The sequence below is a fragment of the Thauera terpenica 58Eu genome (genome assembly GCF_000443165.1).
GTDB lineage: Bacteria > Pseudomonadota > Gammaproteobacteria > Burkholderiales > Rhodocyclaceae > Thauera > Thauera terpenica.
Map to the genome: position 1 here is coordinate 1 of NZ_ATJV01000049.1, position 57,671 is coordinate 57,671.

Here is a 57,671-nt window from a genome sequence, read left to right on the forward strand (position 1 = left end):
TTCGCTCGCGCTGCCATGCTCGACCTCAAACCGTCAGGAAGTCCGGCGCCGCCGGGATGGATGACATTTTATTGCACCAACGCCCGAAAAAACTACTGGACATGACATGCCATCGCGCCCTACTGAAACAATACGACGACAGCAGGCCATGCTAGCAAGAATGCATCCATCTGCAGCAGAAACAATCATGGAAGACCAGCCCTCCGCCACATTCGATCCTGCAGGCAGGCGATGGCTCATACTCCTTTTCATTCTTTTCGCTTTCACCCTGATTCCGTTTCGTCCGCTGGAGATGATTCGCGATAGCGTGTATTGGGCGGGGCTGGTGGAAACGCTCGACCCCAGGATATGGCACCCCCATCATCTGATCTATATGCCCATCAATGCGCTCCTACTTGAATTTTTGCGCATTTTTTACGCGGACAGCACCGCAATAGATGCTGGTCAGGTGCATAGTGCCTTCTGGATGCTGATCGCCGTCCTGTGCACACGAGCAATCGCCCTCAAAGCAACCGGCAGCCACCCAATAGCCTTTCTCTTGGCTGGGTTACTGCTGACCAGCCAGATGGCATGGGTTTTTGCGATGCAACCGCAGGCCTACGCTCCTCTTATGGGAGCATTAAGCCTGCTACTCTGGACTCTTTTTTCAACGAGGCCGGATGAATACAGCACTGCGTGGATGATAAAAATCGCAGCGCTTTACGCAATCACAGTTCTATACCATCAGGCCATGGTGTTGATCTGCTTTCCATTAGGTTACTACCTTTATTCAACAAAAGGAAAAAACGGGCTGCGTGCTGCATTGATGGTTCTTTTCACATCGGGCGCAGTCGTTCTCTCTCTATATATATGGGCTGCATCCCATGTGCAGGAAAACCTTTCACTCCAATCCTTCATAAACTACCTGACCTTTTTCGGACAGGTCATGGCGGACCCCAAGTACTTCAACTTTCAAAATTACAGTTGGGCTAACTCGTGGGTCCTGCTGCAGAGCCAGTTCAACGCCTTCCAGCTGCCTGTCTGGAGCATGAGAGAGGGCGTTCTCGGCGTATTTTTTACTGGACTTGTAGTCATGCTCGCCTGGAACATCAGGCAGATCCTATCGAAAGCACGTCATAGACAGGAGCGTTCGCTCCTTCTCTTTGTGCTTGCAATTTTCTGGACGCTTACGCTCTGGGGAAATCCAACGGATGACGGCTGGCCCACCTTCATTCTCATTCCACTTTTCTTTCTGCTCTCCATTTCACTTGGAGATGGCCGCGACGCAATTACAAAAAACACCAAGAATCAATCACTCGTTTTTATTGCCCTTCTCCTCGCGCTCACTGTCGGCGCCGCAAGAAATCTACACGGCCGCATTCTGCCGATGCACCAGGATGAGGGGGTGGATTATCACTGGGCCGAGGCGATTTCTTCAGTCACGCCGGTCGAATGCATTGTCCTCGAAACCCGGATGCTGGCTTACTACAACTTGGGCTATTACTTCGAAAGAAAGATACGCGACTATTGGGACATCATAACCGCTGCATACTACGGCAGTGAGCAACAACGAAAAGCGTATTTCGGCGAAGGTGTGGAAGCCTCATGCTTGGTAATTGATTCGCGCTATCTTCATCCCTCCTACTCCGTTTCCGGAAAGACGGCTTCGGATTTTCCCGGTGAGTGGATCGGCCTTCTCTCCTGGATCTTCGACATCCAGAAGGCTGCGGAAGGCACCTACCAATGGCGTGACTTCGATTTCATCCGGGCAAATAACGGGGCGAGCTACCTGCTTATTTCGAGGGAAAGAACGACTGACTCCCAACCGATTGGGCGGTTCTGGAAGCGCCTGAGTGAAATCGACGCCATCAGTCCTGCAGTCACGGGCTCCGTAGCGCAATGGCTTGAGGATGCATGCCGGCTACCAGATAGCGCAAGACAGCCGCTCCATTCCGCCACTTGCGAAGCCCGATTCGATCTGCAGTAATGTGACGCCGGTGCGAGCTCATCGAGGACAGTGAACCCGTGGCTTCAATGCCGACGTCAACTGACTCGCGCTCATCAAGGGGTTGATTCAAGAGCATTCCTCGCGCGGGCTGCGCGGAACAAGACCTCAGAGCGCCGCGAGCACTTGCTGGATGATCTCGGTCTGAGAGTCCTCCATACCCAGCCACAATGGCAGCCTCACCAGCCGATCGGCGATGTCCTCGGTGACCGTCAAGGCTTCGTGCGCACGACCGAAGCGCCGCCCGGCAGGCGCAGCGTGCAGCGGAATGTAGTGGAACACGCTGTGGATCCCGTGTGCACGCAAGCGCTCGATGAAGGCGGTGCGCTCCTCCAGGCCGGGCAACAGCAGGTAATACATGTGCGCGTTGTGGGTACAGTGCGCGGGGATGACCGGCCGTCGCAAGCGGCCTTGACGCTCCGCCTCGGCGAACCATTGGTGATAGGTGTTCCAGATGCCGAGTCGGCGGCGGGTGATGCTGTCTGCCTCCTCCATCTGCGCCCACAGGAAGGCGGCGATCAGTTCACCTGGCAGGTAGGACGAGCCGATATCCACCCAGGTGTACTTGTCCACCTGGCCACGGAAGAACTGGGAACGATTGGTCCCTTTCTCGCGGATGATCTCGGCGCGCTCCGCACCTCCCGGTGCGCTGACCAACAGCGCGCCGCCTTCGCCGGAGATGATGTTCTTGGTCTCGTGGAAGGACAGTGCGCCCATGTGACCGATCGCACCGAGCGGCCTGCCCTTGTAGCTCGCCATCACGGCCTGAGCCGCGTCCTCGATCACCAGCAGGTCGTGGCGGCGTGCGATGTCCATGATCGCGTCCATCTCGCAGCCCACGCCGGCGTAGTGCACCGGCACGATCGCACGCGTGCGCTCGGTGATCGCCGCCTCGATCAGGCGCTCGTCGAGGTTCAGCGTGTCCGGTCGGACATCGACGAACACCGGAACAGCGCCGCGCAGCACGAAGGCGTTGGCCGTCGACACGAAAGTGTACGAAGGCATGATGACCTCGTCGCCCGCTTTCAGATCCGCCAGGATCGCCGCCATCTCCAGCGCTGCGGTGCACGAATGGGTCAGCAGCGCCTTCGAGGCGCCGGTGCGCGCTTCAAGCCAACGCGAACATTTCCCGGTGAACAGGCCGTCGCCGGCCAGGTGACCATTGGCATGGGCCTGAGCGATGTACCAGAGCTCCTTGCCCGTCATGTGGGGCTTGTTGAAGGGAATGTTCATGGATGCAAGCCGGTGGTGTGTGAGGAAGCGACGCTTGGTCGAAAGACCCAGAATTTCTGCAACAGGAAGAGCAGGACCGCGAGGGTGAGAATCATCACGCCCTGAACGGCCTGATGAGGGTAGCCGAGTCGATCGACCAGGATCAGCAGGGCTCCGAGGTTGATCAGGTAGCCCAGTGCGTAGGATACGCAGTAGCGCACGAAAGTCGGCCCACGCAAGCCCCCGTGGCGAAACGACCAGCGCTTGTTGAAGGCGAAGGTCTGCACCACGCCCAGCACGTAGAGCAGGGACATGGCGAGCTTGGACTCGATGCCGGCCGCGGTGAGGGCCAGATAGGCGAGATAGAGGACGATGTTCGATCCCAGCCCGACCGTCGCATAGCGGATGAACTGGCCGACGGTGGCGTCCGCACTCATCGCGGGCGCACCCAGTGGAAGGTCATGGACGGCGCCGGAAAGCTGAAACCCAGGCGTGCATAGAGATTGAGCACCCGATGGTTGCGCGCCACGATGCTGGTGCGCACCCGGCTCGCCCCGTCGATGCGGGCTCGGCACATCATCGCCTTCCAGGCGCGCATGCCGTAGCCCTGCCCCTGTCGTGCTGGTGCGACCGCATTGAGATGCCAGTAGCAAGTGCCGTCGGCTAGCAACTCGGTGACGAAAAAGGCCACCAACTGGCCGTCCTCACGCAGCACGTAAAGACGCTGGGTGGGGTGCTCGAGGCTGCTGCGCACCCAGTTCTGGTAGCGCAGATCACCCAGCTGCGACGACAGCCGCGGATCGACATGAAAGCGCTCGTTTCTGAAGGCCGCGCCCGCCACCTCAACGATCTCCGCGAGGTCCGCAGCGCCTGCGCGCACGACCTCCAGCCCCTGGACATCCCCGGGCCCCGCCGAGGCCAGGTCGCCAAACTCGGGCTGGTACACCATCTCGATGAAGCGAAAACCGATCTCCTCGAGCAGCATCGATTCGCGCAGGCGCTCGCAAGCAAGCCGGCAACTCGCCAAGCCCACGCCGCCCGCCGCGCAGGCAGCGACGAAGGGTGCCAGGTCGGCAGCCGTCGCACCGTCGCGGGCTTCGATGCGCGAGATCTGCACCACCGGATAGCCGAACACCGCGCTATCCCAAGGCGCTTCCGACCAGCCAAGATCAATCGCCCCGGTGTCGATGCTGCCACGCAGCGGGTCGGTGGCAAAACGCTCAAGCACGCTAGTCATGATCATTCTCCGACTCAGCGCGCTCACGGGTCGACGACATCAGCGCGTAAGGAGGCCGCTCCATCGAGCGGAAGTGCATCCGCGCCAGATACTCGCCAAAGATCCCGAGGGCAAAAAGCTGGACCCCGGAGAAGATCGCAATGATCGAAGCCAGGAACGAGAAGCCGGGGACCGCGCTGCCCTGAATCAGATAGCGCAACAAGACGTACAGGAGCACCAGGAAGCCTACCGACCCGAAGGCGATGCCGAGCACGCTCGCGATCTGCAGCGGCAGCACCGAAAAGCCAGTCATCATGTTGATCGCGTGGTTGATCAGCTTCCTCAGCGTATAACCGGAGTCACCAATGGCACGCTCATCCTGGCGGACCTGCACCGAGCCAAAACGCGTCGTGCCCCAGGTCAGCAGCACGTCGATGTTCACCGACGGACTGCAGTAAGCGGCGAAGGCCTCGCGCAGGCGGGTACGGAAGACCCGAAACGCGCTCACCTTGCTCGCCGACTCCACACCCATTGCGCTTTTCAGCGCGAGCTTGGTGATGCGCGAGGCCTGGTCGCGCAGGAAGCCATGCGTCTCCGCCTGCGGATAGCCGTAGACCACGTCGCAGCCTTCGTCCAGTTTGACGAGCAGGCGGTGAATCTCTTCGGGGGGATTCTGCAGGTCATCGTCGATGGTTACGATCAGCTCGCCACGGGCTGCACGGATGCCGCACAGCAGGGCGTTATGCTGACCGTAGTTGCGCGCCAGGCGCAGACCGCGGACCCTGGGGTCGGCAGCGGACAGTGACTCGATCACGCTCCACGAGTCGTCGCCGCCGCAGTCCTCGACAAGGATGATTTCGAACGGGTCGCCAATCGTTTCCAGCGCCGCGACGAGGCGGCGGTGGAGTTCGGGCAGCATGGCCTGCGAGCGGTAGACAGGAATCACTACTGATAGGCGAATCGACAAGGTAATCCCTCCCCTTTACTGCTCGACCGGCTCACCAAAAGAGTCACGCCATCTTTGCTGAATTTCATCTGGCGGACAAAAACGGCAGCCTCGGTTAACTTCATCGGCAACGGACTCAGCCTGAGCATCAGGCGCGGACTTCCCTGCTGACTCCAACTCCGCGGAGGCTTCACTCCCCTGGCGACCCTCCTCCGTGGTCACAGGCGAGGCTTGTGGCCTTGCATTTCGAGGGACCGCTGCCTCCTTCATGATCGGCTCAGGAAAAGGCTCCTTGCCACCGAGATCCAGATACGCCTTCTTCAACCCCTTGGATGACGGAAAGCGCCGCAGTCCTTCGGCAGCAGTCGCTAGCGCCGACTTTGGATCACCCAAATCACGCTGAACTGCAATTAAAGGCAAATAGGCAGCCTGAAAATCAGGATTGAAACTGACGGCTTGCGCATACTGCCCCATCGCAGCCCCTTTATCCCGCATCTGCTCGTAGACTCTGCCCATCTCAAGATGAATCTGAGGCCGCATCCAGAACGTCTTTTCGCTTTTATCCAGGACGTATACATAGTTTCCGATAATCTCACCAAACATCCATTTCCGATCTGATTGCGATCGAACAGAACTCAGGCGATTCCGCAGGTAGTTGACAGCAAAACAGTAGTGATGGAAATGAAGCCAATTATTCGCGCCAAGACTACGCTCAGCAGCACTCATCTCAGCCTGAGATGAACCTCCAAGTTTCACTCTGCAAAGAGGAGGCAGCGCTGCTATCTCAGCCTTGGTCGCTGGCCCAGAGGGAAGCTCAGCTCCCGCCTGCGGGATAATCATCGCAACAAGACATGCAAAGATCATTCTTTTCATTTTTCAGCTCACAGCTTTTAAATGGTGAATCGCTTGGTGCGCTCGGCAACCGCATCCCAACTCAGCGACGTACGTACCCGTTCGAGTCCGGCACGGCCAAATTCAGCAGAACGTTCCGGATCGCCCAGGAGAGCAGACAACGCCTGAAACAACTCCGGACCGGACTCTCCGTCAACACGCAATCCAGTAAAGCCGTCCAGCACCGCGGAGCCAGTCCCCCCTGCCCGCCCTGCAATCACCGGTTTGCCGCAAGCACCGGCCTCGAGAAAGACAATCCCAAAACCCTCTGTATCGCCCGAAATCTCGCGGTTTGCGAGCACAAACAGATCGCAAGCGTTGTACCAACGTGGCAGGTCCTCCATAGCGACATGCCCCAGCTGATGCACGCGGGCACTCATGCCGGCATTTTCGGCTTGCTGACGCAGATACGCTTCATCCTCACCGATACCTATGATCGCGTAATGCGCATCCAGCCCTCCCTGCACAAGAGCCGGCAAACTACAGATCACCTTGTCAAAGCCTTTCCGCCGACTCAGACGACCCACGGACAGGATCAGCTTTGTACCGGGCCCCAGACCGAGACCATCGCGCAAGTCCTGAAAATGCAGATCCGGCCGAAAAAGATCTGTATCCACTCCCGGATGAATCAACACGATACGGTCCTGATGGACACCCATGCCAATCAAGGTGTCGCGTGTGAAATCACTATTGGCGATGACTTGATCCGCATGCTGCAAGGCAAAACACATCGCCTTGTACTTATTGCCCTTTCCCCATCCGGTCAGTTCCTCGCCATGTGCATAGATCACCACCGGCCGGAAAGTGAGCCGTGCAACCATCCAGGCAATCAAGCCCTCAGGTAGCGCACGCCCCGCATGAATCGCATCAAAGCGCTTGGTAAGCGCCAGCCACAGTGCAACGAACAGGAGTTTCAGGTACATCACCAAGGATTCCGGCTTGAGCCACGGGACGCGCTTGAGTGACAGACGATGAATCGAATTGGGGTGATCACGGTCATGATCAGCTGCACCCGGCACATCCGCCGTGATGACATGAACACCTTTCCCCCCCAGGCGACGATACACCTGATCGAACCAAACGGCCGTACCACCCTTGGTAGGCAAAAAGAGCTCGGTGAGAACCAAATAGCGTTTGGACATGGCAGATTCCGTAAATATCTTCGAAGGCTAACAGCCCACGCGTCGAGTGTCCTGTGCAGACTCAACAGTCGTCAGCACACGGATGAGGAGCGGAATCAGAAAACGCAAGCCACTAAGCTTCAACGCGCGCGACAACACAGCGCTTGCGAGCAGGCGGCGCAGAAAAAAGGTGAGCCGCAGCGCAGCGCCATGGTGCAACAGTGGAGAATACTGAACTCCAAATGTGTCGACCAAGGCGGCAGGACTCAGGAAACAAACGCTAGGGTGGCGCCTCACTACGCCGCGCAGCGCGCTGACGAGTTCGTTCAGTGCCTGCTCGGCAGGTTCTTGCGCAGCAATGAAACTCTCGCGATGCGTCTCAATCAGAGCCGGACGCCCCAAGGCCGTACGCTCAGCGACGCCCTGCCACACCTGCTCGGCGCGGTGACCGCGAACAGGCTCGAAATAAACATCCCGCACCAGGTAGCGGATATCACCGAACCCGTGCTGAGCATTGAAGAGCTCTCGTGTGGGCGGCATGAGGCCACCGTCTGCGCTTCGCCCCTCGTACTGCCGGCCACAGCTGACGACACAACGCACCCCATCTGCTGCCCAGGCTCGCTCAACGGCAGCACTCCAGACGAAGGTGTTGGGCACTGCAACTTTGGGCCGCTCACCAAAAATGCGCTCAAAAACCTCCCCCTCTTCCCTGACCGCAGCTTCGATCTCAGCGTCAGGCAAGGCGCTGCTGGGCAAGACGGTGGAATCGACCCATCGGCTCTGCAGGGCCGATGGCAGACGCTCACTGCGCGCATCCGGGTCAGCCAGCCAGCGCCGCAGTTCGAGATCGTCGCGCGCGCGCCCTAGCAGGGATGCCGGCCAGAAGTGCTCAAGCCCATGTCGCTGCACACTAAAGACGCCCTTGTTGCAGCCCGCGCGCATAGCCTCGACGATGGGCGCGTACGCATCTTCGTCGAGCAGGCGACGATGGTAGCGCTGGCAGTCATCTGCAAGGATCGCCGCGCCGTCAGGCTTGCCGAGCACCACGCCAAGCGTCATTAGCGCCGGACGACCTTCCCGATCGCAAATATCGGCCAGTTGCTCTGCGATACGCCGCAGCATCAGCGCATCGGAAGCCGGACCCGGGCCCCAGTCGTCACTCTCGATGATGACGACGGGACGAGCGAACACGGGCTCTCGCCACAAAGCCCGCAGCACGCGCGCCTGAGGCGCCAGAAGCGCAGCGGTGAGCGCCAACCATATCAGCACAAAAAAGGCGAATGTGCTCACGGGGTCGCCGGTCCGACTCTACGAGGGACGGGCGTTTCAACACTGCACGTGATGTGCTGGGCACTTGCTGTAGGTGACATGGGCTAACATGACGGCCGATTCAATGACTTGCGGCATTCTAGAGCGATGACGACACGACGAGTACTTTGCGGCTGGGTGAATTTCAACGAGCGTGTTGCATCACACGATGCGCTGCAGGCCATGCTCGGCGCCGAAGGCCTGAGCCTGGGCGATGTGCAGGTACAGGCCAGCGAGACGGGGATGCTCGCCTGCACCCAGCCCGCCTGCTCCTCTGCGACAGACTTGGGGGCAGGATGCGCCGCAATCGTGCTCGGACGGCCGCGCTGGCCTGAGGCTGCGCTGGCAGCACGAGCACAGTCAGACGGCCAGGCTGCAGCCGTGCTCGCCGCCTGGCGCGATGGCGGCGAGCATGTCCTGCAGGCCATGCAGGGCAATTTCGCCGTGGTGCTGGTCGATAGCCGCCAGCGCCGGGTGGTGCTGGCCATCGATCGCAGCGGCATCGAGCGCCTGTGCTTCACGCTTGTCGGCGAGACCCTCGTGTTCTCGACCAGCGCGCGCGCAGTTGCCCGCCACCCACTCGTGGCGGCGTCCATCAGTCAGCAGGCGCTTTACGAATACCTCTATTGCCACATGGTGCCCAGCCCGGACACCGCGTTTGTCGGGGTGGAAAAGTTGCTGCCGGCACAGGCGATCAGCTTTACCGGCGACGCGCTGACGCGGCGTTTTTACTGGCAGCTTGGCTACGATATCGACCACAGCAGCGACGACGCCACACTGCGTCAGCGCTTCATGGAGCTCACCGAGCAAGGTGTGGCACGCCAGAACGACGAGCAGCGCCCCACCGGCGCCTTCCTCTCCGGCGGCACCGACAGCTCCACCGTCAGCGGCATGCTGGGCAAGGTCAGCGGCAAGGCGGCTGAAACCTTCTCGATCGGTTTCGACGAGGAGGGTTTTGACGAGCTGGAATTTGCCCGTATCACCTCGCGCCATTTCGGCACCAAGCCTCATGAATACTATGTGACTGCCGACGACGTGGTCGAGGCCATGCCGCTGATCGCCCGCGCCTACGATGAGCCCTTCGGCAATGCCTCGGCAGCACCCACTTATTTCTGCGCCAAGATGGCGCGCGAGCACGGCATCGAGGTCGTGCTGGCTGGCGATGGTGGCGACGAATTCTTCGGTGGCAACGAGCGCTATGCCAAGCAGGGCGTATTCGAGCATTACCACCGCGTGCCCGCACTGCTGCGCAACATCATGGAACCGTTGGTGATGAAATTCCCGCTGGGCGGGTCCATCATGCCGCTGCGCAAGGCGCAAAGTTATCTGCAGCAGGCCCGCGTTCCCCTGCCCGATCGCATGGAGACCTACAACTTCCTGCACCGCAGCCCCTTGCTGGAGATCCTCGAGCCCGACTTCCTCCAGGCGGTCGACACCGAGCGCCCGCTGGAGTTGGCACGCGAAGCCTATTTCCGCTGCGGCTCGTCCGAGATGATCGAGCGCATGATGCACCTCGACCACAAGACCACCCTGGCCGACAACGACTTGCGCAAGGTGACGCGCATGTGTGAGGCGGCGGGCGTGGAGGTGCGCTTCCCCTTCCTCGACGACGACCTGATCGCCTTCTCCGGGCAGCTGAAGCCGGAACATAAGGTGCACAAAGGCCGCCTGCGCGTGCTGTTCAAGGACGCACTGCGCGGCTTTCTGCCCGACGAGACGATCACCAAGAGCAAGCACGGCTTCGGCCTGCCCTTCGGCATCTGGCTCAACGAACACGGCGCGCTGAAACAGCTCGCCGAGGATGCCCTGATCAGTCTAGGCAAGCGCGGCATCGTGCGACCCGGCTATCTGGACTACCTGCGCCGCGAGCATGCCTCGGGCCACGCCAGCTATTACGGGGTGATGATCTGGGTGCTGGTGGAACTGGAGTTGTGGCTACAGGCCAACGCTACCCCCTGATCGACGGGCCGCAAGATCACCGCCCTGCCCGTAAGCACGGTCAGGGCGGTGATCTCGTGGTAGCAAGCATTTCCTCGGAGGGATTCTTGCGCAGATCATCCATTGGCAGCAATCGTCGCGGCGGCATTTTGACCAATTTCGGCAATTCATGTTTTACCAGCGCGCCGGTAATAACGACAATCACGATCAGGTGATAGAAAAGATCGAAGTATTGCAGCCCGAGAAAGGACCCGGCAGACATATAGCCGATGAGGCTGACCTGCACCATGGCCGAAAGGTCTCTCGCCCAGGCGAGCTCTTCGTGCGGTTTCGAAAGACGAATGATCTGCGCCGCCGAGCGCCAGGTGAAGATATGCAGCAGCACGAACATGCATAGACCGATCCAGCCCAATTCACCCAAGGCGCCAAACCAGTTGCTGTGAGAGTCGGTTCCACCATAGCCCGTCACCGCGCGGAAACCACCACCAAAGAAGTTCATATTGGCCAGCTCGATGGCATTTCCCCACGCATAGATCCGTCCCATTGCGGACGCATCCTCCTCATAGCTCTCTATGGTGTGCATGCGATCGAACCATTCCGGCGGCATCACATACAACACCACTAAAGCAACCGGAATCAGAGCCAGGATGATGCCGAAACGGTTACGTGCCTTCATCAAGAAGAAGAGACCGGTTGCCAGCAGTCCTAGCAGCGCCCCACGCGAGTTCGTGCCGATGATCGCGATCAAGGTCAGGGCACCCGCCGCGAGCAGTGCCGGTTTTTGCCAGGCCTGTGTGGCCTGAATGCGTACGTACCAAAGCAGCGGCACCGTCATCAGCAATGCCAGGGCGACAGAGTTGCGATCCTCAATGAAAGACCCACCCGGCCCCATGACGTTATTGCCGCTCCCCCCCGTCAGCACGAAAAGGCCGCCTTTCACGCCATAGAACGCCAGTGACAGCGAGATGACGACAATCAGCCAGTACAGCCGCTCACGACTGTTTATGACCAGCATGGTCACGAAGGTCATCAGCATGATTCGCCAGACCTTGTCCCATTGTGGCCAGGCCAGTTCGGGATACATGGCAAGCAGGGTGGAGATGAACATCCAGGCAGTGAAGATCAGTAGCAGCTTTGTTTCACGCGTCCAGATGAATTCCTTTTTTTCACGAGAGATTGCAATTGCAGTGAAGGTCACCAAGGCCACAATGAGCGCAAACGGCATGGAGGTCGAAAACCCCCACGCCAGCCGGTGCGGGTTCATATAGCCCAGCCAGCACCACACCAGGATTCCGATCCATGGTCGCCAGAAAATGAAGGGCAGCGTCCCGAACACCGCCAGCGTGACGATTATGTCGCGCATGAAGCCCCCGACGCGTCCACCTTGCTGAGCACGTAGCGATACTTGCCGGATTTCTCCGGCGCAATCTCATTCACTTCCTCGACCTCGATGTGCACCCCTTCACCCAGGCGCGCCGCCAGGCCGCGCTGGATGTGGCGCGTGATGTCGGCATCGAAACCCGGCCCCGGCACCACCTGCACGCGCGTAAGGTCCAGGCTCTCCTGCATGATCTTGAACCCCGCCACCTGCGGCAGGTCGCGCAGGATGTAGATCAGTGCCAGGCCATGCATCACCGTGCCGTCGCGGGCGACGACGAAGTCCGTTGCCCGGCCCTGGATCTCCTTGAGCATGGGCAGGCCGCGGCCACAGGCGCAGCTTGCGGTGTCCATGACGGCGACGTCACCGGTGCGATAGCGGATGAAAGGAAAGTCGCCGGTGGCGAGGTGGGTGACCACGATCTCGCCAGCCTCGCCCGCAGGCAGCACGCGACCGTCAGCGTCGACGATCTCGACGATGATGTCCTCGGCGGTCAGGTGCATGCCCCCCGACGGGCATTGATGGGCGATGAAGCCGGCGTCGCGCGAACCATAGCCGTTGGCCACCGCGCAGCCGAAGATGCGTTCGATAGCCTCACGCTGGTGATCGTAGAGTTTTTCCGAGGTGCAGAAGGCGACCTTGATGCCGAGTTCGTCCATGCGCATACCGCGCTTTTCGGCGTGGCGGGCGATATGCGACAGCGCCGAAGGGTAGCCGAACAGCATCTTCGGGCGGCGCTCGCGAATGCGGGCGACAAAACCATCCAGCTTGGCTGCAGACATCTCGAAGGCGGGCAGCAGCTCGGTGCGCAGCAAGGTGTCGCGCAGCGCACGCACGCGGTCCTGCGCAGTGAGTTCGATCGGCGAGCCCCAGACCACGATCTCCGGGTCGCCGATATCCACACCCCACCAGCGCGTGGCGCGCCATTTGGCGGCGACGTCATGGCTGACACGCTGATTGCCGATGAAGAAGATCAGCGGCTCGCCGCTGGAGCCGCCGGTATTGAAGCGCGCCAGACCGACCGCATTGTCGGCTTTCAAGGCATCAGGATTGGCACGGATTTCAGCCTTGCCCAGGAAAGGCAGGCGCTGCAGGTCGGCCAGGCTCGTCACCGCTGCAGGCTCGAAGCCCGTACGCGCGAACAGCTCGCGGTAGTAAGGCACGTGCTGCTGGGCATGTTGCAGCAGACTGCGCAGACGCTGGAGCTGCAATTGCGCCAGGCGATCAGGGCTCCACCACTGCGTTTGTTCGAGTTGCTTGCGCACGACGACGGTGTCGTGGTGCTTGAGGCGCTCGTGCAGCGGGAACACCAGCCCCGAGACCGCGCGCGTATAGAGGCTGTTCATTTCGCCACTTCCCGTCAGCGCGCGGAGGTCAGCGCGAGCATGGCGACCAGGGAGTCGCCCATGTCGGCAACAAAGCGCTCGAGGGTAGTGGCGGCGGCGTCGTGCTCACCTTCGACGTAGGGCGCATAGACCATCACCGCGGCCGAATCGTCGCCTTCGCCTCTGAGCTTTGCCAGCGCCAGATAGACCTTGGCCAGGTAGTCGCTGGTGGTCCAGCGCCCGCCCACCCAGTAAGCACTCCACACGATCATGCGGCCGTGTGCGCTGACCATCTCCAGGCTGGCCCATGTCTGCTCATCCCCATCCAGCTTGACGAGCGGACTGCCCGAAGCCGTGCGTGTCCACACCGGGTCCTTGCTGATGAGCACGCGGTTCTCGGAGTTGATCAACTCTTCGCCGGGCTTCTGGTCGCGGTAATAGGCAATGTAGAGACCGACCGGACGGTCCGCCCCGCTCCACGCCGCGCGGTATTCGCTGCGCATGCCCGAATAGCTCGGCGACCACACGGGCAAGAGCGCGACATCAGCCGGCGCGAAATTGGCGTGGGAGGCGAGCTGGGCAAACTGCACTGGCCCGTGCTCGCCCTGGCGATCGAGATAGGCCAGCAGCGGATTCCACAGGCTGACCGCTGCCAGTGCTACCGCCAGCATGGCGAATCTGCTGCTCGTGCCGGCCTCAGGACCCGTCCCGTCCAGCGCATGCGATGTCGACACCGGCGCCAGCTCCTCGTCTTCCTGCCAACGCGAACCGATCCAGAACAGCGCCATGATGATGATGCCGAAGAACACCCAGCCATACACCAGGTGATCGGCGCCAGCGGCCAGCTTGTTGCTGCTGAGGTGGCCGAGCATGACGATGCCGTAGGCGCGCAGCCAGTTGGCAAAAATGGGAACGATGATGGAGGCCACGACGAAAAGCAGGCGCTTTTGTGTGCTGCGATAGTTGAGGTAGGCATACAGGCTGCCGACCACGATCGAGGCCATCAGGTAGCGCACGCCGCTGCAGCCCTCCACCACCTGCCAGCGTCCGGACGGAATCACCAGATTGTAACCTTCGGCATACACCGGCACGCCAGAGGCGCGCACCGCCCAGATGATGAAGTGGGTGGTCCAGTCCATCATGGTCGGAAACAGGAACTCACCGAACGGCACCATGAAGAACAGGAAGCCGATCGGGAACGCATAGGTGCGCACCACCGCCGTGCCCATGACCGCCCACACCAGACCGACCAACATGCCGACGAAAGCGAACTGCGACACCGCATCGACACTGGCCAGCTCACCCAGCAGCCAGGCCGCCCCGGCGCCGAGGCCGATGACGATGCCAATCAGCGACGACGCGATCGGCACGCCATGAATGAAGTGGCGACGCCGCCAGATCAACCAGACCGAGATGGGCGCGATCACATAGCCGTGGGCGAAGGTGTCGGAGCGCTCCCAGATGTCGACCATCGCCATCAGCGTGTCGCGATACCAGAACGCGAACCACAGCAGGCTCGCGGCCAGCACCAGCAGGTGAAGCCTGCGCGCCGCCGGGTCGCCGACATCCGCCGCTGCCTGCCGAGCGCTGCCCGGATGAAGTGAATGCATGACCAGTCCTTGTGTATTCATGTTGCGCGCTGCCTCCGGATGGCCCCGATGGTCTCCGTGTAGGTGGCGAGCAAAGCGTCGCGCACCGCTGACCATTGATAGCGCTGCACCTCGGCCAGCCCGGCGGCGACAAGCCGCGAGCGCAAGTCGTGGTTCTCCAGCACTTCGATCGCGGCCGCGGCCATCGCCTCAGCGTCATCGACCGCCACCAGCATGGCCGTGTGGCCATCCTTGACCATGAAGGGGATGCCGCCCGCGCGCGTACTGACCACCGGCACACCGCTGGCCAGCGCTTCAAGCAAGGCATTGGGCATGTTATCAACGCGACTGGCGTTGAGCATGAGATGTGCATCACGGTAGAGCGCAGCCATCTGCTCGCGATCGAGCCGCCCGCTGAAGCGCACCTGCGCGGCAATGCCCAGGCTTTGCGCCAGCTCGGCGAGCGCAGCCGCCTCTGGGCCTGAACCGGCGACGGACAGGCGCGCGCCGGGAAAGCGCGCGAGTATCCGTGCAAACGCCTGCAGGGCGACGTCGTTGCCGTAGATCGGCTCGAGGTTGCGCGCCACCACCAGATGCGGACCCGGGCTGAGCGCTGGCGGGGTGGCGTCAGGATGGAAGCGCTCGAGATCGATGATGTTGGCCACGATGCGCCCGTCCATGCCGTGGCGCGCGAACACTTCGAGCAAAAAGGCCGACGGCAGCACCAGCGCACCCGCGCGCCGCATGCTGGGACGCACCCAGCGCCCGGCTCGCTGCAGGAAGGCATCCGCCTCGCCGCCGCGGTAATTGACCACCACTGGCGTGCCCCGCAGCGCCGCAATCCACACCGCGGGCGCGGCGAACAGGTGCCAGGACCAGCCGGAGTTGGCCATCACGTGCACGACATCGGCGCGCCCGCAGCCACGCCACAAATGGAGCAGATAGGGCAGCAGCCGGAACAGCGCGCGCACACCCTTGAGACGCTCGGCCCATGCCGGACGATAAGGCGCATTGACCTGCACGACCTCGACCTGCGCGCCTTCTGCACGCAGCAGCTCGGCGAGCTGGCGAGTCTGGTTGGCCATGCCGCCGGCCGGCGGTGGCAATGGGCCGACGAGAAGGACGCGGAGAGCAGAGAACTTCATCACCGCCTGCGCATGGCCAAGGGATGAGGTGCGGAGGAAGGGGCTGTGAGGGGATGCAAACGACTCATCCTGTCACTTTGTCCGTGAGGCGGTGATAGACGGCGGCGTAGTTGGCCACGCTGTTCTTCCAGTTGCGCACGTCCTCTACGAAATGGCGCCCGGCCGCGCGCATGGCGGGCCAGCGCTCACGGTGAGCGAGCATGTCGAGCACGGCGGCGGCGAGCGCGTCGGCGCTGCCGGCCTTGAACAATGTGCCGGTCTCGCCGTCACGGATCAGCTCACGGTGGCCGCCCACATCCGAGGCGACGAACAGCCTGCCCTGCGCCATGGCCTCGAGCGGCTTGAGCGGGGTGACGAGCTCGGTCAGGCGCATGGAGTGGCGCGGATAGGCGAGCAAGTCGATCTGGTCGTAATAGCGGCTGACTTCGCTATGCGGCACGCGGCCGGTGAAGATGAGCTTGTCCGCCACCCCCAGACGCTGCGCCTGCGCTTTCAGATTGGTCTCCTGCGGACCGCCACCGACCAGCAACAGGCGCAGCTCGGGGCGCTTGTGCAGCAGCGCGGGAAAGGCGTCGAGCAGCAGGTCAAGGCCTTCGTAGGCGTAGAAGGAGCCGACAAAACCGAGCACGGTGGCGCCCTCCAGACCAAGCTGGCGACGCAGCACGGGGTCGGCCGCGCCAGAGAGCTGAAAGCCTTCGACATCGACGGCGTTGGGGATGACGGTGAGCTTGGCTGCCGGGATGCCGCGCTCGACGATGTCACGGCGCAGACCTTCGCAGATGGTGAAGGCGTGATCGATGCGCTTGAGCGCCCAGGTCTCCAGCGCGCGGGTGACGCGATAACGCACGCTGCCCTCGGTGGTGGTGCCGTGGTCGACCGCTGCGTCCTCCCAGAAGGCGCGGATCTCGTACACCACCGGAATGCCCAGCTTCCTGCCTGCGCGAATCGCCGGAATGGCGTTGAGCACCGGCGAGTGCGCGTGCAACACGTCCGGCCGCAGTTCACGCGCCAGCTCCTCGATGCGTGCCTGCACCGCACGCATCTGGCGCAACTCGGCAACGCCGCTCGCTGCGGGTGGCGGCAGCGCGGTGCGGTGAAAGCGGAGGCCATCGACCTCCTCCACCATGGCCGCGGTGACGCCCTGCTTGGGCGAGCTCAGATGAAACGTCTCCCAGCCCAGGGCGCGCTGCTCACGCAGGATGGCCGCGGTGCGGAAGGTGTAACCACTGTGCAGCGGGATGGAGTGATCGAGGATGTGAAGAATGCGCATCAAATGGCCTCAGGCCCGCCCGCAAATGCCGTGAGCGAGATTGACTACAAGCTGCCCGCCACGCGTCGCTTGGCCGCGGCACTCGCCCGGTCGCGCTTGGCTGACGGAATGAATCTGAATCAGGTCGATCAAGGCAACTTCGCCAGACGCAGAGCTCAGGCAAGGGCCGGCGCGACCGACTCGGGCGCGGGCTTCACGGCTCCGTCCAGATTGCGCAGGAAGGCCTCGAACATCAACAGCGACCACAAGGGCGCGCTGTAGTCACGCGCACCGGACTGATGCGCGTCGACCAGATGCTGCAGGTACTCACGATTGAATATACCGGTGGCGGCCAGGGTTTCACCGAGCACAGCGTCACGCACGCGCTGCTTGAGCGGGCCGCGGAACCAGCGCGCGAGGGGTACGGCAAAGCCCATCTTGGGGCGATACAGCACCTCGTGCGGCAGATAGGGCTCCATCGCCTTCTTGAACAGATACTTGCCCTCGTTGCCCTGGATCTTGAGCCCGGAGGGCAGCGTGGCCAGCCATTCGACCAGCTCGTGGTCCATCAGCGGCTCGCGCACCTCCAGCGAGTGCGCCATGCTGGCACGGTCGACCTTGGTGTTGATGTCACCGACGAGGTAGGTCTTGAGGTCGAGATACTGGATGAGCGCGAGTGGATCATCGGTGCGAGCCTGCGCGGCATGGCGGCGGAAAACGTCGAGCGCATCGTAGCCACCAAGCTGGCCGCGGAAATGGGCAGAGAACAGCCTGGCGCGCATATCCCCGCGCAGCAGCGATACCGAATGGAAGTAGGCCTCGACCGCGTCGCGCGCCATGGCCTGGAAGGTGGTCTTGGCGCGAAACACGCGCGGCGCCCAGTCGGCCTTGGGATAGACCCGGCCGAGCAGGCCGAACAGCGGCTGGCGCAGGCCCTGCGGCAAGGCGGCGCGCATCTTTTCTTCCATCAGATGCATGCGGTAGCGGCGATAGCCGCCAAAGCTCTCGTCGCCACCGTCGCCCGACAGCGCCACCGTGACGTGCTTGCGCGCGAGCTGGCACACGCGATAGGTGGGGATGGCGGAGCTGTCGGCGTAGGGCTCGTCATAGAGCGCGGCCAGGGTGTCGATGAGGTCGAAGTCGTCGGATTTCACCGTCTCGACGAAGTGATTCGTGCGGTAGCGGTCCGCCACTTTCTGCGCAAATTCGGACTCGTTGAACTTGGGGTCGTCAAAGCCGATGGAGCAGGTATTGACCGGCGCGTCGGACAGCCCGGCCATGATCGCGACCACCGCGCTGGAGTCGACGCCACCGGACAGGAAGGCTCCCAGCGGCACCTCGGAGATCATGCGCAGGCGTACGGATTCGCGCAGGCGCGCGGTGAGCTCGGCGCTGGCGTCGGCGAGGCCGATGTTGTTGTCGAGGGTGAATTCGACATCCCAGTACTGCCTGGGCTCTGGAATCGGCAGGCCGCGGCGGATGCACAGCGACTCGCCGGGGCCGAGCTTCTTGGCGCCCAGAAAGATGGTGCGGGGCTCGGCGACGTAGCCCAGCGCGAAGTACTCCTCCACCGCCAGCGCGTCCATGCGGCGATCGAGCGCGGGGTGCTGCATCAGCACCTTGAGCTCGGAGCCAAAGGCGAGCGTGCCGTCCTCGAGCAGGGCGTAGAACATCGGTTTGACCGCCAGACGGTCGCGCGCCATGAACAGGGTGTCGCGCTTGCGGTCGTGGAGGCCGAACGCAAACATGCCGCGAAAACGCTGCACGCAGTCCTCGCCCCAGGCCTCCCAGGCATGGACGATGACTTCGGTGTCGCTGCGGGTGTGGAAGACGTGACCGAGCGCTTCGAGCTCGGGGACGAGTTCCTGGAAGTTGTAGATCTCGCCGTTGAACACCACCGCGACCGAGCCATCTTCATTGAACAGCGGCTGCTGTCCCGTGGCCAGATCGATGATGGACAGCCGGCGGTGAGCGAGCGCGACGCCGGGCTCGAAGTGATAGCCCGCCTCGTCCGGGCCACGATGGTGCTGGACGTCACTCATGCGCTGCATCAGGGCGCGATCGAAGTCGCGCTTGCCGCGGGTATCGAAGAGGCCGGCGATGCCGCACATGATGAGTTCCTTGGGTGTTGGGTTTAGCTGCCGAGCGCAGGGGGCGGCAGCAGGCCTTCATACAGCGCGGTGTAGCGCGCCACCATGGCATCGAGGCTGAAGCCCTGCTCGACGCGCTGACGACCTGCTGCGCCATGCTCATGTCGCAGTGCAGCATCGGCAGCGTAGCACATCAGCGCCCTGGCCATTGCTCCAGGGTCAGCAGCCGGTACCAAGGCGCCGGTGCCCCTGGGCACGACCAGCTCGGCGTTGCCGCCGACGGCGGTGGCAATCACGGGCAGGCCGCTGGCCATGGCTTCAAGAATGGTGTTGGAGATGCCTTCGGTACGCGACGGTAGCACGAACATATCCAGACTACGCATGACATCTGCCACATCCTTGCGCTCACCGGCCAGCCAGACGAAGTCGCCCACGCCAGCACTGCGAATCTCGGCCTCGAGCTCGCCACGCAGCGGGCCGTCGCCGGCGATCAGCAGCCGCAGCGCCTGCGCTGTCACCCCGCCCTGCTGGCGTGCGAGGGCAAAGGCGCGCACCAGGGTGATCTGGTCCTTGACCGCCTGCAGGCGTCCGACAGTGCCAACGACGATGCTGTCCGCGGCCTCGAAAGGTGAGCCCGCCACCACCGTGCGTCGGGCATCGGCCGCAGGAAAGAAGCGTGCGGTGTCGACACCATTGCAGATGCGCTCGACGCGGTCGGCATCGATGCCGACCCGATCCACCAGATAGGACTCGATGTGGCCGGACAGCGCCACGTAGCGACTGACGAAGGGGCTGTAGGCGCGGCGCAAGAGCTGGAACTTGCGCCGCGTGCCTTGCGGATCGGACACGTCCCAGCCGTGTTCGCCATGCACTCGTGCCGGCACCCCCGCCAGCCTGGCAGGGACGACGCATTCGAGCGCGGCGAGGTTGCGCGTATGCACCACCGCCGGGCGGCGTTCGCGGAACAGGCGATACAGGCGCGGATAGAGCTTGATGCCATGGCCGGGCGGCTTGTGCAGCGACAGGAAGTCCACGTCCGGCCGCGTAATGCGCTGGCAAAAGGCCGGGGCGCAGTGGGTCAGCGCCACCACCGCATGACGAAAGCGCTCGGCGGGCATGTGATTGATGAGGTTGGCGACGCCGTTCTCCAGCCCGCCAACGTCGAAGCTGTAGACGAGGTGCATGACCAGCGGCCGCGCGTCGCTCACGAGCCCTGCCCGGCAGGCCGCAGCGCAGCACACTCGGCTTCAGCTGCCGGCACGCTGTCGTGCGCTTGCACGCTTTGCGCCACGCCCAGCAGCCGATCGAGCAGGGCGAGGTGGGCCGGCCAGCTGTAGGCGCGCAGCACGCAGTCGCGCGCCGCCACGCCCATCGGTCCGCCACGCTCGGGGTGCTCGAGCAGCGCGCTCACCGCCTGCGCAAACGCGGCGCCATCCGCTGCGATCTCGCACTCCGTGCCCGAGCTCGCCGCCAGTCCGACCGCAGGCGCGGCCGACAGCACCACCGGACGCGCCATCGCCATCGCCTCGAGCACCTTGTTCTGAATGCCGCGCGCGATGCGCAAGGGCGCGACCACAACATCCGCATGGGCGAGGTAGGGGCGCACATCCGCCACCGTGCCGGTGACGACCACGCCTGCGCCCGCCAGAGCCTGCACCGCCGGCGAAGGGTTCATGCCGACGATCCAGAAGCGCACATCCGGGCGGGGCGCGCGAATCGCGGGCAGGATCTCGGTGGCAAACCAGCTCACCGCGTCGATGTTGGGCCAGTAGTCCATGGCGCCGGTAAACAGCAGCACCGGCCCGCCTGCGGGATAGGGGTTCACCGGCGCATGCGCGGGGGAGAAGAAGTCCGCGTCGACGCCGTTCTGCATCACCCGCGTACGCGCTGCGGCCTCGGGCGCGGCCTTGGTAAACAAGGCGGCCTCGGCTGCGGTGACGAACAGGCTGGCATCGCTGCGCGCCGCGGCATGACGCTCGAAGGCCAGCAGACGCTCGCCTTCGCGCCGATACAGCCAGGACAGGGGCCAGCGCCGGTCGGCGGCGTACTGCGTCCACTTCGCTGAATCGACGTCGCAAAAATCAATGATGCGGCGCTGCAAGCCGGGCGCATCGAGGTATTGCGCCATCGGACCGGAAAAGGCCACCGCCTGTTCGATGCCCTGCGCCGCGACCGTGGCACGCACCCAGGCGGCCAGTTGCGCGCTGCGGTAGTAAGGCAGGCTCAACGCCTCGCCGCTGAGCAGGCCGCGCAGGCTCTTGATGCGGCCCAGGCGCGGCGCAAGCGTGATGGCGCAGACGTCCTCACACCACTCGGACAGCTTGCCCACATGCTGGTGGTCGTCGGGGTGATCGACAAAGGTGCCGAGAAAGACGCGGTGCGTGCGCGCAAGCTGGCGCAGGATGTTGAAGGAGCGCAGCTTGTCGCCCTTGTTGGGCGGATAGGGGATGCGGTGCACCAGGTACAGAATCGGCGGCAACGCGCTTCGCGAATCAAGCATCACCCTAGCCCAGGTGGCGCACGATGTGCGGCCCGATCACATTGGCCACGCCCAGCGGCAGGCGCTTCCACAGGGCGATGAAGGCGCGGTACTTGGGGTTCATCGGGTTGTTCTGCGGCACGCTGTCGCGCTTGTACAGACGGTATTCGTAGGACAGCGGCTGCGGCTCGAAACCCCAGTTCTTCTTGAAGCTGTAGGGCCCGGTGCCGATCTTGCTGCGGCCGTAGTCGAACACCTTGCAGCCGCGTTCGCAGGCGCGGCGCATCAGCTCCCAGTACTTGAAATCATTGGCGGCGAGCTCGCGCGCAGCGAGGTCGTCGCCGGCGTAGTACGGCAGCACTTCGTCACGGAAGTAAAAGCTCAGCACGCTGGACAGCGTGCGGCCCCCAGGGTCGGTGACGGTGAGCACTTCGCAATCGTCGCCAAAGGCCTCCTTCAGGCGCTGGAAGAATTTCTTCGGCAGCGCGGGCGTGCCGTGGCGCAGCACGTTGTCGGCATAGAGCGCGAAGAAGCGATCGACGTTCGGGTCGATATGGCTGACGAGCTCGTTCTTGATGCCCTTGCGCACCATGGCGCGCTGCTTGCGCGGGATGGCGAGCATGTTGGCTTCGGGCTCGGGCAGGATCGCCTTGCGGAAGGTGACGTACAGCTCCTGCCGCGGCCAGTCTGCATGGCGGGCCTGGAGGTTGCGATATTCCAGGTGCTGCACGCCAAGCTGACGGGCCAGGCTGTCGGCCTCGGCCTCGAGCAGGGCAAGCGCCTCCTCGCCGGCATCGGCGGCGGCGGCGATGCCGCCATACACGCAGAACGGCAGTGATGTCAGCGCATGGCCGAAAAGCCGGCTCTTGACCTCGGCCAGCGGCAGCACGGCGATGATGTGGCCGTCGCGCTCAGCAAAGAGGAAGTAGGTACGGTGACGAAACACCGTGCGCACGATCTCCTGCCAGGCGGAGAGGTGAAAGAAGGTGGCCTGCGGGCAGGCACGCACGAAAGCATCCCAGCGCGCGGCATGTTCAGGCGAAAGCAGCTTGACCTTGATAGGCATTCAATACACCAGGCGCGATGCGCGCTCAGGCTGCGTCGCGGAAGACCTCGTCCGCGCGCCCCCAGGAAAAATCGGCCAGCAGGCGCTCGAGGCGCGCAGCGGTACGATCGAGATTGACGTAATGACGGAAGCGCGTCCTGGCGCTGGCCTCGTGCACCCGTGGCTGCTCGGGGTCGATCTCCCACGGGTGGAAGTAGAAGATCGCCGGGCGCCGGTCGTCGGCATTGACGCGTGCGATCTGCCAGCGCGACAGCGCATAGGGCAGGAGACGGAAGAAGCCGCCACCGCCCGCCGGCCAATTGCGCCCCAGCATGTTCAGGGTGGTGATCGGCACTTCGATCAGCCCATTGGCCAGGCGCCACGGAAACCGCGGCGCATCCGGAATGCCGTAGTGGTCGTGCTTGACCGGATACACGCTGGAACTATAGACATAGCCGGCGTCGGCGATGCAATCGTGTGCCCACGGGTTGGCGGTGCTGATGGAGAAGCTGGGGGCACGGTAGCCGGTGACTCCCTGGCCCGTGATGTCCTCGAGCACCGCCTTGGCCAGCTTGATGTCGGCAGTAAAGGCCTGCGGCGTCATCGCGCAGGCGCGCTCGTGGCCATAGCCGTGGCTGGCGACCTCATGACCGTTGTCGGCAATGCGACGTACCAGATCAGGATAACGCTCGGCGATCCAGCCCAGGGTGAAGAAGGTGCCCTGCGCCCCATGGCCATCGAGCAGCTCGAGGATGCGATCGACGTTGCGCTCGATACGACAAGGCACGCTGTCCCACTGCCCGCGCGGGAAATGCGGCGCCAGCGCGGAGACCTGGAAGTAGTCTTCCACGTCGCAGGTGAAGGCGTTGGTGATGGGTGTCTTCATGTCGCTGCCGAGGCGGCGGGCGCTGCAGGCAGAGCGGAGGAGGGAACTGAGGCGCCACCCTCATGGGCAGCGAGCCAGCCATGCAGGTGCGCGGCAATCCGTTCGGCGGTATGCCCATCCCAGTATTCGGGAATGCGTCCGGCCTTGCCGCCAGTGGCCAGGATGCTGCGCGCGGCCGCGATGATGGCCGCCGGATCGATGCCGACCAGGGTGTTGGTGCCCTGCTCCACGGTGATCGGACGCTCGGTATTTTCGCGGATAGTCACGCACGGCACGCCGAGCGCGGTGGTCTCTTCCTGGATGCCGCCAGAGTCGGTCAGCACCAGCTTCGCACCCGACATCAGGCCCAGCATTTCCAGATAGCCTTGCGGCGGCAGGATGAGGAACCCGGGACCATCAAGGCGGCCGAGCATGCCGAAGCGCTCGAGATTGTTGCGCGTGCGCGGATGCAGGGCGACGATCAGCGGCAGGCTCTGACTGACATCGCGCAGCGCGTCGATGATCGGACCGAGGGTGTCGGCATGATCGACGTTGGACGGGCGATGCAAGGTGACGACGCCGTATCCGTCAGCGATGCGCGCGGCGTCCAGGCCGGCGGCGGCGAGCAGCTCGGCAGCGGGCACCGCCTTGGGCAGGCTGGCGCGCAGGCTGTCGATCATGACGTTGCCGACAAACACGGCACGCTCGGCGGGAATGCCCTCGCGCGCGAGGTTGTCGTGCGCGCTACGCTCGGTGGTGTACAGCAGGTCGGAGAGCTGATCGGTGAGAATGCGGTTGATCTCTTCGGGCATGCGTCGGTCATTGCTGCGCAGGCCGGACTCGACATGCAGCACCGGGATGTGGCGCTTGCTCGCGACCAGCGCGCAGGCCAGCGTGGAGTTCACATCGCCCACCACCAGCACCGCACGCGCGCCATGCTGGTCGATGACGGGCTCGAAGCGCTTCATCACTTCGGCGGTCTGCACCGCATGCGAACCTGAGCCCACCGCCAGATTGACATCCGGCTCGGGCAGGTCGAGATCGGCAAACAGGCGGTCTTTCATCGCCGGGTCGTAATGCTGGCCGGTGTGCACCAGCAAGGTCGGTATGGGCGGCTGATGGGCGGCGAAGGCGCGGATGATGGGCGCCACCTTCATGTAGTTGGGGCGCGCGCCGACGATGCAGATCACCGGTGCGCAGGGGCTGGCGCTCATCATGTTCTCTCTTCTGGCGGTGGGTCGCGACGCACCGCATTGAGCAATTGATTGAGGACGTCAAGGGTGGCCGCGACCGAATGTTCCAAGCCGCTGAGCCTGGCCTCGATACGCTGCATGTCCAGGTTGGCGCTCAGGCTCGCCACCTGTCCGGCGAGCTCGGGCGAGACCTGCAGTCGCTCGAGGGCAAGCGTGTCGAGCGCCAGGCCGGCGGAGTGCTGGGGCGCAGCCTTGCCCTGGACACGGGGGGCGCCGGTGGAGGTGAACTCTTCCTGCAATTCGTCGATCACTTCACGCACATCCGCTTCGCTGATGCTGTGGCGATCGGCCAGATAGGCGCCCAGCAAGAGGCGGTCGCACAAGGTGTTGATGCGCCGCGGGATGCCGCCGGTGTAGCTGTAGATGACGGAAAAAGCGCCGTCCACGAAAATCGGATCCTGATTCCAGCCTACATGACTCAGGCGGTGCTCGATGTAGGCACGGGTTTCCTGCGAATCGAGCGGACCGAGGTGGTAGGACGCAATCACGCGCTGGCGCAGCTGCTGCATGTCGCCGCTTTGCATGATGTCGCGGAACTCGGGCTGGCCAACGAGGAAGCTCTGCAGCAAGGCGTGGTCTTCAAGCTGGAAGTTCGACAGCATGCGCAGCTCTTCGACCGCTGCCGGGGTCAGATTCTGCGCTTCGTCCACGATCAGCAGCGCGCGCTTGCCTGACGCCGCAACCGAGACCAGGAAGGTCTCCAGCGCGAGCAGCAAGCCCGCCTTGTCGAGGTTGCGGCCAGGCACACCAAAAGCCGCTGCCACCATGCGCAAAATGTCGCTGGCGTCGATCTGGGTGCTGACGAGGTTGGCCGCCACGACCCGGTTTGAGTCGAGTTGTTCGAGCAGGCTGCGGACGATGGTGGTCTTGCCCGCGCCGATCTCGCCGGTAATGACGATGAAGCCTTCGCTCTGATGCAGGCCGTACTCCAGATAGGCCATCGCGCGCTTGTGGCCGCGACTGCCGTAGAAGAAGGACGGATCCGGGTTGAGCTGGAAAGGCTTGCCGGTGAGCTTGAAAAATGAGTCGTACATCAGGGCTCCGGTCAGAAGCTCATGCCGAGCGTGGCGGAGACGGAGTTTTCCTTGCGCTCACTTTCGTCAGCCTTGTAGCCGTTGCCGTCGGTGCGCTGATGGCGATAAATGAGCGCTCCGGTGGTTTTCGGCCCAAGGCTGGAGCTGAGGCCGACCTGGAAAGCGCTGCGCTCGGTGTCGGAGCTTTCCGCGCCACGCCCATCGGAGGTGGAGCGCATCACCGAGGCATTGAGCGAGGCGCGCGGCGTCAGACGATGACTGTAGGACAAGGTGACGGAATCGGTGGCGATGTCGTCGAAGTTGCGGAAATCGTCTTCGGCAGACAGGTCCGTGGCATTACCCAGACGCGAACGATCGGAGCGGTTGAAGGTGAGTGAGACGATACCGCGTCGCAACTCGTGGTTGATGCCGGCGCTCATCGAGCGGCTGACGAAATAGGCGTTGGTGAGCACATCTCCGCGCAACTGGCGGACGAACAGCAGCGCCAGATCACTGGCCAGGGTCGGGCTGATCCCCGGATTGTCGCGCACAATGCCTTCGTAGATCGATTGGTAGAACGGGTCGTTGAAGCCGCCGCCCGCGATCAGGTCGAGCGAGGACTCGATATCGCGCGAGAACGAGCCAAACACGGTCGTACGCGCAATACGATGCTGCACACTGAGGTCGTAGCCATTGCCGAACACGCGCTTCTCGACCGTAGCCGCAACCGCGGTACGCTCGCTGGGGTTCCAGTCGAAACCAGCGCCGGTGATGGTGTTGCTTTCCGTACCGGAAGCGCCGTAGTCATTTTTTTCGTGGCCGACGATGCCGCGCAGGCGCAATTCCGGGGTGACCTTGGCATAAAGCGTGGCGCGGGCGATCTCCTGATCTTGCGAGCCCTGCCTGGAGCTGCCACTGCTGCCACCGCTGGTGCCGCCGCTTTGACGGTTGTAGGCCAGTCCAAGCCCGAAGATGCCGGTGATCCGGGTGTTGGTGATGTCGGCGGACCACTGATCCTTGTCCTGATCCGCAAGCTGGCTACTGCCGGCATTCGACCACCGTCGCTCGTAGCGCAAAGCGCCTTCGGTATTGTCGCCAATGCGGAACTGGAAGCGCGGAGAAAGGGTGAACACCCGCATTTGATTGCTCGCATCGACATCCAGGGAGTCGCCAGTCGGGCGCGTGGAGAAAGCCGACTGGTTGTTGCGACTGATCCAGGCATCGGCGTCGATGAACAACATGTCCTCGACCGCCTCGAACTGGCCGCTGCCATTGAGCGAAAGATACGTGGTGTTGTTGTCGGTGTTGCTCGCATACATCAGGTTGCGAAAATTGGCGCTCAGATTGCCGCTCAGCCGACCGCTGTCACGATACACGGAGACTCCGGGCGACACCTCGAGGATCCAGTCCGATCCCCCATCACCCACCGCCCCGCCACCGAAGCCTCCGCTGCCGCTCGAACCGGCGTTGTCGGTCCAGGTCAGACTGGTGTCCAGACGGGGCGTGACGATCGAAGTCTGGGCCAGCGCGCCCCCCGCCACCAGCGCAAGCAGGCTTGCCAGACTCAGTGCGGGCAGCAGGTCGCGTCCGCGCCTGTCCTCAAGCCGCTTCGGGGCGAACATCCTCACCATATCCATAGCCATATCCGTAGTAGGAGCCAGGGCCGCGCTCACGCGATTTGTTGAGCACCATGAGCTTCACCGGACAATTCTCGATCGTCGCCAGCGCCTGGCGCACGGTGGAGTGCGTGGTGCGCTCGGCCTCCACCACCATCACGATCTGCCCCATGTGAGTGGCGAGCACGCGTGACTCGGTGGTGACCAGCAGCGGAGGCGAATCGAAAATGATGATCCGGTCCGGATAGCGATTGGACATCTGCTCAAGCAGTTGCGTCATCGCCTCGGAAGCCAGCAGCTCGGTGGCGCGCGCATGCGGCATGCCCGCGGGGAGAAGGGTCAGCTTCTCGATGTTGGTGCGCAGCAGCACGTCACTGAGGTCGGTCACATCTCCTGCCAGCGCATCCATCAACCCACGCTCGGGCGGCAGGCCGAGTTGGTTCAGCACCGAGGGCCGCGACACGTCGGCATCGACGAGCAGCACCGTGTAGTCCAGCTCCATCGCCATGCTGATGGCGAGGTTGATGGCGCAGAAAGTCTTGCCTTCGCTCGGCAAGGCGCTGCTGACCATGATCAGGTTGCCGTCATCGATCTGCGCCGGGCCGACCGCGGTGGCATTGCGCAGCAAGGGACGCTTGATGACGCGATACTCCTCGGCGATTGCGCTGCGCGGACGGTCAGGCGTGACCATGCCGACCTTGGCCAGATGGGCGAGATCGATCTGCGCAGTACGCGACATCACCGCGTGCGCGGCGTGTGCATCCCGTCTGGGCACGAAGGAGGACTGCGACTCGGCCTCGACACTATGCGCACGCACTGGATCCGCAGACTTGGGTGCAGGCGCAGCAGGCTCAGGCACCGTGGGCTGTTCGCCCGCAGCCTGCTTCAGCATATCCAGACGTTGGGCCGCTTTTTCGATAAGACTCATCGTCGTTTTCCCTTCAAGCCTGGATGAATTTCAGTGCAACGGTCGCCGCGACGAAGGCCCCGGCGTAAGCCACCAGCCCGCTGGAGAAGGCCAGCAGACCACGCCGCCGGGCGCGGGTGCGCGCCGAGGTATGCAGCATCGACACCGTCCCCAGCACCGGCAAGCCAGTCACCTCACGCAGCGTGCGCGGATCACTGAAGGCCGGGCGCAACTGGCTGATGAGGAAGGTCAGGGCAAAGCCCGCCGCCAGGCCAACCAGCCCGGCCAGCGGCAGCAACAACAGGCGATTGGGGGCGGACGGCTTGTTGGGCAGCGTCGGCGGATCGATGACACGGAAGTCAGCGATACCGGCCTGTGCGCTCATGTCGGCACCGATATTGGCAGACTCGCGGCGCTCGAGCAGGCGCTCGTAGTTGCTCTTGTGCACCGCGTAGTCGCGGTTGAGCTGTGCCATCTCGGCCTCGATCTCCGGAATGCGCTTGGCCGAGGCTTGCAGCTGCTCGAGCCGTGCTTCGTATTCGCCCACTCGCGCCCGCAAGGACGCGACCCGACCCTCAGCCTCGGCCAGGGCGAGCTGGAGCTGCTGCGCGGCGCCGTTATCGCCGAAGCCCATCATCGGCGCAGCCACACCCGATTGGCGCATCTGCTCGATCTGCTCAAGCTTCTGCGCTTCCAGATCGGCAATCACACGGCGCGCACCCGCCACATCCGGATGTTGCTCCGTATAGCGTTGCAGCATGTCATCAAGGTTGCGCTTGAGGGTATCGAGGCGAGCATCGATCTCGGGCGTGGCCATCATGGGCGGCGGAGCGAGCGTCTCCTCTTCGTCCTTGCTTCCGATCAGCTGATCCTTCATCGCCTCACGTGAGTTTTCTGCCTCACGCAGCTCAAGCCTTGCCTGCTGAAGCTGTTCATTCATCGCCCCGATCTGGCTGATGTAGTCCCCCGTACCCGAACCCAGCAAGGCCATGTTGCGCAGGCGGAAGTCCTTCAGCCTGTTCTCGGCCTCATTGAGTTTTTGCTCGTAGCCGATGATCTGCTCTTCGATGAAGCGACGCGCAGCGTCGGTATCCTGACGTTTGCCCCCAAGACCGGACTCGACGAAGAGCGACATCAAGGATTGCACGACGCGCTGCGCCTGCTCGGGCCGGGTGTCGGCGTAGGACAGGCTGAACAGATTGGTGCCACGCTCAGCCCCGATGCGCAGGTCGCTCATCAGGCTGTTGATGAGGCGCTCGCGCTCCTCCGGCGTACGCACGGAGAGATCGAGGTCGGCCATGGTGATGAGCTTCTCGACGTTGGGCCGGCTGATCAGCGTACGACTGAGCATCGCCACCTGCTGGCCGACGTTGGGCTGAATGGCGAGCCCGCTCATCAACGGGCGCAGCACCGAATCGGTATCCACGTAGATGCGCGCCTTCGATTCGTAAGTGTCGGGCATGGTGTAGATCACCACGCCGCCGACAATGCCGACCACCCAGGCAAGCGCGAGCCCCCACCATCGGTATCTCCACATGCCGCGGAGATAGCCGATAATCTGCGTTACGAGTTCTTCCATGAATCAGTTTCGCCCAGCCCGATGCCTGCCAACGCCCTGCGAAGGGCGCGAGCACGCCGGTAGTTGAATTAAAAGCGGGCCTTTAGAACCAGCTTTGCGGAATGATGAGCACGTCGCCCGGACGCATCTCGACATTGGCCGACACGTCGCCGCGCTTGATGAGGTCACGAATGCGCACGCTGTACTGCTTGTTGCCTTCGGTGGTGCGCAGGATGGTGGCGCCATTGCCATCGGCAAAGTCCGTGATGCCGCCGACCGCAATCATGACGTCGAGCAGCGTCATCTTCTGCTTATACTGCAACACCTGCGGATTTGCAGCCTCGCCCACGACGCGGATCTGCTCGCTGTAGGGGCCGACGAAACCGGTGACGATGACGGTCACGACAGGGTCGCGGATGTACTTGGACAGCGCTTTCTCGATGTCACGCGCGAGCGTGCTCGAATCCTTGCCCAGGGCCGGAAGGTCCTCGACCAGCGGAGTGGTGATCTTGCCGTCCGGGCGGACCGGCACGGACAGCGACAACTCGGCGTTGCGCCACACCACGATGTTGACGTTATCACCCGGTCCGATCACGTAGTTATACTCAGAGTCGGCAGCAGCCACCGGTGCCGGAGGGTAAGAAGTGGCACAGGCAGAAAGAAGCGCCCCTGCAAGCAACATGAGCGCGAAGCTCAAGAACTTGCTGCAGATACTCGAAGTTTTTTGCATCATGTTCCGACTCCCCCAGGATTCATAGCCGTCTATGATACGACGACAAGCCTCAGCGAAATGCTACGAAGCTGTGTAATATGACTCTAGGAACAAATGCACACAATCGCTCATATCGTCTTGTGTGCTCGCTCGTTACAGTCGCGGGGTTTTGCCACGATAGAAGCTCTCGCACAGCGCTGCGCTGACGTCCGCCAAGGGCACAACCGAACGAAAGCGAAGGATCGCCTCAATCATGGACGCTTTTTCACAGCGCCAAACTGCCTATATGGCGACAAACTCAGACCGCACTCGCGCATGGCTTCCCGGTAGCTCGGGACGCAACCGGGGCCTGCCGGACAAGCAACGCAGCGCGACGGGAGCTGTGCGCTTGAATCCTGATTTCAAGCTCATGCGTAACGGCTATGAAATCCGGATCGCCAATGGCCTTGAGGCGCTCAAACGCAACACCGCCCGCCTCATCGAGCGCATGTATTCGTCGCGCGGCCTCTTCCCTTACGGCCAGGGAGAGAGCCTGGACGAACGCAACATCACGGTGGTGGCGTGCAAGGGCGACTGTGCGGTAGCGACTTTGACCTTGTGTCTTGATGTTGGCGCAGGTCTGCTAGCTGACACACTCTATCGCGACGAGATCAATGCCGCACGTATAGCCGGCAGCCGAGTGTGCGAAATCACACGCTTGGCGATGGATCCTGAGCACAGCTCGCATGAAACCCTGGCGGGAATGATGCAGGTTCTTTACGTTCTTGCACGCCTCACCCATCAGGTCACAGACGTGTTCATCGAGGTGCACCCGCGCCACGCCGGCTTTTACCGCCGCCTCCTCGGGTATAACGTGGCGGGTCCGGAGCGAATCTGCCCACGGGTGGGTGCTCCGGCCGTGTTGATGCATCTGTGCCAGCACCAGCTCGACACGCTGATCGACAAGCACGCCGGCAGATCCGATGATGATTCGCGCAGCTTCTACCGTCTGTTCCCGCCGCGCAGCGAGCTCGAAGACATCCAGCGCTCGCTGACGAACGTCTGACCCGAGTCAGAACCAGCGCCGAACCTCCAGATAGACACGATCCCGGTCGTCGAAGCGACCGAACAGGCCTGCGTCCGGGCCATGAAACACATCCACCCCGGCGACTGCCCGCCACTCGGGCGCAAACTTCCAGCTCGCCTTGGGGCGCAGCATGTAGTCACTGCGATTCAAGCTGGTGGCGGCCATGAGCTCAAGCTCGACATCACTGCCGATTTCGCGCACGAGCTGCAGCGTCATGCCGCGCTCTTCACGATCCACGCCCATCAGCCTGTCGTGGTCATCGAGCCAGCGCGCAAAGTACTGCAGGTTCAGGCGCCATACATCCTTGAGCGGAATATCGACGCCAAACGCGTAGTCGATCATGTCGGTCTCCTGCAGACCCAGCATGCCGCCCTGGAAGGTATTGAGGCTGCGTCCATGAGTGTGCACTGCCTCGCCCTTGAGCACGAAACGACCCATATCCTTGCTGAAGGTGGCACCGAACTGGCCAATACGCTCATGCGTCAGCTCCAGGCCTGAGCTGACCGGGTCGACGCCGAGTGTGGGCGAGATGTCGTTGCTGCGGTAATAGAAGGCACTGGTGTCCCAGCCCGCGATCAGCTTGGACACACGCAGGCCCCAGTTGCTGTTCGACAGGCGGGTTGAAGGCTCACGTTCGCTCACCGGCGTCCCCGCCACCAACCGCGGATAGGGGTAGAAGTCCGACCCCGGCTTGCCGATATCGTCATAGCTCGGACTCGGCACCCACACCATCTCGAAGTGCGTATCGCCCGCGAAGTACTCGGCACGCGCCGCCCACTGCCCGATGCGGATGGTTTCGAGCTCGGGCAGCACGAAATCGCGCATATCGCGCGCCGAAACCACGTCGGCGAAGAAGAAGCCGACCATTTCACCCCAGATGATGTGCTGGCGACCGAAGCGGAACTCCCAGTCGCCCGCCCCCACATCCACCCAAGCCTCACGCACGATGGCATCGCGTCGCCGATCATTGCGCACGGCAGACGGGTAGTAGGCATCCTCGAGATCGAAAGCGCCATCGGCATCGCCGCGTGCCGACAGCTTCCAGCGCGAACGCGTACCCAGCTTGCCCGTTGCCGAGAGCTCGAGGCGCGCGCGCAGACGCGACCAGCGCTCGTCCTCTGCATACGTGTAGGCGCCCCCCAGTTCACCATAGCCGGAGAACTTGATAGCGCTCCCACCCTCAGCGGCGGGCTCGAGCTCGAACAGCGCATCAAGGTCGGCGTCCTCACCCCCATCGTCGGCCGCGAACACGGGCAACGCACAGGACGTGCACAAGAGCGCCAGCACGGCGCGTCGAATCATGGACATTGAGACTCCCTACACTTCAGGATCGACATCGCCCTTGGGACGACGATCATTGACGAACACCCACTGATCGCCCGAACGCATGCCGAGCGCGGTGATCTCACCATCCGCGATGCGCACAAGGCGATCGGCCATGTTCATGACCTTGCGATCGTGGGTGGAAAAAACAAAAGTGGTGCCCGAGTGGCGGTTGATCTGCCGCATCAGCTTGAGAATGCTCGACCCCGTCTTGCTGTCGAGGTTGGCCGTGGGCTCATCAGCGAGCACGATCTTGGCGTTGGTGACGAGCGCGCGCGCGATGGCGACACGTTGACGCTGGCCACCGGACAGCTGATTGGGGCGATGGGTCGCGTACTTGCTCAGACCCACGACCTCAAGATAGTGCTTGACGCGCTCGTGCCGCTGCGCCTTCGTCAACTCCCTGAACTGCAACAGCGGGTATTCGACATTTTCTTCGGCAGACAGCACGGGCAGCAGGTTGAAGGACTGGAAAATGAAACCGATGGTGCGCGAGCGCAGCTCGGCGAGTTGATCGGGAGTGCGCCCCGACACATCGTGGCCATCGACAACAACCTGGCCGGAAGTAGGCGTATCGATGCATCCGATGATGTTGAGCAGTGTAGACTTGCCGCTACCCGACGGTCCGGCAATGGCCAGGAACACCCCGGGCTCGATTGCCAGCGACACAGCGGTCAGGGCTCTGACGTCCTGATCCCCCAGGCGGTAGTGCTTGCTGACGTTTTCGACCCGGACGATGGCCATCTGTACGGTCACGATGTTATGGAAACGCCAAAAGGATAGCATCCATGAGCCAAGTCATGAGCCCCGCGATGAGCCTCGAACACCGACTGCGCCGCCGTTTCCTCGCCTTGCTGGCGAGCGCGCTCCTGTTACCGAACTGGGCCCAGGCGCAGGATGCGGACGCCACCCCGGCACAGGAGCCGACGGCCGACGCCGAAGCCCTGGAGATCGTCATGCGCGCCGACGAGATCCGCTTCCCGCGCGACAGTTTCCAGACCGAGATCGCCGTGCGCAATCTGAGCGCTGGGGAACAGAACGATGAGCGCAAGTTCCGCGTCCTCTCCCGCGGCAACGAGAACACCATCGTGCTGAGCACCGAACCCGCTTCCGAGCGTGGCCAGGCCCTGCTGATGCGTGGACGCGACCTGTGGATCTTCATGCCCAGCGTGTCTCAGCCGGTGCGCCTGTCGCTCGCCCAGCGTCTCACCGGCCAGGTCGCCAACGGCGATCTGGCGCGTGCCAACCTTGCGGGTGATTACATTCCGACCATCATCGGCCGCGAGGAACTCGACGGGCAGGCAGCCGTCGTCCTGAGTCTGAGCGCGGTAGACCGGGGAGTGACGTATTCCAAGGTCAAGTACTGGGTCGCCGAAAAGGACAGCCGTCCGCTCAAGGCCGAGTTCTACGCGCTCTCGGGGCGCCTGCTCAAGACTGCGCGCTACGAGGAATTCAAGGACATGGCAGGACGTCTGCGCCCCACCCGCCTGGTGCTGGAAGATGCGCTCAGGGCAGGTGAGGTGTCGGTTTTGACCTACGAGACCATGAGGCTCCGCGACCTGCCCGAGCGCATGTTCACGCGCGAGTACCTGCGCCGGCTTGAACAGTAAGCAACGCGGATGCACCCCCGGGCTCATGACATATAGAATTTCGTGATGAACCCGAAAATCATCCATCACGGCGCGAAGCACGGCGTCACCGGCTCGTGCCATCAGCTTTTCATCGACGGCGAGCGCAGCGTCCTGATCGACTGCGGCCTGTTCCAGGGCGCAGAAACCGCGCCCGACGGCAGCGCTGGCGCGGACCGACTCGACATCCCCTTTGCGGTAAAGGATGTCGGCGCCCTGGTGCTGACCCACGTCCACATCGACCACTGCGGCCGCCTTCCATGGCTGCTGGCGGCGGGGTTCAAGGGGCCGATCTTTTGCAGCGAACCCTCGGCACGCCTACTGCCCACCGTGCTCGCCGATGCCTTCCAGATCAGCGTCACGCGCGACCGCATGCTCGTCGAACGCTATCTGCAGATGGTGGAGGCGCGCCTGCGCCCGCTGCCTTACCGTCACTGGCACACGCTGTACCGCAGCGCCGACGCCACCTGCCGGGTCCGCCTGCAACGCGCCGGCCACATCCTGGGTTCGGTCTACGTCGAGTTCGAACTCTCGGGCAAGGCCTGGCCCCAGCGTCGACGCGTGCTCTTCTCCGGTGACCTGGGCGCGCCCCATGCCCCCCTGCTGCCCGCGCCGCGCCCGCCCTGGCACGCTGACATCGTGGTGCTGGAGAGCACCTACGGCGACCGCGTGCATCAAGACCGGCGCCACCGCCGCGAACGCCTGCGCGAGGTGATCGAACAGGCACTGGAAGACGGCGGCAGCGTCATCATTCCGGCCTTCAGCATTGGCCGCACGCAGGAACTGCTCTACGAGTTTGAAGACATCCTTCACCGCCAGCGGCGCAAGCCCGGGCGCCATGCCGCACGCTGGGAGGCCTTGAAGATCTATCTTGATTCACCCCTGGCCGGCCGCTTTACCGAGCTCTACCGTGAGCTCCAGCCCTTCTGGGACGATGAGGCCAAGGCCAGGGTTCGCGCCGGACGTGAGCCGCTGAACTACGAGCAACTGGTCGCCATCGACGGCCACGACGCCCATCTGGCCAATGTGCGCCGTCTGGCGCTCAGCGCCGAACCCGCGATCGTGATCGCCGCGAGCGGAATGTGTGCGGGGGGCAGAGTCGTGAATTACCTCAAGGCCATGCTGGGCGATGCCCGCCACAATGTGCTCTTCGTCGGTTACCAGGCACGCGGCACGCCCGGCAACGCCATCCAGACTTTCGGTCCGCGCGGTGGTTACGTCGAGTTCGATGGCGAGCGCATCACCATTCGCGCCGGCATCCACACCCTGTCGGGCTACTCCGCGCACGCCGACCGCGACGATCTCACCCGCTTCATCACGCGCATGCGCCATCTGCCGGGCGAAGTGCGGCTGGTGCATGGAGAAGACGAAGTGCGTGCCGCGTTCGCAACCCACCTTTCACGCGCAACGGCGGGCAAAGTGCGCGTGCTGGTCTGATCACTCCAGGTCCCATTTTTGCAGGCGGTAGCGCAGCTGGCGCAGGGTCATGCCCAACTGGCGCGCGGCCGCACTCCGGTTCCAGCGCGTTTGCTCGAGCGCCTCCAGCACCCGCAAACGCTCGAGCTCGCTGTCCGCCTCGGGGCCGTAGTCATCCACCCCCGCCTCGATTGCTGACACACCTGCAGCATCCGGCACCGACTGCGAAAAGTCGGTCGCTTGCAGGTCGATATCCGCGCCCCCGATCTCATCGCCATCACACAGGGCGCAGGCACGCTCGAGCAGGTTCTCCAGCTCGCGCACATTGCCTGGAAAGGTGTGCGCTTGCAGCACATGCAGCGCCTCGGCGGACAGGCGATGCGGAGCGCTGCCCTCGCGCTCGGCAAGGCGGGCAAGAATATGCTCCACCAGGGCGGGGATGTCTTCACGCCGCTCACGCAGGGGCGGCACGCGCAGGGTGATGACATTGATGCGGAAAAAAAGATCGTGCCGGAACCGGCCCTCGGCAACGAGCCGCGAAAGATCCTGGTGCGAAGCCGACAGGATGCGCACATCCACCGCCTCCTCCGCGTGCGCGCCGACTGGCCGCACCGCGCGCTCCTGAATGGCACGCAACAGCTTCACCTGCATCGACAAAGGCAGCTCGCCGATTTCGTCGAGAAACAGGGTGCCACCGCTGGCCGCCTGGAACAGCCCTTCCTTGTCGCTCGCCGCGCCGGTGAAGCTGCCCTTGCGGTGACCGAAGAACTCACTCTCCATCAGTTCGGGAGAGATTGCACCGCAGTTGATCGGCACGAAGGGCGCCTGGGCGCGCGCGCCGAGCGCATGGATGAGGCGTGCAATGACCTCCTTGCCCGTGCCCGACTCGCCATGAATGAAGACCGGCGCCTGATTGCGCGCGAGCTTTTCCGCTTGCGCTCGCAAGTGCCGAAAGGCGGGAGAGTCGCCGATCAGGCCACGATCGCCGGACACGCTCGCAGCGCCCCGCGGCTCCAGCTTGAGGGCGTGATTGACCAGCTCACGCAGCACCTTGAGTTCGATCGGCTTGGTGACGAAATCGAACGCGCCCAGCTTGAGGGCACGAATCGCCGTGTCTATGCTGCCAAAGGCGGTGATCACCGCCACCGGCAGGCCCGGAAGATGCTTCTGAATGTACTCGACCAGGTCGAGTCCATCGCCGTCCGGCAGACGCATGTCAGTCAGGCACAGACGATAGCGCTGGCGCTCGAGGCAGGCACGGGCTTGCGTCACCGAAGCGGCGGTGTCGCAAGCCAGCCCCATGCGCAGCAGGGAGAGCTCGAGCAGTTCGCGGATGTCGTCCTCATCGTCGACAACGAGGACATCAACGGACTCAGGGCGGTTGCGGCGTTCGCGAATGGTCATGGTCTCTGGTGTCCGGCAAGGACGAAGTCGGCACCGCAAGTGCTCGCGGCGAGCTCGAGCGTCGCATCGTTGGCCTCGGCCAGCTCGCGCGCGATGTACAGGCCCAGGCCTGTACCCTTGGCATGGCTGGTGAAAAAGGGCTCGAACAGATGACGGCGTTGGGCGGCGTCAAGACCTGGGCCGTCATCACGTACATGCAGGGCAACGCGCTCTCCCGCGAGCGCCACCGCCTGCAAGTGCACGGCCGCCGCCGTGCCCGAGCAGTAACGCCGCGCATTGGCAAGGAGATTGTCGAGGATCTGGTGGAGGTGCGCACGGTCGATGGCAAAGCTCAGCCCCGGATCGATGTCCACCCGATAAAGCTCGCGCTCCGCCGGATCTCGAAACACGCGCGCATCGATCACCTCGGACACGAACTCGGCCAGCGGCAGCGCCTCGGGCTGGGCCTGCTCACGGCGACCGAGGGCAAGCACATCGCGAATCATGCGTTCGATACGCTGGGCATTGTCGTTGATGATCCGTATCAAACGCGCCTGCATCTCGCTGCGCTTTTCCTCACGCAGGAGCTCGGCGGCCTGGGACACGGCCGACAGCGGATTGCGGATCTCATGCGCCATGCTCGCAGTCAGGCGGCCCAGCGCAGCAAGCTTGATCTGCTGCAACTCACGCTGAATATCTTCGAAGTCGGTAAAGTAGATGAGGCTATCACCCGCCGCCACGCTACCCGGCTCGCCACACACCACACGACAGCGCAGCAGGCGCCCGCCCGGGCCAAGGCGCAGCAGGCGGTATTCGGCAGCGCGCTGGCCCATGAGGGTGTCGAAGGCCGGGTCGATATCCACCAGGCGCACGCCTTCAAGCGCCCCCACCCCACTGCCGTCCATGCCGAGCAGGATCGCGGCCTGCGGATTGGACTGCAGCACCAGGCCATTGTCGCCGGCAACGATCACACCATCTTCCATGTCGCGGATGATGCGTTCATTGAGCGCCTGCTGCTGGGCCAGAGCGTCGCCGCGCTCGGCCGCCAGCGCCGCCTGCGCCTGCGCGCGCGAAGCGAGCAGGCGTGCGACGATGGCAATGCCGAAAAAGCCCGTGCAGAAAATCCCCACCTGGAGGAAATCGACCGGCCGCCCGCCCACCACCAGGCGCCAGGCGTTTTCGATCAACACCGCGATGGTCGCCAGCGCAGCGAAGAACAGAACCAGGCGCCCTTCCGCAACCAGACCGGCACCCGCCAGCACCACCATGATCAGGACCGGGATGCCGCTGCTGTAGCCGCCACTTGCCCACATGATGAGGGACAGCGCCACGACGTCGATGACGATCTGCAGCGCAGTCACCCGCGGCGTGCCGAAACGTGCGGCCACCTCCCGAAAGCCCAGCCCGAAGGCGGCGCCCAGGTAGCCCAGGGCAACAATGCGAAACACCAGGGGGGCCTCGTCACCGAGTCCGAGATCGCGCCCGGCAACAACGAACAGGCCCGCCAGCACCAGCCGAAAAAGATTGAAAAAGCGCAGCGAGGTATGACGCGAGCGCTCCGTTGCCGCGGGCACAGCAGCGCTCACCTCAGTCGTCTCGCGGCCCGGCAAGACGATGAGCCGGACAGCAGTAGAAGCGCGTGCCTTCACGTAAGCCATCGGATTCGGGCACGTTGATGCCACAGTGCGCGCACTCAAGGATGCGTTCGGGCGCCTCTGCCGCCTTGCCAGCGCGCGCAGCTGTTGCCGCCCTTTCCTTCGCCCGCGTCAGCGCACGCTGAACCCACCAGACACCGGCCACAACGAGGATGAGGAGGAGCAGATTACGCACAATGGGTGGGGCAAGATGGAGCTCGCCCAGCGGGTTGAAGACTTATCGATTCTAGCACGCAGCTCCTGCACAGCTCTCTGCCCTGGCCGTGCCCCGGACAGGCTGGAACCGGCAGCGAGCAGGGGAAGGTCGCGCGAGCGGACTGTCGGGTGTCGGCCATCAGGGCACGCAGTTTTGCGACAATGCAGCATCGACTCGCCGCAGCATGCTGCGCCCACCCTGAACGACCACGCTAACCACGGAAGCCGAGTGCATGTTTGAACAACCCATTCCCACCCTGCGTCGCGATGGCGACACCCTCGTCATCCTGGACCAGACCGCGCTGCCCTTCCGCACTGAAACCATCAGCTTGCGCTCACTGAACGATGCCGCACACGCCATCCGCAGCATGCAGGTGCGCGGCGCGCCACTGATCGGCGCCACCGCCGCCCATGGCGTTGCGCTGGCGCTGGTGCAAGACGGCGCAGGTGACCAGAGCTTGAGGCACGCACTCCAGGTGCTGGGCGCCACCCGCCCCACCGCGGTGAACCTGCACTGGGCGCTCGCGCGCATGGCGCGCGTACTGCATCCGCTCACCCCCGCCGCGCGCGTGCACGCCGCATGGGCCGAAGCCGAGGCGATCCGCGCCGACGACGCCGCCAGCTGCGATGCAATCGGCCGTCATGGCCTGGCCCTGATCGCGGCCATTGCCGCACGCCGTCCGGGGCCGGTACGCGTGATGACGCACTGCAACGCGGGCTGGCTCGCCACCTGTGGCGCCGGCACCGCGCTCGCGCCCATCTACGCCGCACAGGCTGCGGGCATCGAGGTCGAGGTCTTCGTCAGTGAAACCCGCCCGCGCAACCAGGGCCTGCTCTCCGCCTGGGAGTTGCGCGCGGCCGGCGTGGCGCACACGCTGATCGCCGACAATGCCGCCGGGCTACTGCTGATGCGCGCGGAAGTCGACCTGGTGATCACCGGCGCTGACCGCGTCGCCGCCAATGGCGACACCGCGAACAAGGTTGGCACCTACCTGAAGGCACTCGCCGCGCGCGCAGCAGAGCTGCCCTTCTACATCGCGGCGCCGCATTCGACGCTGGAATTCAGCTGCGCAAACGGCGCGTCGATCCCGATCGAGAACCGCGACGCCGAGGAAGTACGCCTCATCAGGGGCATGAACGCGGACGGCGGCGACGGCGACCTGCGTCTCGTCCCGACCGAAACACAGGTGCTCAACCCGGCCTTCGACATCACGCCGGCAAACCTCATCACCGGCATCATCACCGAGCGCGGCACCGCCCCCGCTGCCGGGCTGGCCGGGCTGTATCCGGAGGCCGTGTGACGCATTCGCCTAGCCCTGAGCACGACGTCGCACACGAAATGGAACTGCGCATCGCCCTGCTCGAAACGATGCGCGCCATGGGCGCCGCCGGCCTCAACGTCGGCACCGCCGGCAATGCCAGTGTGAGACTGGACGCAGCGCAAACACCGACCACCATCGATCACGCGCACGCCCCGGTGCACATGTTGATCACCCCCAGCGGCCTGGCGGTCGAGCGCTGTGGCACGCAGGACATGGCCCGCATCGACGCCGACGGGCGCGCCCACGGCCCGTTCGCGCCCTCGTCCGAATGGCAGCTGCACCGCGACATCTACGCCGCCTTCCCGGCGGCGGGCGCGGTACTGCATGCGCACTCGCCCTTCGCCACCGCGCTCGCCTGCCAGCGCATCGACATCCCGCCCTTCCACTACATGATCGCGCGCTTTGGCGGCAGCTCGATCCGCTGCGCGCGCTACGCCACCTTCGGCACTCAGGCCTTGTCGGACGCCACCGTCGCCGCGCTCCATGAGCGCAACGCCTGCCTGCTCGCCAACCACGGCATGGTGGTGTTCGGGCGCGACCTGAGCCAGGCGCTGGCGCTGGCGATCGAGTTCGAGACCCTGTGCGCGCAATACTGGCGCAGCTTGCAGATCGGCGAGCCGGTGTTGCTGTCGGAGGCGGAAATGGCGGAAGTCCTCGAGCGCTTCCGCTGGTACGGCAAGCCGCGTGCCTAGCGCTCGAGGACGCGCAGCAGGCTGGACGTATCCTCACGTCCCCAGCCCGCACCCATGAGCGCATTGAGCTGCTGCCAGACCTGGGCGGCAAGCGGCAGCGGCACGCCGAGCGCACTCGCCTCGTCCATCACGATGGCAAAGTCCTTGTGATGCAGACGCGCCTCGATCCCGGCGCTGAAGTCACGCTCGGCCATCTTCGCCCCCATCAGTTCAAGCACGCGCGAGCCCGCGGAGCCGGCCATCAGCGCGCGCCGTAAGGCCCCCAGATCCAGGCCGTGCGCATTGGCCAGGCGCAGCGCTTCGGCGCAGGCCTGGGTGGCAGAAACCATGATCATCTGGTTGCACGCCTTGGCCACCTGTCCGGCACCGGGCGGGCCGACATGCACGATGCGCTGGCCCATGGCCTGCAACAGCGGGCGCACCCGCTCCAGGGTGTCAGCCTCGGCGCCGGCCATGATGGCCAGGCTGGCGTCGCGCGCACCCTGAGCGCCGCCGGACACCGGCGCATCGACAAAACCCATGCCTTGCGCGCCATAGCGCTGCGCCAGGGAACGCGCCATCGCGGGCGCAATCGTGCTCATGTCGACATGGATCGCCCCAGGCGCGAAACCTGCCGCCAGTCCGTCTGCGCCGAAGGCCAGCGCATCCACGTCGGCACTCGCAGTGACGACGCTGATCACCACCTCGCTGCGCGCGGCGAGCTCGGCCGGCGTGGCGCACAGGGGCACGCCCTCGGCGACCAGTTCCGCCGCTGCTTGCGGGCGCCGCGCCCACAACGCCAGATCGTGACCCGCGGCCCGCAGATGGCGTGCCATCGGCACCCCCATCACCCCCAGGCCGATGAAGCCGACCTTCATGCTTGCGATTTTCATACTCCTCTCCTCACTCACCCGCGCCGCCGCTCATGCGCTCGAACAGCTTCAACATGGCCACCGAATCGTCTTCGCCCAGGCCGCTGCCGAGCATCGCGTTGAACATCTGCGCGGTGGCGGCGGCCGTGGGCAGCGCCAGCCCCAGGCGATGCGCCTCGTCCATGACGATGCGCATGTCCTTGTGGTGCATCCACGCCTTGAAGCCAGGCCTGAAGTTGCGTTTGAGCATGCGCTCGCCGTGGTTCTCGAGGATGCGTGAATAGGCCAGGCCGCCGAGCAAGGCCTCGCGCACCTTGCCGGCGTCGACCCCGCTCTTGCGCGCAAAGTTGAACGCCTCGGCGACTGCCGTCACGCCCACGCCGGTCAGAATCTGGTTGCAGGCCTTGGCGGCCTGGCCCGCGCCGCTGCCACCCAGGCGGGTGATCGATGCGCCCATGGCCTCCAGCAAAGGCCGCACCTGCTCGAACGCCAACTCGTCGCCACCGACCATGATGGTGAGCGCAGCGGAGATGGCACCGCCTTCGCCACCCGACACCGGCGCATCGAGGACAATGACGCCGCGCTCGGCCAGACGCGCGGCGATGCTCTGCGCGGCGGCGGGGGCAATCGTGCTCATGTCGATGTGAATATGCCCCGCGCCTGCGCCCTCCGCCACCCCGCCCGGCCCCAGCAGCACCTGCTCGACGTCAGGCGTGTCGGCCACCATGCTGATCGTGATCGCGGCACAATGCGCCACCTCGGCGGCACTGGCGCAATCTCCCGCCCCGGCCGCGAGCAGGGGCTGCATCGATTCGCGCCGCCGACTCCACACGTGAACGCGATGTCCGGCCTTGATCAGATTGAGCGCCATGGGGCGACCCATGAGGCCAAGGCCGATGAATCCGACTTCCATCGTGTGACTCCTCCGTTTTCAGGGTTTCAGTGTGGGGTGCGCGTGACGCACTGGTGGGGCATGGCAAACATGACCATAATCGGCGCCATGAACTACGGACCCATCATCAAGGAAATCGGACGAGGCGCCAAGGGCTCCCGTGCGCTCGACACCGCCACCGCAGCAGCACTGTTCGGCGACATTCTGGACGGCGCGGTGCCGGACATCGAACTCGGCGCCATTCTTGTCGCCTATCGCATCAAGAGCGAAGCCCTCGATGAGCTGATCGGCTTCAAGCAGGCGATGGACGCGCGCAGCGCACAGGTGACGGTGCCCGATGGCCCGCACTGTGTGGTGTTGCCGACCTATAACGGCGCGCGCCGCCAGGCCAACCTGATGCCGCTGGTGGCGATGCTGCTGGCGCGTGAGGGCGTGCCGGTGCTGATCCAGGGTCGGCACGATTTCGACACGCGGGTGAGTCCGTTCGAGCTGCTCGGCGCACTCGGTCTGCAGCCGGCGGCGGACGCTGCACAGGCCTCGCAGCAACTGGCGGCAAACCGTCTCGCCTGCATCGGCGTCGATGAACTGCTGCCCGGGCTCGATGCGCTGCTGGCGCTGCGCACTCGCATGGGCGTGCGCGCCAGTGGCCACATCGTCGCCAAGCTGCTCGACCCCTGTCGCGGGCGCAGCGTGCGCGTGGTGGCGGTCACGCATCCTGAGTACCTCGAGCGCATGGACGCCTTCCTGCGCGCAGACTCTGGACGCGCGATGCTGCTGCGCGCCACCGAAGGCGAGATCTACGCCAACCCGCGGCGCTGCCCGGAGCTGAAAGCGTACGTGGACGGTGTCGGCTCGATCGCCGTGGCCGGAGAAGAGGGCGGCGCGCCGCCACTGCAGAGCCTGCCCGACGCGCCCGCGGTGGCCGACAATGCAGCCCTGATCCGGGCGATGCTGGCCGGCGAGGTGCCGATCCCGGCGCCGATCAGCGCCCAGGTGGCCGCGCTCAAGGCGCTTGCGGACTGAGTACACCTCAGGCCGCAGGCGTCCACACACGCAGGGGCCATGACCTACAATGCGCCCTCTGCCCGAACCGTGAATCACGATGCCCTTGCTCCACACCCTGCTCCACCTGCCCGCGCGCATCGCATACCTCGCGCTCTCCATCACTGCGCTCGGCCTGCTCGGCTTCGGCCTCTACCTGCAGCACGGCGTAGGGCTGGAGCCCTGTCCGATGTGCATCATGCAGCGCTACGCCTTTCTCGTGGTCGCCCTGCTCGCCCTCCTTGGCGGCGTGCACGGGCCGAAGCGTCGCGGCAGCCGCATCTATGCAGCCCTGATCGGGGTCGCCGCGCTCACGGGCGCCAGCATCGCCGCGCGCCAGAGCTGGATGCAGCTTTACCCGCCCGCGATACCCGAATGCGGACCGGGGCTCGAATTCATGCTGGGGAGCTTTCCTCTGGCAGAGGCGCTGCCGATGATCTTTCGCGGCGCCGGCGACTGTGTCGCGGTGGACTGGACTTTCCTCGGCCTGTCGATTGCAAACTGGTCGCTGCTGACCTTCACCGCGACCATCGCGTTCGCGCTGTGGATGCTGCTGCGACCGGAGAACATGCGCTAAGGGCCACCAGCGCTAATCGACCACCTGCACGATGTGGCCGCCAATCTCGTATTGCCCATTGCCAAGCGCGTTGCAGCGCCTGACCTCGAGGCGGGCGATCAGCGGCGGTCGATCCAGCGTGGCCTCGCCCTGAGGCCCCAGCACGGCAACCGTGAGCACTTCATTCTGGCCGGGCACATAGGCCGCATTGAGCGTCATGCCGCCCACGCCCAGCTCGACACAGGTCGCATCAACACGGCTGCCATCGCGCAAGGCGATGAAGGCCGCGCACCCGAGTGGAATACGGCGATCCAGGCGGCGATTCTGATGAGGCGGCAAATCCTTCATGGTGTGGGCTCGACAACGAGCATGGAAGCCGATAAGGGGCCAATTCTATGCCCACCGCCGAGTCTGCTCAGCGTGCCCGGACCTCGAGCGTGCCGTACATCACGCCGCTTCGGGTAGAGGACACGCGCCTCAACGCGAACAGCTCGCCTTCTCGTCCTTGACCCCAAGCTTGTGCAGGATGTTGACCAGCGGACACAAGCCGGTGAAGGCGCTCTGAAACAGATTGGCGCCAACGAAGGCCGTCATCCACAGAAAGTACTTGCTGATGAAGATCGGTGAGGCCTCGACGCCGAGCGCGAGCGAGATGAGGACGAAGGCGCCGGCAAAGGCGCGGACATATTCATTGGTGGTCATGCGGGCTTACTCCTCGGAGGTTTGCAACTGGGCGATGCGAGCACGCATGGCCACGAAGTAGAGCACCGGGATCACCACCAGGGTGAGCACGGTGGAGACGAAGATGCCAAAGATGAGGCTGATGGCCAGACCATTGAAGATCGGATCGTCGAGGATGAAGGCCGCACCGATCATCGCCGCCAGCGCAGTGAGCCCGATCGGCTTGGCGCGTACGGCCGCCGCCCGGATCAGCGCCTCAGCGAAGGGCAGGCCTTCGCGCACCTGCTGGTTGACGAAATCCACCAGCAGGATGGAGTTGCGCACGATGATGCCGGCGAGCGCGATCATGCCTATCATCGAGGTGGCGGTGAACTGGGCGCCAAACAAGGCATGGCCGGGCATGACACCGACGATGGTGAGCGGAATCGGCGCCATGATGATGAGTGGCACCAGATAGCTGCGAAACTGCGCGACCACGAGCAGATAGATCAGCACCAGGCCGACCGCATAGGCCGCCCCCATGTCACGGAAGGTTTCATAGGTGATCTGCCACTCTCCATCCCACTTCAGCTGATAGCCGGCGTAGGGATCGTCGGGCTGGTTGATGAACCATTCGCCCAGCGTGCCGCGCAGCCCCGGTGCACCGTCGAGCACCATGTCCTGCGTCTTCGAACGGATCTCGAACATGCCATACAGTGGCGAATCGAGCTCGCCGCCCATGTCACCGGTCACGTAGACCACCGGCAGCAGATCCTTGCGGTACAGGATCTGCTCGCGCTTGACTTCCGCGACCTGGACCAGCTCGGAGACGGCAATCAGCCTGCCGTCGCGCGCGCGCACGCTCATCGTCAGCAGGTTGTCGAGCTCGGACTGGCGCGCTGCCGGCAACTGGATGCGCACCGGGACCTCGTACTTGTTGTCACCGCCATGCACGGGCGTGACATTCTCGCCGGCCAGGCCGAGGCGCACGACCTCGACGATGTCGGCCTGCGCCACCCCCATGCGCGCCGCCTTTGACTGATCGACGCGCAAGAGGAGCTTGGGCGCATCCTCATCGACCGTGTCGTCCACGCCGACGATATCCGCGCTGGACTCGAACGCCGCACGCACCCGCTTTGCCACCGCGGTCTGGCCGGCGTAGTCGGGACCATAGATCTCGGCCACGATGGGAGACAGCACCGGTGGGCCGGGTGGCACTTCCACGACCTTGGCGTTGCCGCCATTGCGGCGTGCAATCTCGGCCACCACATCGCGCACCGAGGTGGCGATCTCGTGGCTGCGGCGGTCGCGCGCGCCCTTGTCGACCAGATTCACCTGAATGTCGCCCTGCTCGGGTGCGCTGCGCAGATAGTACTGGCGCACCAGCCCATTGAAGTTGATCGGTGCTGCGGTGCCGGCGTAGGACTGCCAGTCGGTGACCTCGGGCACGGTTGCGAGCACGGCGCCAATTTCGTTGAGCACGCGCGCGGTGTCTTCCACCGGGGTGCCGACCGGCATGTCGAGCACGACCTGGAACTCGCTCTTGTTGTCGAAGGGCAGCATCTTCATGACCACGAGCTGCACCATCGGCAAGGCCAGCGAGGCCACGATCAGCGCCAACACTCCCAACCACAACAGCAGGCGGTTACGCGCTCCACGCTGCGCATCGAACATCGGCGTCATGATGTGGCGAAAGAGCGTATCGAGCCGCCGCGTCATCTTGTCTGCGCTCGCCGCTGGGGCGCCGCCGGAGGGGGCGGCTTCGTGCGCGCCCGTGCTGCTCAGCATCTTCTGCGCCAGCCAGGGCGTGACCACGAAGGCCACCACCAGCGAGATGAACATGCCCATCGAGGCATTGATCGGGATCGGGCTCATGTATGGCCCCATCAGGCCGGTCACGAAGGCCATCGGCAGCAAGGCCGCGATGACGGTGAAGGTGGCGAGAATGGTCGGGCTGCCGACCTCGTCCACCGCCTTCGGGATCAGCTTCCACAAGGGCGTACCAGGCTTCAGGGTGTGCCAGCGGTGGATGTTCTCGACCACTACGATGGCGTCATCGACCAGGATGCCGATCGAGAAGATGAGGGCGAACAGCGACACCCGGTTGAGGGTGAAGCCCCAGGCCCAGGATGCGAACAGGGTCGCGGCGAGGGTCAGGGCAACCGCGATGCCGACGATGATCGCCTCACGCAGTCCGAGCGCGAAGAACACCAGCGCCACCACCGCCGCGGTGGCGAAGGCGAGCTTGCCGATGAGCTGATTGGCCTTGTCGTTGGCGGTCTTGCCGTAGTCACGGGTGACGGTGACTTCCACCCCTTCGGGAATGATGCTGCCGTGCAGGGTGTCGAGGCGCTGCATCGCCGCTCGCGCGACGTCAGCGGCGTTCGCCCCGGGTTTTTTCGACAGCGCAAGGGTGACGGCAGGGAACAGACCGTGCTCTTCCATGCCATCCTGATCGGCCGCCACCCCGGTGCCGAACCAGACATATTGCGTGGGCTGGTCCGGTCCGTCACTGACCTCAGCCACATCGCGCAGGAACACCGGGCGCGCGTCCTGCACCCCGACCACCAGGCTGCGCACGTCCTCGGCCGACTCGAGATAGGTGCCGGTCTGCACCAGCACCTCACGATTGCCGCTCACCAGGCTGCCCGCGGGCTGCGAGGCGTTCGCCAGTTGCAGCGCGGCGCGCAGGTCCTGGGCGGTGATGCCGTGCGCATTCATGCGCTCGGTGTCCATATTGACGCGGATGACGTGACCGGGGCCACCGATGGTGGTGACATCTCGCGTGCCCGGAATGCGCTTGAGTTCGGTTTCGGTCGCACGCGCGACCTGCTGCAGGGAGAAGCCCGCGCGCTCCGGATCGGCAGTCCAGAAGGTGAAGCTGACGATGGGGACATCATCGATCCCCTTGGGCTTGATCAGCGGCGTACCCACGCCCAGCTCTGGCGACAGCCAGTCGGCATGCGAGTGCACGGTGTCGTACAGGCGCACCAGCGCGGTCTGATTGGGAACACCGACCTCGAATTGAACGGTGATGACGGCCATCCCCGGGCGCGACACGGTATAGACATGTTCGACGCCGGCGATGCGCGACAACACCTGTTCCGCCGGCCTCGCCACCAGGGCCTCGACATCGCGCGCCGAAGCACCCGGAAAGGCCACCAGCACGTTGGCCATGGTGACATCAATCTGCGGCTCTTCTTCCTTGGGGGTGATCAGGGTGGCAAAAATGCCGGCGAGCAAAAGCACGATCGCCAGCAAGGGCGTGATCGCGTTACGTTGAAAGCCGGCGGCGATGCGGCCGGAAATGCCCAGGCGAGGTTCCATGGTCGTCCCGGCTCAGCGCGCGGCCGAGGCGGCGCGGGTCTGGATGCCAGCCTGCACCGGGTCGAGCGCGAGGGTCTCATCGCCCTTGAGACCGGAGAGCACCTCCACCGCGGTGCCATCCTGAACCGTTCTGCCCAGACGCACCTGGCGCAGGCTGAACCTGCCCTCACCCTCAGCCACATAGACGGCGCTCAGTTCGCCACGACGCAGCACGCTGACAACGGGAATCAGCACCGGCGCTGCGCTCGCCACGGAGGCTGGCGCGGAATGAAAATGTACGCGGGCGAAGCTGCCCGGCTGCACGCCTTCAGTGCCGGGCGGCAGATCGATCCGCAGTCGGCGCGTGTGGGTACGGGCATCAGCTGCGGGCAGCACGGTGACCGCAGCGGCTTCAAGCATGCGGCGACTGCCATTGAGCTCGACAGTGGCACGCAGCACGCCCTCGCCCAGTTGCGCCAGACGCTGCGGTGAGAGATCGGCCACGGCACGCATGCGTGCAGGATCGTAGACGGTGAGCAGCGTGCGCCCCGGCTGGGCCATCTCGCCGGCCTCGATGTGACGCGCGGCGACCACCCCATCGAGCGGCGACACCACCGTGGCGTAACCTTCGACGGTCGTCGCCTGCGTGCGCTGCGCACGTGCGGCACGTAATTGTGCGTCCGCTGCCTGAAACTGGCTGCGCGCCGAATCGAGAGCGGACTGACTGAGAAACTGGCGCGCCACCAGACTGCGCGCACGCTCGTACTCGGCCCTGGCTGTGAGCAGGCTGGCCTCGGCTTGCGCAACAGCGGCGTCCGCAGCAGCCACCACAGCCGCAGCTTCGGCAGGATCGATACGCAACAGCACCTGCCCCTTGCGTACGCGGTCGCCGACATCAACACTCAGATCGATGATGCGCCCGGGCATCTGCGCGGCCAGCGTGGCCTGGTTGAGGGCCTCGATACTCGCTTCGGCGCTGATCTGCGTGGCGAAGGCCTGGCTCTGGATGCGGACCGTCGCCAACTCGGCCTGCGCCGAGGCGGAGCCGAAAGGGATGGCAAGCAGCAGCGCCGCCGACAGTGCGGACACGGACATGCCGCGCAGGACGCGCACAAACGCCGGGATTGTGTCGATATTCATGTCAATAAGTATATGCTAATATGAAAGAATATCAAGCTCGCACGATCGGCTCACCCAAGCTGGCTCACCCAAGGACGACGCGTTCGAGACTGTCCTGTGCTCGGCTCAGCTCTGCGGCTTGCCGGCCTCGGCGCGCTTCAGACCGCGCAGCCGCTCGCGTAATCCGCCATCGCCGCGATCACCGACGCCGACTCGCCGACCGCGGCCGCGAGCGTGATCTCGCACTCCGGGTGTGCGGCGCGCACTTGCTCAAGCAGGATCGGCAAGTCGCGCTTGAGGTGCCCACCCTGCCCAAGAAAGATGGGCACGATGGCAATACGCTGCACACCGCTCGCAGCAATGCGCACGATGGCGTCGGGCAGCGTCGGCTGCATGAACTCGAGAAAGGCGAGTTCCACCGCGGGGGCATCCGGCTGCACCAGCATGTGCTCACGAATGCGCCGCATCGGCGCGGCCCATTCAGGGTCGCGCGCACCGTGGCCGAAGAGGATGACTACGGAAGATTCCGGGGACGAGCTTGTGCTCATGCTTGTACTCCAATCAAAGGACCCTGCGAGGATCGCCGCGGCCTGGATGGCCCCGGCGCGATGAGGTGCAATCAGTCAGTCAGGCGGCCACGCCCTGCGTGCAGCAGATGTGCGATGGCGCGTGAAGCGCAAAACAGACCCACGCTGGCGGTGACTGCCATGCTCGAGCCGTAGCCGGCACAGGCGAGGCCTTGCAGGCCGGTGTTGGTAGCGGCCAGCTCCTCGCTGGGCTCGCGCCCATCAGCGCCCTCAGCCGTGGCGCAACTCAGCGCCGCGGGATAGCGCAGCGGCTCAATGGAAAACACCGCCTCGATGCCGAATTTCTTCCTGGCGTCGCGCGTGAAGCCGTGCTCCTTGCGCAAGCGCGCGCGCACCTTGGACAGCAAGGGGTCCTGCAGGGTGCGTGCAAGGTCGTCAATGCGGATCTGCGCAGGATCGAGCTTGCCGCCTGCCCCGCCGGCCATCACCAGCGCGAGGTGATGCGCGCGGCAGGTGGCGGCGATCGCCACCTTGGCGCGTACGTTGTCAATCGCATCGATGACGACGTCGAAGCCCTTGAGCAGCGCCGTGGCGTTTTCCGGGGTGAGGAAATCGTCGATGGTGTCAATGCGGCAGTGCGGACTGAAGGCCAGCACACGCTCGGCCATGGCTGTCACCTTGGCCTGACCAAGGGTGGCATCGAGGGCATGCGCCTGGCGGTTGATGTTGGACTCGGAAACGTGATCGAGGTCGATCAAGGTCAGCCTTCCGACCCCGCTGCGCGCGAGCGCCTCCACGCACCACGAGCCGACACCGCCGATGCCGATCACGCAAGCGTGGGACACCGCCAGGGCAGCGGCCGCGTCCGCGCCATACAGACGATCGATGCCACCAAAACGACGCCCGGAATCAAGCCCGACCTCAACTTCAGCCGGCGCAGCTTGCGCGCTTGCACGCATCGGACTCACCACGGCCCGGACCGCATCATGCGGGCTGCATCTCGACGGCGCGCTGACTGTCAAGCCAGACACCGAGGCCTTGCGCGTTGAGGTCGATGTCCATGCGCAGCAGCTCAAGCGTCTGCTCTTCGTCCAGGGCCCAGTTCTGCCGAGCGGCCTCCTCGCGCAAGACCTGCTCCAACCCGGCGACGATCTCCACGTGACGCGTCACCCCGTCGCCGCGTGCCGCCCTCGCCACCGCAACCATGGTGTCGATGAGGCGGTGCAGGTCGCTGCCCAGGCGCGGCACGTCGGTAACGCGGCTGTAATGGGTGAGATACATGGCCTGCGGCTGCATCGCGAGCATGCGATCGATCGAGTCATGCATCGCTTCCGGATCGAACTGCGTCGGCGTGCTGGTCGGCAGGGCAAAGGCGCGACCGTCGACGTCGAATTCACGATACGACAGACCGAAGGCATCGCCAGTAAAGAAGGCTCGCGCCCTGTCGTCCCACAGGCAGATGTGATGACGGGCATGGCCGGGAGTGTCGAACACGCGCAGGCGGCGCTCACCGAGAAGCACGTCGAGCCCATCGGTGGCGGGCACGATGCGCTCGGGTGGGACGGGCACGAGCAGTCCGTAGAGTTCGTAGGCGCGCTCGGGGCCATACACGGCGACCGTCCCCTCCCACAGCCTGGTCGGGTCGATCATGTGCCTCAATCCACGCGGATGCACCAGCAGTCTGGCCGCGGGCAAGGCGCACATGAGGCTGCCTGCGCCACCGGCGTGATCGAGATGAACGTGGGTCAGTATGACCCAGTCCACATTTTCAGGCGCGATACCCAGCGCAGCGAGCGCAGTCAGCACGCGGGGCACGGAATCGTTGGTCCCGGTATCCACGATCGCAGCACGATCACCCTCGACGACGATATGGATCGCTGCCAGCAAGGGGCGGCCGTAACCGGACTCAAGCGCGTGGATGCCGTCAGGGTAGCTGATAAGTTCGTTCATGAAAGTCCCCTCCTCTTGCTGCGATTTCGGGTTCGAATGCCCATCTTCAACCCGGGGCCTGAGATCCATCCGGACGCTCACGACCCCGGGGCACCGCTCAGCTTTTGCAAACCCCGCCTACCCCCATCACCAGGTAACCGTCAGAACGGGATGTCGTCATCGAAGTCGCCGAAACCCGATGAGGATTGCTCAGGCTGGGACTGGGGGCGCGGCGCGCTCGGTGCCGGCCGTGCTGCGGCTGCAGCAGGCGCCTGATAGCCGCTATCGGCGGCACGCATCGGCGCATCACCGCCGCCTTCGCGGCGACCGAGCATCTTCATTTCATCGCCCCGGATCTCGGTGGTGTAGCGGTCCTGCCCCTCCTTGTCCTGCCACTTGCGCGTCTGCAGCCGGCCTTCGACATAGACCTGGCTACCCTTGCGCAGATACTGTGCGGCCACTTCGGCAACACGCCCGAAGAACACCACGCGATGCCACTCCGTTGCCTCGCGGCGCTCACCGCTGGTCTTGTCCTTCCAGGTCTCGGTGGTGGCCAGGGTCAGATTGCAGATCGCATCACCACTGGGGGCGTAGCGCGTCTCTGGATCTTTGCCGAGGTTGCCGATGAGGATTACCTTGTTGAGGGATGCCATCCCGTTCTCCTTTGAAATCGAATGAGGTCATCGTTGCGGGCACACGCCGCAGCGCGACTCAGGACTGACTCAGCTCTTTGCCGCTGGCACCGTGCGTAGCGCAGGCGGATGCATGCCGGACGACAACGCCAGCCAGACCAATGCAAGCACACCACACACCAGGCTCACCGCGCCGGGTCCGAAACGCTGCCCCAGCCAGCCGCCCAGCAGTCCACCCATGAACAGGCCGATCGACTGCAGCGTATTGTAAACCCCCAGCGCAGTGCCTTTGGCATGCGGCGCGGCGATGCGCGATATCCATGATGGCTGGGTTGCCTCGAGCACGTTGAAGGCAACGAAGAACAGCGTCAGCAGCAGGGCCAGCGGGACCAGCCCATCCCCCCACAGCCACAGGCCGAACTGCACCAGCGCGAGCAGGACGATGGCAGCGTTGAACACCTGCTTCAGGCGGTCATGGCGCTCGGCAAGGATGACCGCGGGCACCATCACCACGAAAGACAGCAACACGGCGGGCAGATAGACCTTCCAGTGCTCGGGCATGGGCAGGCCGCCGCTGGCGACCAGCGCCGCAGGCACCATCACCCACATCGTGGTCTGGATGAGATGCAGCGCGAACACGCCAAAATTGAGTCGCATCAGCTGACCATCGCGCAACACGTCGATGAAGCTGCCGCCGTTGGCGCGTGGCACCGGCGGCGCCTCGGGCACCACCCACAGCACCACTCCGATCGCCCCGGCGGCGAGCAGCGCCGTCAGCCAGAAGATGCCATCCATGCCCACCGCCGCATAGAGCAAGGGCGCGGCGACCATCGACAGGGCGAACACGAGACCAATCGATGAGCCGATCATCGCCATCACCTTGGTGCGATGCTGGTCGCGGGTGAGGTCGGCCGCCAGCGCGGTGACTGCCGCTGAAATCGCGCCTGCACCTTGCAGCACGCGGCCGGCGATGATCATCTGGATATCGTCCGCGAGCGCGGCGACGATGCTGCCGGCGACAAAGAGAATCAGACCGAAGACGATCACCGGCTTACGCCCGAAGCGGTCGGACGCGGCGCCGTAGGCGATCTGCAGGCAGGCCTGGGTGAGCCCATAGGCACCGATCGCCAGCCCGACCAGGGTCAGATTGTCGCCCCCGGGAATGCCGCTGGCGTGCACCGCAAACACCGGCAGGATCAGGAACAAGCCGAGCATGCGCAGGGCGAAGATCGCCGCCAGGCTCATGCCTGCACGGCGTTCGGCGGGAGTCATGGAGTCGCGCGAGGGGACGGACATGCTTGGAGGCGGCCTGCAGTAAAGCCGCTGATTCTAACATCGCCGTCTCCGCGCTGCCGTTTTACGTTGGTCCGTGGAGGGGTTCTCTCTTATAGTTTGGGGTTACCCACCGCAGGCCCGCCTTCATGGACGAAATCCGCATCCGCGGTGCACGCACGCACAACCTGAAGAACATCAGCATCGACCTTCCGCGCAATCGCTTGACGGTGATCACGGGTCTGTCGGGCTCGGGCAAGTCTTCCCTGGCCTTCGACACCCTCTACGCCGAAGGCCAGCGCCGCTACGTCGAGTCCTTGTCCGCCTATGCGCGCCAGTTCCTGCAGCTGATGGAAAAGCCCGACGTCGACCTCATCGAGGGCCTGTCACCCGCGATCTCGATCGAGCAAAAAGCCACCAGCCACAACCCGCGCTCGACCGTGGGCACGGTGACCGAGATCCACGACTACCTGCGCCTGCTCTATGCGCGCGCGGGCACGCCGCATTGCCCCGACCACCCCACTCACCCGCTCGCGGCACAGAGCGTTGCGCAGATGGTCGATCACGTGCTCGCGCTCCCCGCCGAGACGCGGCTGATGATCCTGGCGCCGGTCGTGGCTGGCCGCAAGGGCGAGCAGCACGATCTGTTTGCCGATCTGCGCGCGCAAGGCTTCGTACGCGTACGCGTCGATGGAGAGATCATGGAACTGGACGCCATGCCGGCGCTGGAGAAGGGACGGCGTCACAACGTCGAGGTCGTCATCGATCGTCTCAAGGTGCGCGACGACCTGCGTGGCCGCCTGGCCGAGTCCTTCGAGACCGCCTTGACCCACGCCGACGGTCGCGCCATTGCGGTCGAGATGGACAGCGGCCAGGAGCATGTCTTCTCCGCCCGCTTCGCCTGCCCGATCTGCAGCTTCGCACTCGCCGAACTCGAACCTCGCCTGTTTTCATTCAACAACCCGGCCGGCGCCTGCCCAAAGTGCGACGGCCTTGGCCAGATCGACTTCTTCGACCCCGCGCGCGTGGTCGCCCACCCCGAGCTCTCGCTGGCAGCGGGCGCGATTCGCGGCTGGGATAGACGCAATCAGTTTTACTTCCAGATGCTGACCAGCCTGGCCGAGCATTACGCATTCGACACCGAGGCCGCTTTCGACACCCTGCCCGGGCGGGTGCGTGATGTGGTGCTGAACGGCTCCGGTCGCGACAAGATCGCCTTCCGCTACATGGCGGACAACGGTCGCATGGTGGTCAAGGAGCATCCCTTCGAGGGCATCGTCCCCAACCTCGAGCGCCGCTTCAAGGAGACCGATTCGGTGGCGGTGCGCGAGGAACTCAGCAAGTACCGCGCCACGCAAGCCTGCCCAAGCTGCAACGGTAGCCGACTGCGCAGCGAGGCGCGTCACGTGTTGATCGGTGGGCGCCCATTGCACCAGATCGGCCACCTGCCGCTGGGCGAATGCCGCGATTTTTTCACCAGCCTGAACCTGAGCGGTGCCCGTGCTCAGGTCGCCGACAAGATCGTCAAGGAGATCGCGGACCGCCTGAGCTTTCTCATCAATGTCGGCCTCGACTATCTGTCGCTCGACCGTGCGGCCGACACCTTGTCCGGGGGCGAGGCACAGCGTATCCGGCTGGCAAGCCAGATCGGCTCCGGTCTCACCGGAGTCCTGTATGTGCTCGATGAGCCCTCGATCGGACTGCATCAACGCGACAATGACCGCCTGCTGTCCACGCTGCGCCAGTTGCGTGACCTCGGCAACACCGTGATCGTGGTCGAACACGACGAAGACGCGATCCGTAGCGCCGACTATCTGGTGGACATGGGCCCTGGCGCAGGCGAGCATGGCGGGCACATCGTCGCCCATGGCCCGCCACAAGAGGTCATTGCCAACCCCGCCTCGGTGACCGGGGATTATCTTTCCGGACGGCGCTCGATCGCGATCCCGACTCGACGCACACTGGCAGACGAGACCCGCATGCTGCGCATCCTCGGCGCGCACGGCAACAATCTGCGAAACGTGGACGTGGCGATCCCGGTGGGCCTGTTCACCTGCGTGACCGGGGTTTCCGGCTCGGGCAAGTCAACCCTGATCAACGACACCCTCGCCGCCGCTGCATCCCGCCAGCTCTACAGGTCCGCCACCGAGCCTGCGCCGCACGCGAGCATTGAGGGGCTGGATGCCTTCGACAAGGTGATCAGCGTAGACCAGTCACCCATAGGGCGCACGCCGCGCTCCAATCCTGCGACCTATACCGGCATGCTGACCCCGATCCGCGAGCTCTTCGCCGGCGTCCCCGAAGCCCGCGCACGCGGCTACGGCCCGGGCCGTTTCTCCTTCAACGTGCGCGGGGGGCGCTGTGAAGCCTGCCAGGGCGACGGCATGATCAAGGTCGAGATGCACTTCCTGCCCGACATGTACGTGCCCTGCGATGTCTGTCACGGCAAGCGCTATAACCGCGAGACCCTGGAGATCCGCTACAAGGGACGCAACATCCAGGAAGTACTGGAGATGACGGTGGAGCAGGCGCTGGCCTTCTTCGCCCCCGTGCCCACCGTGGCACGCAAGCTCGACACCCTGACCGACGTCGGTCTGGGCTACATCCGTCTCGGCCAGAGCGCCACGACCTTATCCGGCGGCGAAGCCCAGCGCGTCAAACTGGCTCTCGAACTCTCCAAGCGCGACACCGGCCGCACCCTGTACATCCTCGACGAACCCACTACCGGACTGCATTTCCAGGACATCGAACTGCTGCTCAAGGTGCTCCATAGACTGCGTGACCACGGCAACACCATCGTCGTCATCGAACACAACCTCGACGTCATCAAGACCGCTGACTGGGTCATCGACATGGGCCCGGAGGGCGGAGCAGGAGGCGGCATGGTGGTTGCCTGCGGACCACCGGAGACCATCGCTGCGAATGCCGCCAGTCACACCGGCCATTACCTGGCGAAGGCGCTCGTTCCCACCTCAGCATGACGCCTCGCCGTTGCCGCGCACGCCCCGCGGGCCGGACTCAGTCGCGATAGCCCTGTGGATTCAGACTCTGCCAGCGCCACGCATCCGCACACATCGTCACCAGGTCGCGCTCGGCGCGCCAACCGAGAGTCTGCAGTGCCAGGGTGGGATCTGCCCAGCATGCTGCAATGTCACCCGGCCGCCGCGCCACCACCTCGAACGGCACGGCGCGCCCGCAGGCGGCCTCGAATGCGCGCACCATCTCCAGCACGCTGTAGCCGCGGCCAGTGCCCAGATTGAGCGTGGTCACGCCCGACAAGGCGTCGATGCACTCGAGCGCCTTGAGATGCCCGAGCGCAAGATCGACGACGTGGATGTAGTCTCTGACCCCGGTGCCGTCCGCGGT

Annotated in this window: 50 protein-coding genes (1 of these 50 running past the window's edge); 10 read left to right on the forward strand and 40 right to left on the reverse strand. The window is 64.3% G+C overall.

Annotated elements, in window-relative coordinates; all coding sequences use genetic code 11:
- Nucleotides 1-187: 187 nt before the first annotated feature.
- Entirely contained in the window at nucleotides 188-1,966 is a 1,779-nt protein-coding gene (locus M622_RS28605; RefSeq protein WP_021249064.1) for a glycosyltransferase family protein, read from the forward strand.
- 126 nt (nucleotides 1,967-2,092) lie between these two features.
- On the opposite strand, the gene rffA is transcribed toward M622_RS28605, so the two are convergent.
- From rffA to M622_RS28640, 7 genes are read right to left on the reverse strand one after another with little or no spacing between them, the layout of a single operon-like run.
- A complete protein-coding gene (rffA, locus tag M622_RS28610) occupies nucleotides 2,093-3,217 on the reverse strand; it encodes a dTDP-4-amino-4,6-dideoxygalactose transaminase (RefSeq protein ID WP_021249065.1) in 1,125 nt (374 codons plus the stop codon).
- The gene (locus tag M622_RS28615; RefSeq protein ID WP_021249066.1) at nucleotides 3,214-3,633 is read right to left on the reverse strand and encodes a GtrA family protein; all 420 of its coding nucleotides are present in this window, start codon (nucleotides 3,631-3,633) and stop codon (nucleotides 3,214-3,216) included. The genes rffA and M622_RS28615 overlap by 4 nt, the downstream gene beginning before the upstream one ends.
- A complete protein-coding gene (locus tag M622_RS28620; RefSeq protein WP_031346717.1) occupies nucleotides 3,630-4,433 on the reverse strand; it encodes a GNAT family N-acetyltransferase in 804 nt (267 codons plus the stop codon). The genes M622_RS28615 and M622_RS28620 overlap by 4 nt, the downstream gene beginning before the upstream one ends.
- Nucleotides 4,426-5,379 (reverse strand): glycosyltransferase family 2 protein, encoded by a 954-nt coding sequence (locus M622_RS28625; protein WP_174377412.1) that lies wholly within the window; start codon nucleotides 5,377-5,379, stop codon nucleotides 4,426-4,428. Before M622_RS28625 ends, M622_RS28620 begins: the two co-directional genes overlap by 8 nt.
- A gap of 15 nt (nucleotides 5,380-5,394) precedes the next feature.
- Nucleotides 5,395-6,231 carry a tetratricopeptide repeat protein gene (locus tag M622_RS28630; RefSeq protein ID WP_157281993.1) on the reverse strand — a complete coding sequence of 279 codons (837 nt, stop codon included), beginning with the start codon at nucleotides 6,229-6,231 and terminating at the stop codon, nucleotides 5,395-5,397.
- Between the two features lie 17 nt (nucleotides 6,232-6,248).
- Complete coding sequence (locus tag M622_RS28635; protein ID WP_021249070.1) at nucleotides 6,249-7,391, reverse strand: glycosyltransferase family 4 protein; 1,143 nt, start codon at nucleotides 7,389-7,391, stop codon at nucleotides 6,249-6,251.
- A gap of 27 nt (nucleotides 7,392-7,418) precedes the next feature.
- The gene (locus tag M622_RS28640) at nucleotides 7,419-8,660 is read right to left on the reverse strand and encodes a hypothetical protein (protein WP_021249071.1); all 1,242 of its coding nucleotides are present in this window, start codon (nucleotides 8,658-8,660) and stop codon (nucleotides 7,419-7,421) included.
- Between the two features lie 126 nt (nucleotides 8,661-8,786).
- On the opposite strand from M622_RS28640, the gene M622_RS28645 reads away from it, so the two are divergent.
- Nucleotides 8,787-10,637: an asparagine synthetase B family protein gene (locus M622_RS28645; protein WP_245543053.1), complete on the forward strand. Its 1,851-nt coding sequence runs from the start codon at nucleotides 8,787-8,789 to the stop codon at nucleotides 10,635-10,637.
- Between the two features lie 40 nt (nucleotides 10,638-10,677).
- On the opposite strand, the gene M622_RS28650 is transcribed toward M622_RS28645, so the two are convergent.
- The 16 genes from M622_RS28650 to M622_RS28725 all read right to left on the reverse strand — a co-directional run bounded on the left by M622_RS28650 (nucleotide 10,678) and on the right by M622_RS28725 (nucleotide 30,810).
- Nucleotides 10,678-11,979 (reverse strand): putative O-glycosylation ligase, exosortase A system-associated, encoded by a 1,302-nt coding sequence (locus M622_RS28650; RefSeq protein WP_021249073.1) that lies wholly within the window; start codon nucleotides 11,977-11,979, stop codon nucleotides 10,678-10,680.
- Nucleotides 11,967-13,340: a phenylacetate--CoA ligase family protein gene (locus M622_RS28655; protein ID WP_021249074.1), complete on the reverse strand. Its 1,374-nt coding sequence runs from the start codon at nucleotides 13,338-13,340 to the stop codon at nucleotides 11,967-11,969. The genes M622_RS28650 and M622_RS28655 overlap by 13 nt, the downstream gene beginning before the upstream one ends.
- 14 nt (nucleotides 13,341-13,354) lie before the next feature.
- Complete coding sequence (gene xrtA, locus M622_RS28660; protein WP_031346725.1) at nucleotides 13,355-14,950, reverse strand: exosortase A; 1,596 nt, start codon at nucleotides 14,948-14,950, stop codon at nucleotides 13,355-13,357.
- The gene (locus tag M622_RS28665) at nucleotides 14,947-16,053 is read right to left on the reverse strand and encodes a glycosyltransferase family 4 protein (protein WP_021249076.1); all 1,107 of its coding nucleotides are present in this window, start codon (nucleotides 16,051-16,053) and stop codon (nucleotides 14,947-14,949) included. Before M622_RS28665 ends, xrtA begins: the two co-directional genes overlap by 4 nt.
- A 64-nt stretch (nucleotides 16,054-16,117) precedes the next feature.
- Complete coding sequence (locus tag M622_RS28670) at nucleotides 16,118-17,323, reverse strand: TIGR04063 family PEP-CTERM/XrtA system glycosyltransferase (RefSeq protein ID WP_021249077.1); 1,206 nt, start codon at nucleotides 17,321-17,323, stop codon at nucleotides 16,118-16,120.
- Nucleotides 17,324-17,478: 155 nt separating this feature from the next.
- On the reverse strand, nucleotides 17,479-19,413 hold the full coding sequence (locus tag M622_RS28675) for an XrtA/PEP-CTERM system amidotransferase (protein WP_021249078.1): 1,935 nt from the start codon (nucleotides 19,411-19,413) through the stop codon (nucleotides 17,479-17,481).
- Nucleotides 19,414-19,436: 23 nt separating this feature from the next.
- Nucleotides 19,437-20,576, reverse strand: coding sequence for a TIGR03088 family PEP-CTERM/XrtA system glycosyltransferase (locus M622_RS28680; RefSeq protein WP_174377413.1), 1,140 nt, complete (start codon nucleotides 20,574-20,576; stop codon nucleotides 19,437-19,439).
- A 20-nt stretch (nucleotides 20,577-20,596) separates the two neighbouring features.
- A complete protein-coding gene (locus M622_RS28685; RefSeq protein ID WP_052028702.1) occupies nucleotides 20,597-21,892 on the reverse strand; it encodes a TIGR03087 family PEP-CTERM/XrtA system glycosyltransferase in 1,296 nt (431 codons plus the stop codon).
- A 4-nt stretch (nucleotides 21,893-21,896) separates the two neighbouring features.
- On the reverse strand, nucleotides 21,897-22,937 hold the full coding sequence (locus M622_RS28690) for a FemAB family XrtA/PEP-CTERM system-associated protein (RefSeq protein ID WP_021249081.1): 1,041 nt from the start codon (nucleotides 22,935-22,937) through the stop codon (nucleotides 21,897-21,899).
- Between the two features lie 25 nt (nucleotides 22,938-22,962).
- A complete protein-coding gene (locus M622_RS28695; RefSeq protein ID WP_021249082.1) occupies nucleotides 22,963-23,802 on the reverse strand; it encodes an XrtA system polysaccharide deacetylase in 840 nt (279 codons plus the stop codon).
- The gene (wecB, locus tag M622_RS28700) at nucleotides 23,799-24,998 is read right to left on the reverse strand and encodes a non-hydrolyzing UDP-N-acetylglucosamine 2-epimerase (protein ID WP_021249083.1); all 1,200 of its coding nucleotides are present in this window, start codon (nucleotides 24,996-24,998) and stop codon (nucleotides 23,799-23,801) included. Before wecB ends, M622_RS28695 begins: the two co-directional genes overlap by 4 nt.
- The gene (locus tag M622_RS28705) at nucleotides 24,995-26,068 is read right to left on the reverse strand and encodes an XrtA/PEP-CTERM system-associated ATPase (protein ID WP_021249084.1); all 1,074 of its coding nucleotides are present in this window, start codon (nucleotides 26,066-26,068) and stop codon (nucleotides 24,995-24,997) included. Before M622_RS28705 ends, wecB begins: the two co-directional genes overlap by 4 nt.
- An 11-nt stretch (nucleotides 26,069-26,079) precedes the next feature.
- On the reverse strand, nucleotides 26,080-27,669 hold the full coding sequence (locus M622_RS28710) for a TIGR03016 family PEP-CTERM system-associated outer membrane protein (RefSeq protein ID WP_021249085.1): 1,590 nt from the start codon (nucleotides 27,667-27,669) through the stop codon (nucleotides 26,080-26,082).
- Nucleotides 27,647-28,591 carry an XrtA-associated tyrosine autokinase gene (locus tag M622_RS28715; protein ID WP_021249086.1) on the reverse strand — a complete coding sequence of 315 codons (945 nt, stop codon included), beginning with the start codon at nucleotides 28,589-28,591 and terminating at the stop codon, nucleotides 27,647-27,649. Before M622_RS28715 ends, M622_RS28710 begins: the two co-directional genes overlap by 23 nt.
- Before the next feature lie 13 nt (nucleotides 28,592-28,604).
- Nucleotides 28,605-30,149: an XrtA system polysaccharide chain length determinant gene (locus M622_RS28720; RefSeq protein WP_021249087.1), complete on the reverse strand. Its 1,545-nt coding sequence runs from the start codon at nucleotides 30,147-30,149 to the stop codon at nucleotides 28,605-28,607.
- Between the two features lie 82 nt (nucleotides 30,150-30,231).
- Nucleotides 30,232-30,810: an XrtA/PEP-CTERM system exopolysaccharide export protein gene (locus M622_RS28725; protein ID WP_040830699.1), complete on the reverse strand. Its 579-nt coding sequence runs from the start codon at nucleotides 30,808-30,810 to the stop codon at nucleotides 30,232-30,234.
- Between the two features lie 412 nt (nucleotides 30,811-31,222).
- Here M622_RS28725 and M622_RS0120170 point away from each other — a divergent pair, with 412 nt between their 5' ends.
- On the forward strand, nucleotides 31,223-31,885 hold the full coding sequence (locus tag M622_RS0120170; RefSeq protein ID WP_021249089.1) for an N-acyl amino acid synthase FeeM domain-containing protein: 663 nt from the start codon (nucleotides 31,223-31,225) through the stop codon (nucleotides 31,883-31,885).
- Nucleotides 31,886-31,891: 6 nt separating this feature from the next.
- Here M622_RS0120170 and M622_RS28730 read toward each other — a convergent pair whose 3' ends face one another.
- Both M622_RS28730 and M622_RS28735 read right to left on the reverse strand, forming a co-directional pair.
- Nucleotides 31,892-33,214, reverse strand: coding sequence for a DUF1302 family protein (locus tag M622_RS28730; RefSeq protein WP_021249090.1), 1,323 nt, complete (start codon nucleotides 33,212-33,214; stop codon nucleotides 31,892-31,894).
- Nucleotides 33,215-33,223: 9 nt separating this feature from the next.
- The gene (locus M622_RS28735; RefSeq protein WP_031346732.1) at nucleotides 33,224-33,973 is read right to left on the reverse strand and encodes an ABC transporter ATP-binding protein; all 750 of its coding nucleotides are present in this window, start codon (nucleotides 33,971-33,973) and stop codon (nucleotides 33,224-33,226) included.
- 44 nt (nucleotides 33,974-34,017) lie between these two features.
- Here M622_RS28735 and M622_RS28740 point away from each other — a divergent pair, with 44 nt between their 5' ends.
- A complete protein-coding gene (locus tag M622_RS28740; RefSeq protein WP_245543055.1) occupies nucleotides 34,018-34,839 on the forward strand; it encodes an outer membrane lipoprotein-sorting protein in 822 nt (273 codons plus the stop codon).
- A gap of 45 nt (nucleotides 34,840-34,884) precedes the next feature.
- Nucleotides 34,885-36,294, forward strand: coding sequence for an MBL fold metallo-hydrolase RNA specificity domain-containing protein (locus tag M622_RS28745; protein WP_021249093.1), 1,410 nt, complete (start codon nucleotides 34,885-34,887; stop codon nucleotides 36,292-36,294).
- Here the strand turns inward: M622_RS28745 and M622_RS28750 are convergent, their stop codons facing one another.
- From M622_RS28750 to M622_RS40700, 3 genes are read right to left on the reverse strand one after another with little or no spacing between them, the layout of a single operon-like run.
- Nucleotides 36,295-37,677, reverse strand: coding sequence for a sigma-54-dependent transcriptional regulator (locus tag M622_RS28750; RefSeq protein ID WP_021249094.1), 1,383 nt, complete (start codon nucleotides 37,675-37,677; stop codon nucleotides 36,295-36,297).
- Entirely contained in the window at nucleotides 37,674-39,314 is a 1,641-nt protein-coding gene (locus M622_RS28755) for a sensor histidine kinase (RefSeq protein WP_021249095.1), read from the reverse strand. Before M622_RS28755 ends, M622_RS28750 begins: the two co-directional genes overlap by 4 nt.
- The gene (locus M622_RS40700) at nucleotides 39,244-39,486 is read right to left on the reverse strand and encodes a PP0621 family protein (protein WP_084520718.1); all 243 of its coding nucleotides are present in this window, start codon (nucleotides 39,484-39,486) and stop codon (nucleotides 39,244-39,246) included. The genes M622_RS28755 and M622_RS40700 overlap by 71 nt, the downstream gene beginning before the upstream one ends.
- Nucleotides 39,487-39,739: 253 nt before the next feature.
- On the opposite strand from M622_RS40700, the gene mtnA reads away from it, so the two are divergent.
- On the forward strand, nucleotides 39,740-40,807 hold the full coding sequence (mtnA, locus tag M622_RS28760) for an S-methyl-5-thioribose-1-phosphate isomerase (protein ID WP_021249096.1): 1,068 nt from the start codon (nucleotides 39,740-39,742) through the stop codon (nucleotides 40,805-40,807).
- Nucleotides 40,808-40,845: 38 nt separating this feature from the next.
- A complete protein-coding gene (locus M622_RS28765) occupies nucleotides 40,846-41,520 on the forward strand; it encodes a class II aldolase/adducin family protein (protein ID WP_021249097.1) in 675 nt (224 codons plus the stop codon).
- On the opposite strand, the gene M622_RS28770 is transcribed toward M622_RS28765, so the two are convergent.
- On the reverse strand, nucleotides 41,517-42,392 hold the full coding sequence (locus M622_RS28770; protein ID WP_021249098.1) for an NAD(P)-dependent oxidoreductase: 876 nt from the start codon (nucleotides 42,390-42,392) through the stop codon (nucleotides 41,517-41,519). The two genes, M622_RS28765 and M622_RS28770, sit on opposite strands and share 4 nt — an antisense overlap.
- A 10-nt stretch (nucleotides 42,393-42,402) precedes the next feature.
- The gene (locus M622_RS28775) at nucleotides 42,403-43,284 is read right to left on the reverse strand and encodes an NAD(P)-dependent oxidoreductase (protein WP_021249099.1); all 882 of its coding nucleotides are present in this window, start codon (nucleotides 43,282-43,284) and stop codon (nucleotides 42,403-42,405) included.
- Nucleotides 43,285-43,371: 87 nt separating this feature from the next.
- Here M622_RS28775 and ybiB point away from each other — a divergent pair, with 87 nt between their 5' ends.
- Together ybiB and M622_RS28785 are read left to right on the forward strand one after the other, a co-directional pair.
- A complete protein-coding gene (gene ybiB / locus M622_RS28780; protein WP_031346742.1) occupies nucleotides 43,372-44,286 on the forward strand; it encodes a DNA-binding protein YbiB in 915 nt (304 codons plus the stop codon).
- A 79-nt stretch (nucleotides 44,287-44,365) separates the two neighbouring features.
- Nucleotides 44,366-44,881: a disulfide bond formation protein B gene (locus M622_RS28785; protein ID WP_021249101.1), complete on the forward strand. Its 516-nt coding sequence runs from the start codon at nucleotides 44,366-44,368 to the stop codon at nucleotides 44,879-44,881.
- A gap of 12 nt (nucleotides 44,882-44,893) precedes the next feature.
- Here M622_RS28785 and M622_RS28790 read toward each other — a convergent pair whose 3' ends face one another.
- From M622_RS28790 to M622_RS28825, 9 genes are all read right to left on the reverse strand, one after another.
- Nucleotides 44,894-45,208, reverse strand: coding sequence for a hypothetical protein (locus M622_RS28790; RefSeq protein WP_021249102.1), 315 nt, complete (start codon nucleotides 45,206-45,208; stop codon nucleotides 44,894-44,896).
- A 129-nt stretch (nucleotides 45,209-45,337) separates the two neighbouring features.
- Nucleotides 45,338-45,562, reverse strand: a complete 225-nt coding sequence (locus M622_RS28795; RefSeq protein ID WP_021249103.1) for a YgaP family membrane protein — start codon at nucleotides 45,560-45,562, stop codon at nucleotides 45,338-45,340.
- A gap of 6 nt (nucleotides 45,563-45,568) precedes the next feature.
- Nucleotides 45,569-48,847 (reverse strand): efflux RND transporter permease subunit, encoded by a 3,279-nt coding sequence (locus M622_RS28800; RefSeq protein ID WP_021249104.1) that lies wholly within the window; start codon nucleotides 48,845-48,847, stop codon nucleotides 45,569-45,571.
- Nucleotides 48,848-48,859: 12 nt separating this feature from the next.
- Nucleotides 48,860-49,921, reverse strand: coding sequence for an efflux RND transporter periplasmic adaptor subunit (locus M622_RS28805; RefSeq protein WP_088178588.1), 1,062 nt, complete (start codon nucleotides 49,919-49,921; stop codon nucleotides 48,860-48,862).
- A gap of 182 nt (nucleotides 49,922-50,103) precedes the next feature.
- The gene (locus M622_RS0120175; RefSeq protein WP_031346744.1) at nucleotides 50,104-50,493 is read right to left on the reverse strand and encodes a sirohydrochlorin chelatase; all 390 of its coding nucleotides are present in this window, start codon (nucleotides 50,491-50,493) and stop codon (nucleotides 50,104-50,106) included.
- A 71-nt stretch (nucleotides 50,494-50,564) separates the two neighbouring features.
- Nucleotides 50,565-51,431: a tRNA threonylcarbamoyladenosine dehydratase gene (locus M622_RS28810; protein WP_021249107.1), complete on the reverse strand. Its 867-nt coding sequence runs from the start codon at nucleotides 51,429-51,431 to the stop codon at nucleotides 50,565-50,567.
- A 25-nt stretch (nucleotides 51,432-51,456) separates the two neighbouring features.
- Nucleotides 51,457-52,422: an MBL fold metallo-hydrolase gene (locus tag M622_RS28815; RefSeq protein WP_021249108.1), complete on the reverse strand. Its 966-nt coding sequence runs from the start codon at nucleotides 52,420-52,422 to the stop codon at nucleotides 51,457-51,459.
- A gap of 140 nt (nucleotides 52,423-52,562) precedes the next feature.
- Entirely contained in the window at nucleotides 52,563-53,054 is a 492-nt protein-coding gene (gene ssb / locus M622_RS28820) for a single-stranded DNA-binding protein (protein ID WP_021249109.1), read from the reverse strand.
- Nucleotides 53,055-53,123: 69 nt separating this feature from the next.
- A complete protein-coding gene (locus M622_RS28825) occupies nucleotides 53,124-54,329 on the reverse strand; it encodes an MFS transporter (protein ID WP_021249110.1) in 1,206 nt (401 codons plus the stop codon).
- A 125-nt stretch (nucleotides 54,330-54,454) separates the two neighbouring features.
- Here M622_RS28825 and uvrA point away from each other — a divergent pair, with 125 nt between their 5' ends.
- On the forward strand, nucleotides 54,455-57,286 hold the full coding sequence (gene uvrA / locus M622_RS28830; protein WP_021249111.1) for an excinuclease ABC subunit UvrA: 2,832 nt from the start codon (nucleotides 54,455-54,457) through the stop codon (nucleotides 57,284-57,286).
- Between the two features lie 37 nt (nucleotides 57,287-57,323).
- Here the strand turns inward: uvrA and galE are convergent, their stop codons facing one another.
- Nucleotides 57,324-57,671, reverse strand: partial view of a UDP-glucose 4-epimerase GalE gene (gene galE / locus M622_RS28835; RefSeq protein WP_021249112.1) — the 3' end only. The gene runs 672 nt beyond the window's last position; the window shows 348 of its 1,020 coding nt (coding positions 673-1,020); its start codon lies beyond the right edge, outside the window; the stop codon is at nucleotides 57,324-57,326.

Coding starts and splice junctions, on each gene's coding strand:
- M622_RS28605 (WP_021249064.1), top strand. CDS start 188: ATGGAAGACCAGCCCTCCGCCACATTCGATCCTGCAGGCAGGCGATGG.
- rffA (WP_021249065.1), bottom strand. CDS start 3,217: ATGAACATTCCCTTCAACAAGCCCCACATGACGGGCAAGGAGCTCTGG.
- M622_RS28615 (WP_021249066.1), bottom strand. CDS start 3,633: ATGAGTGCGGACGCCACCGTCGGCCAGTTCATCCGCTATGCGACGGTC.
- M622_RS28620 (WP_031346717.1), bottom strand. CDS start 4,433: ATGACTAGCGTGCTTGAGCGTTTTGCCACCGACCCGCTGCGTGGCAGC.
- M622_RS28630 (WP_157281993.1), bottom strand. CDS start 6,231: ATGAAAAGAATGATCTTTGCATGTCTTGTTGCGATGATTATCCCGCAG.
- M622_RS28635 (WP_021249070.1), bottom strand. CDS start 7,391: ATGTCCAAACGCTATTTGGTTCTCACCGAGCTCTTTTTGCCTACCAAG.
- M622_RS28645 (WP_245543053.1), top strand. CDS start 8,787: ATGACGACACGACGAGTACTTTGCGGCTGGGTGAATTTCAACGAGCGT.
- M622_RS28650 (WP_021249073.1), bottom strand. CDS start 11,979: ATGCGCGACATAATCGTCACGCTGGCGGTGTTCGGGACGCTGCCCTTC.
- M622_RS28655 (WP_021249074.1), bottom strand. CDS start 13,340: ATGAACAGCCTCTATACGCGCGCGGTCTCGGGGCTGGTGTTCCCGCTG.
- xrtA (WP_031346725.1), bottom strand. CDS start 14,950: ATGAATACACAAGGACTGGTCATGCATTCACTTCATCCGGGCAGCGCT.
- M622_RS28665 (WP_021249076.1), bottom strand. CDS start 16,053: ATGAAGTTCTCTGCTCTCCGCGTCCTTCTCGTCGGCCCATTGCCACCG.
- M622_RS28670 (WP_021249077.1), bottom strand. CDS start 17,323: ATGCGCATTCTTCACATCCTCGATCACTCCATCCCGCTGCACAGTGGT.
- M622_RS28675 (WP_021249078.1), bottom strand. CDS start 19,413: ATGTGCGGCATCGCCGGCCTCTTCGATACCCGCGGCAAGCGCGACTTC.
- M622_RS28680 (WP_174377413.1), bottom strand. CDS start 20,576: ATGCACCTCGTCTACAGCTTCGACGTTGGCGGGCTGGAGAACGGCGTC.
- M622_RS28685 (WP_052028702.1), bottom strand. CDS start 21,892: ATGCTTGATTCGCGAAGCGCGTTGCCGCCGATTCTGTACCTGGTGCAC.
- M622_RS28690 (WP_021249081.1), bottom strand. CDS start 22,937: ATGCCTATCAAGGTCAAGCTGCTTTCGCCTGAACATGCCGCGCGCTGG.
- M622_RS28695 (WP_021249082.1), bottom strand. CDS start 23,802: ATGAAGACACCCATCACCAACGCCTTCACCTGCGACGTGGAAGACTAC.
- wecB (WP_021249083.1), bottom strand. CDS start 24,998: ATGATGAGCGCCAGCCCCTGCGCACCGGTGATCTGCATCGTCGGCGCG.
- M622_RS28705 (WP_021249084.1), bottom strand. CDS start 26,068: ATGTACGACTCATTTTTCAAGCTCACCGGCAAGCCTTTCCAGCTCAAC.
- M622_RS28710 (WP_021249085.1), bottom strand. CDS start 27,669: ATGTTCGCCCCGAAGCGGCTTGAGGACAGGCGCGGACGCGACCTGCTG.
- M622_RS28715 (WP_021249086.1), bottom strand. CDS start 28,591: ATGAGTCTTATCGAAAAAGCGGCCCAACGTCTGGATATGCTGAAGCAG.
- M622_RS28720 (WP_021249087.1), bottom strand. CDS start 30,149: ATGGAAGAACTCGTAACGCAGATTATCGGCTATCTCCGCGGCATGTGG.
- M622_RS28725 (WP_040830699.1), bottom strand. CDS start 30,810: ATGTTGCTTGCAGGGGCGCTTCTTTCTGCCTGTGCCACTTCTTACCCT.
- M622_RS28730 (WP_021249090.1), bottom strand. CDS start 33,214: ATGTCCATGATTCGACGCGCCGTGCTGGCGCTCTTGTGCACGTCCTGT.
- M622_RS28735 (WP_031346732.1), bottom strand. CDS start 33,973: ATGGCCATCGTCCGGGTCGAAAACGTCAGCAAGCACTACCGCCTGGGG.
- M622_RS28740 (WP_245543055.1), top strand. CDS start 34,018: ATGAGCCAAGTCATGAGCCCCGCGATGAGCCTCGAACACCGACTGCGC.
- M622_RS28745 (WP_021249093.1), top strand. CDS start 34,885: ATGAACCCGAAAATCATCCATCACGGCGCGAAGCACGGCGTCACCGGC.
- M622_RS28750 (WP_021249094.1), bottom strand. CDS start 37,677: ATGACCATTCGCGAACGCCGCAACCGCCCTGAGTCCGTTGATGTCCTC.
- M622_RS28755 (WP_021249095.1), bottom strand. CDS start 39,314: ATGGCTTACGTGAAGGCACGCGCTTCTACTGCTGTCCGGCTCATCGTC.
- mtnA (WP_021249096.1), top strand. CDS start 39,740: ATGTTTGAACAACCCATTCCCACCCTGCGTCGCGATGGCGACACCCTC.
- M622_RS28765 (WP_021249097.1), top strand. CDS start 40,846: ATGGAACTGCGCATCGCCCTGCTCGAAACGATGCGCGCCATGGGCGCC.
- M622_RS28770 (WP_021249098.1), bottom strand. CDS start 42,392: ATGAAAATCGCAAGCATGAAGGTCGGCTTCATCGGCCTGGGGGTGATG.
- M622_RS28775 (WP_021249099.1), bottom strand. CDS start 43,284: ATGGAAGTCGGATTCATCGGCCTTGGCCTCATGGGTCGCCCCATGGCG.
- ybiB (WP_031346742.1), top strand. CDS start 43,372: ATGAACTACGGACCCATCATCAAGGAAATCGGACGAGGCGCCAAGGGC.
- M622_RS28785 (WP_021249101.1), top strand. CDS start 44,366: ATGCCCTTGCTCCACACCCTGCTCCACCTGCCCGCGCGCATCGCATAC.
- M622_RS28790 (WP_021249102.1), bottom strand. CDS start 45,208: ATGAAGGATTTGCCGCCTCATCAGAATCGCCGCCTGGATCGCCGTATT.
- M622_RS28795 (WP_021249103.1), bottom strand. CDS start 45,562: ATGACCACCAATGAATATGTCCGCGCCTTTGCCGGCGCCTTCGTCCTC.
- M622_RS28800 (WP_021249104.1), bottom strand. CDS start 48,847: ATGGAACCTCGCCTGGGCATTTCCGGCCGCATCGCCGCCGGCTTTCAA.
- M622_RS28805 (WP_088178588.1), bottom strand. CDS start 49,921: ATGTCCGTGTCCGCACTGTCGGCGGCGCTGCTGCTTGCCATCCCTTTC.
- M622_RS0120175 (WP_031346744.1), bottom strand. CDS start 50,493: ATGAGCACAAGCTCGTCCCCGGAATCTTCCGTAGTCATCCTCTTCGGC.
- M622_RS28810 (WP_021249107.1), bottom strand. CDS start 51,431: ATGCGTGCAAGCGCGCAAGCTGCGCCGGCTGAAGTTGAGGTCGGGCTT.
- M622_RS28815 (WP_021249108.1), bottom strand. CDS start 52,422: ATGAACGAACTTATCAGCTACCCTGACGGCATCCACGCGCTTGAGTCC.
- ssb (WP_021249109.1), bottom strand. CDS start 53,054: ATGGCATCCCTCAACAAGGTAATCCTCATCGGCAACCTCGGCAAAGAT.
- M622_RS28825 (WP_021249110.1), bottom strand. CDS start 54,329: ATGTCCGTCCCCTCGCGCGACTCCATGACTCCCGCCGAACGCCGTGCA.
- uvrA (WP_021249111.1), top strand. CDS start 54,455: ATGGACGAAATCCGCATCCGCGGTGCACGCACGCACAACCTGAAGAAC.